The sequence below is a fragment of the Streptomyces litmocidini genome, assembly GCF_014649755.1.
GTDB classification, from domain to species: Bacteria; Actinomycetota; Actinomycetes; order Streptomycetales; family Streptomycetaceae; genus Streptomyces; species Streptomyces litmocidini.
Window position 1 is genome coordinate 1 of the sequence record NZ_BMTQ01000018.1, and the last position, 55,048, is coordinate 55,048.

Below are 55,048 nucleotides of genomic sequence, written 5' to 3' on the forward strand. Positions count from 1 at the left end.
AGCATGTGCGCGCCCTCGCGGATCTGGTCCCGCGCCATCTCCACGCAGTCGTCCCAGCGGCCCTCCAGCATGGCCTCCCGGAACTTCTTCGACCCGTTGGCGTTGGTCCGCTCGCCGATCGCCAGGTACGAGGTGTCCTGCCGGAACGGCACCGTCTGATAGAGGGAGGCGGCGCCCGGCTCGGGGCGGGGGGAGCGCTCGGGCGGGGTGAGGCCCTGGACCCGCTCGACGACCTGGCGCAGGTGCTCGGGGGTGGAGCCGCAGCAGCCGCCGACCAGGGACAGGCCGTAGTCGCGGACGAAGTTCTCCTGCGCGTTGGCCATCTCGGAGGCCGTGAGCGGGAAGTACGCGCCGTCCTTGGTGAGCACGGGCAGGCCGGCGTTCGGCATGCACATCAGGGGCGTGCGCGAGTGGCGGGCGAGGTAGCGCAGGTGCTCGCTCATCTCGGCGGGGCCGGTCGAGCAGTTCAGGCCGATGAGGTCGAGGCCGAGGGGCTCCAGGGCGGTGAGCGCGGCACCGATCTCGGAGCCGAGGAGCATGACGCCCGTGGTCTCGAAGGCGAGCGAACAGATCAGGGGCACGTCCACGCCCAGGGCGTCCATCGCGCGGCGCGCGCCGATGAGGCTGGACTTGGTCTGCAGCAGGTCCTGGGTCGTCTCCACGATCAGGGCGTCGGCGCCGCCGGCCAGCAGGCCCTCGGCGTTCTGCTGGTAGCCGTCGCGCAGCACGTCGTACGCGATGTGGCCGAGGGACGGCAGCTTGGTGCCGGGTCCGATCGAGCCGAGCACCCAGCGCTGGCGGCCGTCCTCGGCGGCGAACTCGTCGGCGACCTCGCGGGCGATCCGGGCGCCCGCCTCGGAGAGCTCGAAGATCCGGTCCGCGATCTCGTACTCGCCGGCGGCCGAGTGGTTGGAGCCGAACGTGTTGGTCTCGACGCAGTCGACGCCGACCTCGAAGTACGCCTCGTGGACCGAGCGGACGATGTCGGGCCGCGTGACGTTCAGGATCTCGTTGCATCCTTCGAGGTTCTGGAAGTCCTCGAGGGTGGGGTCCTGGGCCTGGAGCATGGTGCCCATGGCTCCGTCGGCGACGACGACTCGGCTGGCGAGTGCCTCGCGGAGGGCGGCGGCGCGGTTCCGGCTGTCAGCGGAAGGGGTCGGCAACGAGGCCATGGATGAGCTCCCTGGGATGCGACGGCTGTCGGCTTTGCGCCCTCGGGGGAGGGTGCACGGGGCCAGCGTAACCGCGCGGGCGCCGGGGTGGACACGGCGTCCCACGGGCCGGACGGCATCCTGTGTGCGGGGACTCCCGGTCCTGCCCCTCCTTGGCCGACACTGTGTGGTGTGACGCAAGGTCGGCATCGACCGATAGTGTTCAGCATTGTCGAACAGCAGGAGAAGGGTGAGGGGCCGGGCGATGGCGAAGAACATCCAGTCGCTTGAACGGGCGGCGGCCATGTTGCGACTGCTCGCGGGCGGCGAGCGCCGGCTCGGCCTGTCCGACATCGCGTCGTCGCTCGGACTCGCCAAGGGGACGGCCCACGGCATCCTGCGCACCCTCCAGGCGGAGGGCTTCGTGGAGCAGGACGCGGCCTCGGGCCGCTACCAGCTGGGCGCGGAGCTGCTGCGGCTCGGCAACAGCTACCTGGACGTGCACGAGCTGCGGGCGCGCGCGCTGGTCTGGACGGACGACCTGGCGCGGTCCAGCGGCGAGAGCGTGCACCTGGGGGTGCTGCACCAGCGGGGCGTGCTGATCGTGCACCACGTCTTCCGGCCGGACGACAGCCGCCAGGTCCTGGAGGTGGGGGCCATGCAGCCGCTGCACTCCACGGCGCTCGGCAAGGTCCTGTCGGCGTACGACCCGGTGGCGCACAGCGAGGTGCTGGAGGTCGAGCGGGAGGCGTTCACGCCCCGGACGACCACGGAGCTCGGGGACTTCGAGTCGCTGCTCGACATGACGCGGGCCCGGGGCTGGGCGGCGGACGTGGAGGAGACCTGGGAGGGCGTGGCCTCGGTGGCGGCGCCGATCCACGACCGGCGGCGGATGCCGGTGGGCGCGGTGGCGGTCACCGGGGCCGTGGAGCGGGTCTGCCCGGACGGGGAGCTGCGCCCCGAGCTGGTGGCGGCGGTGCGGGACTGCGCCCGCGCGGTCTCCCGCGACCTGGGGGCCAACCGCTTCTGACCCTCCTCGGAGGCGGCTCACGACCGCCCCTCGTACAGAACCGAACCCGCCGGTAACGATCGCGTTATCGGCGGGTTTTTCACTTCCCAGACCCTTGACGCGCTGTTAACCCGGGGGCAAAACTTCCGTTCATCGGTCGGCATTGTCGAACACCTAACGGCAATAGGCGCTAAGGTGTGACAGTGCCAAGGGCCGGCAACGCCCTCACACGAGGGCGCGGACCACCGGAGGGACCCGGGGTTCGCCTTCCCCTGGACGAAGGACAAAGGAGTCGCGGGTGTCCAGCTCCGACATCTTCCTCGGCGAGACCATCGGTACCGCCGTACTCATTCTGCTCGGCGGCGGTGTGTGCGCCGCCGTCACGCTCAAGAGCTCCAAGGCCCGTGGCGCGGGCTGGCTCGCGATCACCTTCGGGTGGGGCTTCGCCGTCATGACGGCGGTCTACATGACCGCTTCCCTCTCGGGGGCCCATCTGAACCCCGCCGTCACGGTCGGAATCGCGATCAAGGACGGGGACTGGAGCAACGTCCCCGTCTACCTCGCGGGCCAGATGCTCGGCGCGATGATCGGCGCGACGCTGGTCTGGGTGGCCTACTACGGCCAGTTCCGGGCGCACCTCACGGACCCGGAGACCCTCGGCGAGGAGCCGATCGAGGGCCCCGGCCCGGTGCTCGGCGTCTTCTCCACGGGTCCTGAGATCCGCAACACCTGGCAGAACCTGGCCACCGAGATCATCGGCACCGTCGTGCTGGTCCTGGCCGTGCTCACCCAGGGCCTCAACGACAGCGGCAAGGGCCTCGGCGTCATCGGCGCCCTGATCACCGCGTTCGTCGTGGTCTCCATCGGCCTCTCGCTCGGCGGCCCGACCGGCTACGCCATCAACCCGGCCCGTGACCTCGGCCCGCGCATCGTGCACGCCCTGCTCCCGCTGCCGAACAAGGGCGGCTCCGACTGGAGCTACGCCTGGATCCCGGTCGCCGGTCCGCTGATCGGTGGCGCCATCGCCGCGGGTATCTACACCATCGCGTTCGCCTGAGCCGTCCTTCTTCCAGACCCCCCTTGGAGCACACCGTGACCGACGCACACACCTCCGGCCCGTTCATCGCGGCCATCGACCAGGGCACCACCTCCTCGCGCTGCATCGTCTTCGACAAGGACGGCCGGATCGTCTCGGTCGACCAGAAGGAGCACGAGCAGATCTTCCCGAAGCCCGGCTGGGTCGAGCACGACGCCGCCGAGATCTGGACCAACGTCCAGGAGGTCGTCGCCGGGGCCCTGGAGAAGGCGGACATCACCGCCGCCGACGTCAAGGCCATCGGCATCACCAACCAGCGCGAGACCACGCTGCTCTGGGACAAGAACACCGGCGAGCCCGTCCACAACGCCCTCGTCTGGCAGGACACCCGCACCGACGCCCTCTGCAAGGAGCTCGGCCGCAACGTCGGCCAGGACCGCTTCCGCCGCGAGACCGGCCTCCCCCTCGCGAGCTACTTCTCCGGCCCGAAGGTCCGCTGGCTGCTCGACAACGTCGAGGGCCTGCGCGAGCGCGCCGAGCGCGGCGACATCCTCTTCGGCACCATGGACTCCTGGGTCATCTGGAACCTCACGGGCGGCGTCGACGGCGGCCACCACGTCACCGACGTCACCAACGCCTCCCGCACCATGCTGATGAACCTCCACACCATGGGCTGGGACGAGAAGATCCTGCAGTCCATGGACATCCCGGCCGCCGTGCTGCCGGAGATCCGCTCCTCCGCCGAGGTGTACGGCACGGTCAAGGGCGGCGTCCTCGACGGCGTCCCGGTCGCCTCCGCGCTCGGCGACCAGCAGGCCGCCCTGTTCGGCCAGACGTGTTTCGCCGAGGGCGAGGCCAAGTCCACGTACGGCACCGGCACCTTCATGCTGATGAACACCGGCGACAAGATCATCAACTCCTACAGCGGCCTGCTGACCACGGTCGGCTACCGGATCGGCGACGCGAAGCCGGTCTACGCCCTGGAGGGCTCGATCGCCGTCACCGGCTCGCTCGTCCAGTGGATGCGCGACCAGATGGGCCTGATCAAGTCCGCCGCCGAGATCGAGACCCTCGCGTCCTCGGTCGAGGACAACGGCGGCGCCTACTTCGTGCCGGCCTTCTCCGGCCTGTTCGCCCCCTACTGGCGCTCCGACGCGCGCGGTGTCATCGCCGGCCTCACCCGGTACGTCACCAAGGCGCACATCGCCCGCGCCGTCCTGGAGGCCACCGCCTGGCAGACCCGCGAGATCACCGACGCCATGACGAAGGACTCCGGCGTCGAGCTGACCGCTCTCAAGGTCGACGGCGGCATGACCTCCAACAACCTGCTGATGCAGACCCTCTCGGACTTCCTGGACGCCCCCGTCGTGCGTCCGATGGTCGCCGAGACCACCTGCCTCGGCGCCGCCTACGCCGCCGGTCTCGCCGTCGGCTTCTGGCCGGACACCGACGCGCTGCGCGCCAACTGGCGCCGGGCGGCGGAATGGACCCCTCGCATGGACGCCGACAAGCGTGACAGCGAGTACAAGAGCTGGCTCAAGGCCGTCGAGCGGACCATGGGCTGGATCGAGGACGAGGAGTAATACGAGATGACCACCCTGCAGAGCGTCCCTGCCCTGGGGACGCACCCGGCTGCCGGTTCCCTGCCGAGCCGCGCCGAGACCCGGGAACAGCTTTCCAAGGCGACGTACGACCTCCTGGTGATCGGGGGCGGCATCCTGGGCATCTCCACCGCCTGGCACGCCGCGCAGTCGGGCCTGCGGGTGGCCCTGGTGGACGCCGGCGACTTCGCCGGCGCCACCTCCTCCGCCTCCTCCAAGCTGCTCCACGGCGGCCTGCGCTACCTGCAGACCGGAGCGGTGAAGCTGGTCGCGGAGAACCACTTCGAGCGGCGCGCGGTCTCCCGTCAGGTGGCACCGCACCTCGCCAACCCGCTCACCTTCTACCTGCCCGTCTACAAGGGCGGCCCGCACGGCGCGGCCAAGCTCGGCGCCGGCGTCTTCGCCTACAGCGCCCTCTCGGCCTTCGGCGACGGGGTCGGGCACCTGCTCTCCCCCGCCAAGGCCGCCCAGGACGTGCCGGAGCTGCGCACCGACAACCTGAAGGCCGTCGCCGTCTACGGCGACGACCAGATGAACGACGCCCGGATGGCGCTGATGACCGTCCGCGCCGCCGTCGCCGCCGGCGCCACCGTCCTCAACCACGCCGAGGTCACCGGCCTCCGCTTCACCCGCGGCCGGGTCACCGGCGCGGAGCTGAAGGACCGCACCACCGGCGACGAGTTCGGCGTGGACGCCCGGCTCGTGCTGAACGCGACCGGCCCGTGGGTCGACCACCTGCGCAGGATGGAGGACCCGAACGCGGCCCCCTCCATCCGCCTCTCCAAGGGCGCGCACCTGGTCCTCAAGCGGACCTCGCCGTGGAAGGCCGCGCTGGCCACCCCGATCGACAAGTACCGCATCACCTTCGCCCTCCCCTGGGAGGACATGCTGCTCCTCGGCACCACCGACGAGGAGTACGAGGGCGACCCCGGCCAGGTCGAGGTCACCGAGAAGGACACCGCCCAGATCCTGGACGAGGCCGCCTTCTCCATCCGCGACCAGCAGCTCTCCCGCGACCTGATCACGTACTCCTTCGCCGGTCTGCGGGTGCTCCCGGGCGGTCCCGGCGACACCTCCAAGGCCAAGCGCGAGACGGTCGTCACCGAGGGACGCGGCGGCATGCTGTCGGTGGCCGGCGGCAAGTGGACGACCTTCCGCCACATCGGCCGCACGGTGATGAAGAAGCTGGAGTCCCTGCCGGGCCACCCGCTCGGCGAGGACTACGAGCCGGTGTCCACGCTGCCGAAGCGGCTGCCGCTGCCCGGCATAGCCAACCCGAACGCGGTCGCCCACCGGCTGCTGGTCGACGGCCCGGCGCCCGGCCCCCGGATGGCCGCCGACACCGCCAAGCACCTGGCCACGCACTACGGCTCGCTCTCCTTCGACATCGCCCGGATGGCGAACGAGAACCCCGAGCTGGCCCGCCGGATCCACCCGGACGCGCCGGAGATCTGGGCACAGGTCGCCTACGCCCGCGACCACGAGTGGGCCGAGACGGCGGACGACGTGCTGCGCCGCCGGACGACGCTGACCATCCGCGGTCTCGCGACGGACGAGATCCGCGCCGAGGTCGAGTCGATGCTGCGGAAGTGACCTCCCTGCTCCCAGGGGCGGTTCCTCGTCGAGGAACCGCCCCTGGGGCGTGCCACGCGCCGTCCACACGGCCGCAACACTCGGCGCGCACAGTGGGGGCATGAAGTTTCAGGTGCTCTCGATCGTCCACCACTCCCCGCACCCGCTCACCGGCGAACTGCTGTCCGCCGCCGACCGGTTGGAGCAGGTCGTCACGCTCGGCGAGACCGCCGAACGGCTCGGCTTCGACGCGTACGCGGTCGGCGAGCGGCACGCGGGCGCGTTCCTCTCCTCGTCCCCGACCGTACTGCTCTCCGCCCTGGCCGCCCGCACCAGCCGGATCCGGCTGCTCACCGGTGTCACCGTGGTCGCGATCCTGGACCCCGTCCGGGTCGCCGAGGACTACGCGACGCTCGACCAGCTCTCCCGCGGCCGGCTCGAACTCGTCGTCGGCAAGGGCGCGGAGGCCGGCCACTTCGACCTCTTCGGCCTCGACGAGGAGCGGCAGTGGGACCTCCAGAAGGAGAAGTACGAACTGCTGCGCCGGCTCTGGACGGAGGAGGGCGTCGACTGGGAGGGCGAGTTCCGGCCGCCGCTGAAGAACGTGACCACGGTCCCGAGGCCGTACGCCGGCCCGCCCCGGATCTGGCACGGCTCGGCCACCAGTCTCCGCTCCCCCGAACTGGCGGCGAAGCACGGCGATCCGCTCTTCACCGCCAACGCGATCCAGCCGCGCGAGGCGTACGCACGGCTCATCGCCCACTACCGCGAGAAGTTCGAGGAGTACGGGCACGATCCGGCCCACGCGCGCGTGGCGGCCGGTTCCGGCGGGCTGCTCATCGCCGACACCCCCGGACGGGCGGTGAGCCGGTACAAGGAGCTGTACGAGGCGAAGGTGCGGCAGAGCTTCAAGCCGCACCTGGAGGGCAGGGCCGGGTACAACACCCCCTTCCGCACGATCGAGGACGCGATCGCCGACGGCCCGCAGCTGATCGGCTCGCCGCAGCAGATCATCGACAAGATCCTCGGCTACCACGAGCACTACGGGCACGACCTGCAGTCCGTCACCGTCGACACCTTCGGCCAGTCGACGGCCGAGCAGACCGAGACGCTCCAGCGCTTCGCCGAGGAGGTCGCGCCCGTCGTGCGGAGGGAGGCGCCGAGCACCCTCTGGGAGGAACGGGGGGAGGAGTGAGGGGAGGTGCGGGGGCGCCGTGTGCGGAGGCGAGTTCCTGGGTAGTCGATCAAGGCCGCACGGGTTTTCGGGGATGTCCGGGGACTGCGGGCGGACCACCGGAAAGCCGTAAGGTGGGGCCGTACGACAGGAACTTCGAATAAGGAGGCGCTGGGTGATCGAGCTCGAGGGGGTACCCGAGCTGATCGACCCGGTCATGGTGGCAGCGTTCGAGGGCTGGAACGACGCCGGCGACGCCGCCTCCACCGCGGTCGCCCACCTGGACCGGGAATGGAAGGGCGAGGTGTTCGCGGCGCTCGACGCCGAGGACTACTACGACTTCCAGGTCAACCGCCCCACCGTCTTCCTGGACAACGGCGTCCGGAAGATCACCTGGCCGACGACCCGGCTCTCCGTGGTCCGGGTCGGCGGCGACAAACCCCGCGACCTGGTGCTCGTGCGCGGGATCGAACCCTCGATGCGCTGGCGCTCCTTCTGCAACGAGCTGCTCGCCTTCGCGCACGAGCTGGGCGTGGAGATGGTGGTGATCCTGGGCGCGCTGCTCGGGGACACCCCCCACACCCGGCCGGTCCCGGTCAGCGGAGTGACCTCCGATCCGGACCTGGCACGGACGATGGACCTGGAGGAGACCCGGTACGAGGGCCCGACGGGCATCGTGGGCATCCTCCAGGAGGCCTGCACGCACGCGGGCGTGCCGGCGGTGAGCCTGTGGGCGGCGGTGCCGCACTACGTGTCGCAGCCGCCGAACCCCAAGGCGACCCTGGCGCTCCTCAACCGCCTGGAGGACCTGATCGGGCTGCGGATCCCGCTGGGCGAGCTGCCGGAGGACGCGCGGGCCTGGCAGCTGGGCGTGGACCAGCTGGCCGCCGAGGACAGCGAGGTCGCCGAGTACGTGCAGACCCTGGAGGAGGCGCGGGACACGGCGGAGCTGCCGGAGGCCTCGGGCGAGGCGATCGCCCGCGAGTTCGAGCGGTATCTGCGGCGGCGCGAGCCGGGCACGGGCCCGGGGGTGGCGACGGAGGGCGGCGACTTCCTGCGGGACTCCGGGAGCGGTCGGACGCGCCCGCCGAAGCCGGAGCAGCCGGGTCCGGAGTCGGTGCCGGGGGCGGACTCCGCCGAGGAACCGGCCGGGGGCCCCGACGGCGGGCCCGCCGAGGCGACCGGTGGGGCCTCCGCCGACGGACCGGAAGGTCCGGCCGACGGACGCGACGGCTCCGAGGGTCCCGAGGGGCCGCCCGGCGGCGCGTCGCCCGACACGGACGGCGGGGCCGGGAAGTAGCGGAGCGGAAGTGCGTGCGGAACGGGAGGGGTGCCCGAGGGCGTCCCTCCCGTTCGTGCGTCAGGCGCAGCCGAACCTGGCCGCCGCCCAGTCGCCGTGGTCGCCGCTCTTCGACCCGTTGGTGTCCGTGATCTTCAGCCGCACGTGCCGGGCTCCGGTCACGTCGACGTTCACGGGCAGGGTCGCGGAGGCCCCGGTCAGCCGGGGCGAGGTCCACAGGACCCGGCCGTCGGCCTCGACGGAGAAGGCCACGTCCCCGTAGCCGTCGATCTCGTCGTCGATGCCGACGTCGGCGGTGAAGGTGGTGCAGCGGCCGCCGAGGTAGACCTCGATGTCGGAGTCGGCGTGGGCGCCGATGCCCTTCTCGTAGGTCCGTCCGGCCAGGGTGAGGGCGTGGCCGTCGGCGGCGCCGGACTCGCCGTTGGAGCGGTCGCGCTCGGGCGGTCCCCAGCCGTTGGTCGCGCGCAGCCAGGCGAGGTCGCTCGCCCAGGCGTCGGCCGTCGGTGCCGGGGGCATCACTCCGATCGCGAACCGCTGGACGGCCGTGCGGTCGGTGCCCGCGGCGCGGTGGCGGGCGGTCGCCGTGAGGGTGGCCTCGCCGGGCTTCGCGTCGGCCGCCGGGGTGACGGCGACCTCGACCCTGCGGGTGGTGCCGGCCGGGACACGGGCGATCGGCGCGGCCGGGGTGACCTGCCAGCCGGCCGGGGCGTCCAGGGAGACCCGTACGTCGGTGGCGTCCCGGGTGCCCGCGGTGACGTCCACGGCGACGGTGCCGGGCGTGCCCGCGCCGAGTTCCTGCCCGGTGGGGGCGGCGAGGACGGCGGGGGCGCCGGGGACGGCCCCGCCGACGGCGCTGGTGTCGGTCAGGCGCAGTTCGAAGGCGCGGTCGGTGGACAGGGCGGTGGTCTTGATCCGGACCACTCCCCCGCGCTCGTCGCGGTCGTACCACCAGCCCTGGCCGGCCGCGTCGAAGGCGGCGCGGGAGGTGAGGGCGGGCAGCGGGCGCCCGTCGAGCTTCACGGTGCCGGGGGCGTCGCCGGTGTGGACGGTGAAGGCGTACGGCCGGGCGCCGGGCTTGCCGGTGTACGTGCCGTTGCTCGCGCCGATCCGGACGGTGACGTCACCGGGGCCGGACTCGGGGGCGCGGACCTCGGCGCGCTGGATGGCGTACTTCCCGGCGCGGTGCTCGCGGGTGACGCCGTCGTCCTCGTACAGCTCGAAGGAGGAGGCGCCCTGCGGGTAGACGTCCCAGGCGAGCGGGTCGCCGGGGGCGCGGTCCTGGTACGAGCGGAGGGAGCCGGGCCACATGGGGACGGCCGCCCCGGCCCGTACGAAGAGGGGCAGGGTGTCGAGCGGGGCGCTGTAGTCGTCGAGGGTGAGCGGACCCTCGTGGACGCGTCCGTTCCAGTAGTCGATCCAGGTGCCCTCGGGCAGGTGGATGCCGTCGCGCTCCACGGCGTCCTGGTAGACGGGGGCGACGAGGAAGTCCTCGCCGCTGAGGAACTCGTACTTCGCGGCCTCGGTCGCGGCCTTCGGGTCGTCCGGGTATTCGAGGGCGAGCGGCCGGGCGAGCCCGACGCCGGTCTTCGTGGCGCGGTACGCGTGGCTGTAGACGTACGGCAGGAGGGCCTCGTGGAGCTTGAGCGAGGCGCGGTTGATCGTGGTGTACGGCTCGCCGTACCGGAAGGGCTGCTTGTCGTTGGCGGCCCAGCCGTCCATGGTCATGGTGACGGGCAGGAACGTCTTCCACTGGAGGTCGCGGGTGTACGTCTTGGCACTGCCGCCGAAGATGCCGTCGACGTCACCCGTGGTGTAGGCGAGCCCGGACATGGACGCGCCCGCGTAGGTGGGTATCTGCCAGCGGATGTACTCCCAGCTGCCGGACTGGTCGCCGGACCACTGGACGCCGCAGCGCTGGGCGCCGGACCAGCTCTCCGGGGCCCAGGTGAAGCCGCGGGCGTCGCTGTTGGCCTCGATGCCGGCGTGGGCGTCCTTGCAGCCGTCGAGGGCGAACTTGTAGCCGTCGCCGACCCAGGCGACGTCGAGCTTGGCGACCCGCTGACCGGCCTTCACCTGGTCGGCGAGCTTGTCGATGCCGTCCTCGGTCCACAGGCCGAGCTTCATCTTCCGCTCGGCGAGGCCCGTGTTCGTCTCGGCGAGGTTCTCGTAGCCGCAGCCGTAGCCGTCGTTGACGAGCATCCAGCCGTTGGGCATGTCGTGCCGGACGTAGCCGTCGGCGACCTCCAGGGCGTCGAGCGTGTGGCGCTCGCCCCGGTTGGCGTTGTGCAGGTAGCAGTCGGAGTCGCCGATCTCCAGGCCGTACACCGGGGGCATGAAGGGCTTGCCGGTGAGCCGGGTGTACTGGCCGATGACGTCCTTGAGGGCGTCCTTCCCGTCGCCCGCGAAGTAGTAGGCGTCGAAGCGCCGTTCCTTCGCGCTGGTGGTGACGGGCTCGGTGAAGGCGTACGTGTTGGGCGCGTAGGTGTTGCGGTAGACGCCGTAGCCGGCGGAGGAGAGGTAGAAGGGGACGGAGTTGGGGTGGCCGCCGTCGTTCCAGTTGTAGTCGACGCCGACCTCGACGGTCTTGCCGCGGTGGGAGGTGTTGCCGCGGCCGTTCTGCATGCCGGCGCCGTAGAACTGCTCGTCGGCGCCGCGGGCGAGGGTCTGGACGGTGCGGTCCTGGTTCCAGGTGAGGCCCTGGGTCTCGGTCCAGAGCGGGGTGCCGTCGGCACGCACGGCCGAGAAGCGCAGCGGTGACTTGGTGGCGCGCAGGATCACCTTGGCGGTGGCGAGTTCGTACCGGTCGCCGAGGTCGCGCCAGCGGGTGGCCGGGGGCGGGCCCTGGGGCAGCGTGATGTCGGTGCCGGTGGGGTCGGTGAACTTCCCGTCGGGGGCGAGTTCGATGCGGAAGGTGTCGGCGGTGACGAAGGAGACGCGGGCCTCCGTGCGGCCCGCGGTCAGCCGGTAGACGGCTCCGTCGGCGGCGAAGCCGGTGACCTCGCCGACGGTGGTGTCGGCCGGGTCGGCCGAGGCGGTGGAGCCGGGTCCCGCGAAGGCCGCGAGGAGCCCGAGGACGGCTCCGGCGAGTGCAACTTTCATGCGTGATGATGATTGCATGGCGCTTGTTTAGCGCAGGAACGCGCAACTCCGCCAGGACAAAACGGAACCGCCCCCGGACTTCGACGAGAAGTCCGGGGGCGGTTGCCCGAAAGGGAGTTGCGCGGTCCTGCTCGTTACAGGGCCACACCGAGCAGTGCGTCGACGGCGCGCGAGACGAGGCCGGGGGCGGATTCGTCCGTGCCGCCCTCGGCCGCCTGGAGTTCGGTCCAGCGGTCGACCGCGGCGAGCGCGGTGGGCGTGTCCAGGTCGTCGGAGAGGGCCTCGCGGAGCTCCTCGACGAGCGCGTCGGCGGACGGGCCGTCGGGGCGCGAGACGGCGGCGCGCCAGCGGCCGAGCCGCTCCACGGCCGTCTCCAGGACCTGGTCGGTCCACTCCCAGTCGTCGCGGTAGCGGTGCGAGAGGAGCGCGAGCCGGATGGCGGCCGGGTCGACGCCGTCGCGGCGGAGCTGGGAGACGAAGACCAGGTTGCCCTTGGACTTCGACATCTTCTCGCCGTGCAGGGCGACCATGCCGGCGTGGACGTACGCCTTGGCCATGGGGAAATCGCCCGTGAGGGCCTGGGCGTGGGAGGCGCCCATCTCGTGGTGCGGGAAGATCAGGTCGGAGCCGCCGCCCTGCACGTCGAAGCCCATGCCGAGGTGGTCGAGGGCGATGGCGACGCACTCGATGTGCCAGCCGGGGCGGCCGGGGCCGAGGCTGCCGCCGTCCCAGCTCGGCTCGCCCTCGCGGGCGGCCATCCACAGCATCGGGTCGAGCGGGTTCTTCTTGCCCGGGCGGTCCGGGTCGCCGCCGCGCTCGGCGGAGAGGTGGCGCATCAGCTCGGTGTCGTAGTGCGAGACCTGGCCGAAGTGCGGGTCGGCCTCGACGGAGAAGTAGATGTCGCCGTCGAGCTCGTAGGCGGCGCCTGAGTCCCGGAGGCGCTCGACGAGCGGGACGATGCCGGGTATGGCCTCGACCGCGCCGATGTAGTGCTGCGGGGGCAGCATCCGCAGGGCGGTCATGTCCTCGCGGAAGAGGGCGGTCTCGCGCTCGGCGAGGCCGACCCAGTCGATGCCGTCGCGGATCGCACGCTCCAGGAGCGGGTCGTCCACGTCCGTCACGTTCTGGACGTAGTGCACCTGCCGCTTGGTGTCGAGCCACACGCGCTGAACGAGGTCGAACGCGTTGTAGGTCGCCGCGTGACCCATGTGGGTCGCGTCGTACGGCGTGATGCCGCAGACGTAGATGCGGGCGACGGGGCCGGGGGCGAGGGTCACTCGTCCGCCGGTCGCGGTGTCGTGGATCCGGAGGTCGCGGCCCTTGCCGGGAAGGGCGGGGACCTCAGAAGCGGGCCAGGCATGCATGACCCGAGCGTAACCGGACAGGTGTTCCGGATACGAACCGGATCCGGGATCTTGACCGATTAGGCGCTCTTGCGGGTCGGAGGCGTGCGTGCATACCCCCCAGGGGTGGGGAGCCCTCGATGAGCGTGACCGAAAACAGTCGGTCGAGGACCGGGAGCTCAGACGGGCGGCCAGGGAATCGCCGGCCACTGCCCCGAGGGCTCCGGATGCCGCCCCGTGGCCCGCAGCGCCTCCACGCGGGCGCGCACGGCCGCGACCTCGGCACCGGTCAGGAGTTCCGCCAGTCGGGTGGCGAGCGGCGCACCCGGGGCCAGGGACCGGCCGAGCGAGTCGAGCACGCCGGCCGCCTCGGCGGGCAGCTCCTCGCCCGCCCAGCCCCACAGCAGGGTGCGCAGCTTGTCCTCGACGTGGAAGGTGACCCCGTGGTCGATGCCGTACAGCCGCCCGCCGGGCACCGGCAGCAGGTGTCCGCCCTTGCGGTCGCCGTTGTTGATGACGGCGTCCAGGACGGCGAGCCGGCGCAGCTCGGGGGTGTCCGCGTGGACGAGGAGCGCGGTGCGGTCCTCGTCGATCTGCGCGGGCCCCACGGCCTTCCAGCCCTCGCCCGCCTCCTCGTCCTCGGTGAGCGCGAGCAGCCGCGCGTCGGGGTCGGCCTCGATCCACAGCTGGACCATGCCCTCCCCGTACGGACCGTCGCGGAGCACGGTCGGCGGGACCAGGCCCCAGCCGGTGGCCTCGGAGATCTCGTACGCGGCGACCTCGCGCTGGGCCAGGGTGCCGTCGGGGAAGTCCCACAGGGGCCGCTCCCCCGCGACCGGCTTGTAGACGCAGGCGGCTTCCCGGCCCTCGTGGACGACGGAGCAGTACAGCACGGCGTTGGACGCCTCTCGGACCCGGCCGCGCACGGTCAGCTCACCCCGCGCGAGCAGCTCCGTGTCGCGCGGGCTCTCGGGACTGCTCATGCTCCGCGACGGTATCCGTTCTGGCGCGGGCAGACGTGCCCCTCCGGGTCGAGCGGCAGGCTGCACAGCGGGCACGGCGGCCGGCCGGCGTTGACGACGTCCAGGGCCCGCTTGGCGAAGGCCCGGGCCTGGGCCCCGCTGAGGCGGACCCGGAGCATGGGCGGGCCGTTCTCCTCGTCCTGGAGCAGCCGCTCCTCGGCCTCGGCGAGGTCCTCCTCGGAATCCACGTCGAGTTCGACGAGCGCCTGGGCCTCGACGATCATGCGCTGCTCCTCGCCGTCCCAGGCGAGGGCCATGGTGCCGACCCGGAACTCCTCCTCGACGGGCGCGTCGAGGGGGGCCGTGTCCGCGATCTCCGCGGGGGCCACGGCGGGCACGGGCGCGTTGCCGCCGGTGCGGCGGACGACCTCGTCGAGGAGTTCGTCGATGCGTTCGGCGAGGGCCGCGACCTGGGTCTTCTCCAGGGCGACGCTGGTGACCCGGCCTCCGGCGGACGCCTGGAGGAAGAAGGTCCGGCGGCCAGGCAGCCCGACCGTGCCGGCCACGAAACGCTCCGGCGGGTCGTAGAGGAACACCTGACGGGACACGTTCCCGGCTCCCTTGAGTCTCGACAGTCGTACTACAGCGGCGCGTCCACCCTACTGCGCAAGGGGATCACGGTGCGCCCGCACCGCCACCGACCTCCGCCGTCCCGCCGCCGCCGGGGTGCTCCCGGGGGGCGAGACCGGCGAAGTCCCCCGTGTCGCCGAGGCGGAGGAGGAAGGGACGCAGGCGCGTGTAGCGGATCGCGGTGACCGAGCAGGGGTCGACGTGGACGCGCTGGAAGAGGTCGAGGTGGAGCCCGAGGGCGTCGGCGACGATCGCCTTCACGATGTCCCCGTGGGAGCACATGAGGTACGTGGCGTCCTCGCCGTGCTCGGCCTCGACACGGGCGTTCCAGTCCCGTACGGCCGCGACGGCGCGGTCCTGCATGGCTCGCATGGACTCGCCTCCGGGGAAGGCGGCGGCGGAGGCGTGCCCCTGGACGACCTCCATCAGGGGCTCGTCGTTGAGCTCCGCAAGCTTGCGGCCGGACCAGTCGCCGTAGTCGCACTCGCTGATCCGGTCCTCGACGTGGAGCGGGAGGCCGGGGCGGGCGTCGAGGAGCGGCCGCAGGGTCTCCCGGCAGCGCTGGAGGGGGCTGGTGACGGCCGCGGCGAGCGGGACGTCCGCGAGGCGGCCGGGGAGGGCGGCGGCCTGGACGGCCCCGCGCTCGTCGAGCGCGATCCCGGGCGTGCGCCCGGCGAGGACCCCGGAGGTGTTGGCGGTGGAGCGTCCGTGCCGGACGAGGATCAGCGTGGCCATGCGGGCCAGCCTAGGGGGTGCGGGGGCGGGGCGGGCGGGCGCGCGGGGCGACCGGGACTTCCGTACGCGCGTGCCCGGCGCTACGCGCGTGCCCGGCAGGACGTGCGTGCCCGGCGGGGCCCGCCGGGCCGGATGCGGTGCCCGCCGGGCCGGATGTCGCACGCGCGTGCGTGGCGGGGGCGTTCCGGGGCAGAATGCGCCGAGTGATCGTGGACTCTGCCATCTACCGGGACGGGCGCCGTACGGACGGGCCCGCCGACCTCTCCGACGCCCTGGAGGAGGCGCGGGCGACGGGGGACGCGTTCCTGTGGGTCGGACTGCACGAGCCCTCGGGGGCGGAGTTCGACCACGTCGCCTCGGAGTTCGCGCTGCACCCGCTGGCCGTCGAGGACGCCTTGAAGGCCCATCAGCGGCCCAAGCTGGAGGTCTACGACGACTCCCTCTTCGTGGTGCTCAAGCCCATCGTGTACGAGCCGGCGAGCGACCGGGTGTCCTCGGGCGAGCTGATGGTGTTCATGGGCGACTCGTTCGTCGTGACCGTCCGGCACGGCGAGGGCGCGCCGCTCGCGGAGGTGCGCCGGCGCCTCGAGGCGGACCCGGAGGTCCTGAAGCACGGTCCGACGGCGGTGCTGTACGCGGTGAGCGACGCGATCGTGGACCACTACCTCGACGTGACGGGCGAGCTCCAGGTCGACCTGGAGGAGCTGGAGGCGGACGTCTTCGCGCCCAGCGGAGGCAATCCGGCCAACACGGCGGAGCGGATCTACACGGCGAAGCGGCAGGTCCTGGAGTTCCGGCGGGCGAGCGGTCCGCTGGCCGGCCCCATGGCCCGGCTGGCGGCCGGAGTGGTGCCGTTCGTGAACGAGCGCTCGCAGCCCTTCTTCCGCGACGTCAACGACCACCTGCTGCGCTCCAACGAGCAGGTGGAGGGCCTCGACCGGCTCCTGTCCGACGTGCTGTCGGCCCATCTCGCGCAGATGGGGGTCCGGCAGAACGACGACATGCGGAAGATCTCGGCGTGGGCGGCCATGGCCGCGGTCCCCACGATGGTCGCGGGGATCTACGGGATGAACTTCGAGCACATGCCGGAGCTGCACTGGGTGGGCTCGTACCCGGCGGTGATCGTGGTGATGACGGGCATCGTCGTCGCGCTGTACCAGGTGTTCAAGCGGCGCGGCTGGATGTGAGGTCCGTCCTCGCCCGCGTGCTCAGAAGGCGGGAGCGGGCGTCGCGGGGCCGCCGAGGGCGTTCAGCCGCTCGGGCATCCGCAGGTCGACCATCCTGTGCCAGCCGGCGGCGCGTTCGTACGCGTACACGGCGTGGATCCCGGCGGCGAGGACGGCCGCCTTGGGCTTCGGCCAGTTCAGGATGCGGCCCATGTGGCGCATCACGGCGAGGCTGACGTCGCGGTAGACCTGGATCTCGGCGAGCGCGGACTCGCGCAGGGTCCGCTGGATGAGCCGGCCGTGGCCCCGGCGGGCGAGCCGGAGCAGTTCCTCGTGGCAGTAGGCGAGGTGGTTGTCCTCGTCGTTGCAGATCATCCGGATCGCCCTGCCGAGCTCCGGGTGGTCGCCGAAGTGCTTCACGAGCAGCTGCATCTGGTCGGCGGCGCGCTCCTCGGTGACCCTGCTGTGCGCGAGGTAGACGACCACGTCCTCCTCGGCCAGCGGCCGGTCGGCGCGGAGCTTGTCGTGCGCGAGGCCGATGCCGCGCCGTTCGAGCAGCATCGTGTAGTCGGTGTCGGGAGGCACGGGGACGGGTTCGAGGCCGCGCTTCTTCATCAACGCGTTGAAGATCCGGCCGTGCTTGTCCTCGTCGGCGCCGTGCCGGGTGATCTTGGGCGCGAGGGCGCGCATGCCGGGCGCGACGAGGGCCGCGATCCGGGCGTTCTCCCAGCCGCCCTGGGACTCGCCGCTCGCGGCGATGGAACAGAAGAGCCGGAAGGACTCGTCGTTGTCGATGATTTCCTGGAACAGGCCCTTGGCCGTGAGCATCGCCGCCACCTCCGTGCGGACGTACGCACTCCGGTACGTCCGGGGAGAACGAGTCAAGTCGGATCCCGGGCGGCGGGCAACAGGAGGGTACGACGACTCGGCCGTAAGAGTGAGGCCCGAGGCCGTAACCGGGGGCCCGGTGGAGCGTTGTGCTGCATGACGGCCGTGGCGGGGAAGACCCCCGAGCCCCCACCACGGCCGCAGAACTCCTCCAGGACGGCGCCCCGGCACCGCGGGCCGCGCGGGCTTCGGCCGCCCGCGCCGGACTCCGTCCGCCGAGTCCGGCGCCGCGCCCGGGGTCGTTACGCCAGACCGGCTCGCTCCCTCGCCTCGACGCCCGCCCGCAGGGCCGCGAGGCGCTCGTCCAGGGTGAAGCCGGCCGGGGCGAGGGTGAGGGTGGTGACCCCGACCTCCGCGTAGGCCGTCATGCGCTCGGCGATCCGCTCGACGGAGCCGAGCAGCGTCGTCCGGTCGATCAGGGAGTGGGGAACCGCGGCCGCGGCCCCGGTCTTGTCGCCCGCCAGGTACTTGTCCTGGATCTCGGCGGCCTCCTTCTCGTACCCCATGCGCTGCGCGAGCTGGTTGTAGAAGTTCTGCTTCCGGCTGCCCATGCCGCCGACGTACAGCGCGGTGTACGGGCGGAACACGTCGGCGAGCGCGGTCACGTCGTCGCCGAGGGCGAGCGGCAGGGTCGGGCAGACGTCGAAGCCGTCCATCGTCAGACCGGCCTTCTCGCGGCCCGCGCGCAGGTGCCGGAGCGCGGTCTCCTCCAGGTGCTCGGCGGAGGGGAAGATCAGCAGGGCGCCGTCGGCGATCTCGCCGGTCTGCTCCAGGTTCTTCGGCCCGATCGCGGCGATGTACAGCGGGATGTGCTCGCGCTGCGGGTGGACGGTGAGCTTGATGGGCTTGCCGGGGCCGCCGGGGAGCGGCAGGGTCCAGTGCTCGCCGTCGTAGCTGAGCCGCTCGCGGGTCATGGCCCTGCGGACGATCTCGACGTACTCGCGGGTCCGGGCGAGCGGCTTGTCGAACTTCACGCCGTACCAGCCCTCGGAGACCTGCGGTCCGGAGACGCCGAGGCCGAGGCGGAAGCGGCCGCCGGTGAGCGAGTCGAGGGTGGCCGCCGTCATCGCCGTCATGGCGGGCTGGCGGGCCGGGATCTGCATGATCGCGGAACCGACGTCGATCCGCTCGGTCTTCGCCGCGACCCAGGCGAGGACGGTGGGGGCGTCGGAGCCGTAGGCCTCGGCGGCCCAGCAGACGTCGTAACCGAGGCGGTCCGCCTCCTGGGCGACGGCGAGGTTGTCGCCGTCCATGCCGGCTCCCCAGTAGCCGAGGTTGATGCCGAGCCGCATTCCACGCACCCCTTACCCATCGGTAACGTCTCTTGGGCCGGACTCTAGCGCGCGTGCGAGCCATCCGTCAGGACACGGTTGTCCACAGGCTCTCTCCGGGTGGTGCCCCGGCCAGTACTCTCGCGCCCATGGAGCAGAGGCATCTCGGACGTACCGGCCTGCGTGTGTCGCGCATCGGACTCGGCACCCTCACCTGGGGCCGGGACACCGACGAGCACGACGCCGCCGAGCAGTTGAAGACGTTCTGGGACGCGGGCGGCACGCTGGTGGACACCGCCGACGTGTACGGCGGGGGCGAGGCCGAGTACCTGCTCGGGCGACTGATGGAGCGCCTGGTGCCCCGGCAGGACCTCGTCCTGTCCACCAAGGCGGGCAGCGTCCCGGACCCCGACCGGCGCACGGACGGCTCGCGCGGGCACCTGCTCGCCGCGCTCGACGCCTCCCTGGCCCGGCTGGGCACGGACCACGTGGACCTGTGGCAGCTGCACGCCTTCGACCCGCACACGCCCCTGGAGGAATCGCTGCAGGCCCTCGACATCGCGGTGCGCAGCGGGCGGGCGCGGTACGCGGGCGTGTCGAACTTCTGCGGCTGGCAGCTCGCCAAGGCGGGCACCTGGCAGCTCGGCGGCGACCGCACGCGGCTCGCCGGCGCGCAGCTGGAGTACTCGCTGCTCCAGCGAGGCGTCGAGCGGGAGGTGCTGCCGGCCGCGATGGACCTCGGCATAGGTCTGCTGCCCTCGTCCCCGCTGGGGCGCGGGGTCCTGACGGGGAAGTACCGGGGCGGCACGCCGACGGACTCGCGGGGCGCCTCGGAGACGATGGCGCCCTTCGTGGAGCCGTACCTGGACGACGCGGCGAGCCGGATCGTGGACGCGGTGGCGACGGCGGCCGACGGGCTCGCGACGACCCCGCTCCACGTGGCGCTCGCATGGGTCCGCGACCGGCCCGGGGTGACCGCGCCGATCGTCGGGGCGCGCACGGCGCGGCAGCTCACGACCACGTTGTCGGTGGAGGCCCTTAGTCTTCCTGACGAGATCTGTCGGGCGCTGGACGATGTGTCGGCGCCCGTGCACCGCTATCCGGATCACGACTGGAGCACCTTGTGACCGAGCCTTCCGGGGAGACCGCGCCCGAGGCCGCGGAGCCCACCGAGGACCTGCGGGAGGAGGCCGCCGAGCCCCCGGCCCCCGACGCGGCCGAGGGACCGGAGCCCGCCGGGGGGCGGGAGACGGCCGAAGAGCCCGATGGGGCCGGGGAGCCCGAGGCCTCCGAGGAGCCGGGCGCGGCCGGGGGACCGGAGTCCGCCGAAGAGCCCGGCGACCGGGCGGTCACGGCCGAGGGGGCGGAGGCCGCCGAGGAAGCGGAGTCCGCCGAAGAGTCCGGCGACCGGGTGGCCGCCGGCGAGGGGGCGGAGGCCGCCGGAGACACCGGCGGGTCCGGGGTGAGCGAGGCACAGGCCGAGCTCGCCGCGCAGCGGGAGCTGCGGGCCAGGATCGAGGCCCGGAAGGCCGAGAAGGGCGGTCCGGTGGCGAGCGGCGCGAAGCTGAGCGGCACCGCGGCCGACCTCCTCGCCGCCGTCCGGGCCGTCGAGGGCGGCGCCGCCTCCGGCAGCGCGTTCTACGAGGCGCCCGAACCCGCTCCCCGCCGCCCCGCCGTCGAGACGGCGCCGGCGACGACCGTGCGGCCCCCCGCGCCGGAGCGGCCGACGGCCCCGGCGCCCGGCACCACGGCCGCCGTCCGCGAGGTCCTCGTCGCGGGCGGCGCCCCGGAGGCGCTGGCCGGCCGGGTCGCCGCCGTGCTCGGCGAGGGCGCGGCCCCGGCGTTGCGCGAGGACCCGTGGCAGCTGCTCGCGGTGCCGGGGGTCCTGCCGGAGCAGGCCGATGGTTTCGCGCGGGCGCTGCTCGGCCCCGCCTGCGGCCCCGGTGACCCGCGCCGCACGACCGCCCTGACCGTGTGGCTCCTGGAGCGGGCCGCCGTCCAGGGGCACACGGCCCTGGAGGTCCGGGCCGTGCGCGCCGGGCTCGCCGGACACGCGGTGCCCGACCCGGAGCAGGCGGTCGAGGCGGCGGTCTCCGAGGGCGCGGTCCTCCTCTTCCAGGAGGAGGAGGAGACGGCGGAGGAGCCCGACGGCGACGAGGAGGCCGAGGAGGCGCCCGCCGCGGAGCGGGAGCCCGCCGCTCCCGTGCTGCTCGGACTCGACCGGTACGCGCTGGCGGAGGAGAGCCTCGCCGAGGGACTCGCCCGGCTGGTCAGGACGGCGAAGGCCGAGGTCTGGGAGGGCGGCGAGCTGGAGCGCGCCACCGGGGCGCACGGCCTCGTCCTGCACACGGGCGGGGAGGCCGCCCGCGCCGAGCCGGTGGCGCTCGCCGCGGCGGCCCGTGAGCGGGGACTGCGCACCCTGGTGGCCGTCCACGCGGACACCCGCGTCGAGAAGGACGCGGTGACGGTCGCCGCGCTGCTGTCGGGCGCGGCCGGTCCCGGCCGTGACGAGGACGGCGCCTTCGCCCTGGACCTCCTCGTGCTCCTCGACGCCCCGCAGCTGGACGTGGAGACGGGCGCGGTGCTCGTGGAGTCGCTGCCGGACGGCTGCCGCCTGGTGCTGAGCGGCGATCCGGAGGTGCTCGGCGCCCCGGGCGCGGGCCGGGTCTTCGCGGACGTCCTCGCCTCCCGGGTGTGCCCGCGGATCGCCTCCCGCGTCCCCGATCCGGGGCCGCTCGGCGAGCTGGTGTCGGGCATCGGCGTCGGCGAGCTGAACCAGGTCGAGGCCCCCGGCAAGGAGGTCGTGATCGTTCCGGTGCGGGACGCGGGCGAGGCCGTGCACCGTACGGTCCAGCTGGTGGCGGACTCGGTGCCCCGGGCGCTCGGGGTGCCGTCCGAGCAGACGCAGGTCGTCACGGTCGGCCACGGCGGCTCCGCCGGCACGCGCGCGCTGAACGCCGCCCTGAAGCAGCGGCTCAACCCCGGCCCCGGCCGGTTCGGCGGCTACGACCCCGGGGACCGGGTGGCGTACGCGCCCGCGCCGGGGCACACGGTGACGGGCACCGTCCTCTCGGCCGACGCCGAGGGGCTGCGGCTGCGTTGCGGGCGCGACGAGCTCCTCGTACCGAGGGACCGGGTGGAGTCGGCGCTGCGGCACGGCTGGGCGCTCACCGCGCACCAGGCGGCCGGGACGCGCTGGCCCGCGGTGGTCGTGGTGCTGCCGGGGGACGCCGCGGGCGGCCTGAGCCGGCCGTGGGTGTACACGGCCTTCGGCCGGGCGGAGCGCCATCTGTCGGTCGTGCACGGCGTGGACCAGGCGCTGCCCCGCGCGGTGGCCGAGGGGGTGGCCCCGGAGCGTACGACGCGGCTGCGGCCGCTCCTGGAGGCGCTGCTGGCCGCCGACGGGGAGGAGAGGACGGCATGACGGAGGGCCGGGACGCCACGCGTGGTGTCCCGGCCCTCTCCCGGCCCTCTCCCGTCCCGTCAGACCCGCGTCCCGTCGGACCCGCGTCCCGTCAGGCCCGCGTTCCGTCAGACCCGCGTCCCGTCAGGCGTCCGCCCCGGGGGCTCCCGCGTCCACGGGCTCGTCCTCGTCCTCCTCGTCGAAGACGGAGCTGACGTCGAAGCGGCAGACGATCCGCTCGGGGTCGGCGTGGTCGAAGGGGGCGGCCAGCCACTCCCCCGGTTCCGGGAGCTCCTCGGCGGCGGTGACCCAGAGCGTGGAGTCCCCCTCCTCCAGGCCGAACTCCTTGTGCCGGGAGGCGATCTCGTCCGGTTCGTACTCTCCGAAGAGCACGCCGAGCGCGGCGAGCGGCGAGACGCCTGCCTTGGCGACCGCGCGGGTGTCCGCGTCGTCGAGCTCGGCGACGCGGCGGGCCTGGGCGAGCAGCCGCTGTGGTTCGGCGACGGCGTAGTCGCGGCGGATCAGGAGGCTGAGGGCGTGAGGTTCGTCAGGTCCGGCGTACGGCGGCAGGCTGCCGTCGGCGCCGGGGATCTCGAAGGGGGTGACCTCGTCGTACCGGTCGTAGAGGAGTTCGTCGTACGTCTCGGCGGCCGCGGCGAGGGCGTTGAAGGCCTCGTAGACGGCCGTGTCGTCGTCTCCCGTGCGGCGTTCGACCGCCGCGAGGTGACGGTCCAGTGCGGTCTTGACCGCCTCCGCGGCGGCACGTACCTCGGCAGCGGTGGGCTGCGCAGCATCAGACATGGGACAGACGCTATCCGTACCGGGCCGGTGCCCGCACAATAGATGCGATGGCGGAATACGAATTTGTCGACGTGTACGTGCCGCGCGGTGTCTCCCGCAAGGAGGCGACGCGGCTCCTGACCGACCATGCCGAGTACGGACACTGGGAGTTGGACCGTCTGACCCTGCACCGGGACGGAAGCCGCAGGGTGCGGCTGAAGCGGCGGATCATCCGCCAGGTCCGGGCGACCTGGTAGCGGGCACCGGACACCGAGAGGAAGACAGCGAGAAGGGGCCCCGTGGTGTGCGGGGCCCCTGTGCGTGGTGCGGGGGCTCGGCGGATCAGGCGGCGCGGCGGGCGCGGCGGTAGATCAGCGAGCCGGCGAGCAGCATCCCGGCGCCGGCGGGAAGGATCACGCCGAGCGGGCCGGAGCCGGTCTCGGCGAGTTCCTCGACGGCCCGCGGCGGAGTGACGATCTGAGTGCCGGGAGTGTTCGAGCCGCCCTCGCTGCCGGGGGTGCCGGGAGTGCCCGGGTGGCCGGGGGTGCCGGGGTGACCCGGATTCCCGGGGTGTCCGGGGTTACCGGGGTGGCCCGGATTCCCGGGGTGTCCGGGGTTGCCGGGATTCCCGGGGTTCTCGGGGTTGCCCGGGTTCCCGGGGTGGCCCGGCTCCTCCTCCCCGTAGCCGGTGTCCCCTCCGTTCGCGCAGTCGTTGCCCATGACGGCGTTGCCCAGGCCGACGCCCGTGACGTTGTTGCCGCAGACGTTCACCGGGACGTCGACCGGCACCTCGATGTCGTTGCCGGAGCCCACGCCGGGAGAGTTTCCGGTGTGCCCGCCGGCGGAGGATCCGCCACCGGACGGGGAGGTGTTGGCGCACGTGTTGCCAAAGGCCGGATTGAGCAGTCCGATGACGTTGACGGTGTTCCCGCAGGCGTTCACCGGTGCGTGCACCGGGACCTGGACGGAATTTCCGGACGCGACGCCCGGGGAGTTCATGGCCGTACCGTTCGCGCCGGAATCGGCGTGCGCATATCCGCCGCCGACGGCGGCGAAGACGCCTCCGGCGGCCGCGACGGTGATGAGGCCCTTGCGCGTGACCTGTCGCATAGCTTGTTCCCTGCCTGCTCGGCTTCGAAAGAGTGCCACCGGGCGGACGGCCCGGGGCGGAAATGGCCACCGGCCCCGGAGTGCATGGCACGCACTCCGGGGCCGGACCGGCTCACACCCTCACGGGGCGAGGCACAACGTCAGGCGTTGACGCAGGTGTTGCCGAAGGCGGGGTTCAGCAGGCCGATCACGGAGACCGTGTTGCCGCACACGTTCACGGGGATGTGGACCGGCACCTGGACGACGTTGCCCGAGAGCACGCCGGGGGAACCGATGGCGGCAGCCTGAGCGCCCGAGTCGGCGACGGCCATGCCCGCGCCCGCGAGAACGAGACCGCTGGTGGCAGCCGCAGCAGCGACGACCTTCTTGATCATTATTCCTCCTAGTTGGCAATGCGGCCCCAGCCGCGGACCGCACCACCTGTAACGAGGGGGAATGATGGGGGCTACGAGCCCTTGAGTTCATTCACTCTTTCCGGTCACGTGCAAACGCGTGGGCGAATTCAGCAGGCGTCGAGGAAACGGTCCAGCACGCGGACGCCGAACTTGAGGCCGTCCACCGGGACCCGCTCGTCCACGCCGTGGAACATGCCCGCGAAGTCGAGCTCCGGCGGCAGCTGGAGCGGGGCGAAGCCGAAGCAGCGGATGCCGAGGTCGTCGAAGGACTTGGCGTCGGTGCCGCCGGACAGCATGTACGGCACGGCGCGGGCGATCGGGTCCTCGGCGCGCAGCGCCAGCTGCATGGCGTCCACCAGGGCTCCGTCGAAGCTGGTCTCCAGGGCCTTGTCCCCGTGCACGTCCTCGCGCTTCACGCGGGGGCCGAGGATCCGGTCGAGGTCGGCCAGGAACTCCTGCTCGAAGCCCGGCAGGAAACGGCCGTCGACGTGCGCGGTGGCCTGGCCGGGGATCACGTTCACCTTGTAGCCGGCGCCGAGCATCGTCGGGGCGGCCGAGTTGCGGAGGGTGGCGCCGACCATCTTGGCGATGCCGCCGAGCTTGGCGAGGGTGCCGTCCATGTCCTCGGGGTCGAGCGGGGTGCCGAGGGCGTCCGACAGCTCGTCGAGGAAGCTCCGCACGGTCTTGGTGACCCTCACCGGCCACTGGTGGCGGCCGAGGCGGCCCACGGCCTCGCAGAGCTCCGTGATGGCGTTGTCGTCGTTGGTCATGGAGCCGTGACCGGCCGTGCCCTCGACGGTCAGCCGCATCCAGTGCATGCCCTTCTGGGCCGTCTCGACCAGGTAGAGCCGCAGGTTCTCGTTGACGGTGAAGGAGAAGCCGCCGACCTCGCCGATCGCCTCGGTGACGCCCTCGAAGAGGTCGCGGTGGTTGTCGACCAGGTGCCGGGCGCCGTAGGTGCCGCCGGCCTCCTCGTCGGCGAGGAAGGCGAGGACGACGTCGCGCGGCGGCTTGCGGCCGCTGCGCAGCCGGTCGCGGACGACCGCGAGGGTCATCGCGTCCATGTCCTTCATGTCGACGGCCCCGCGGCCCCAGACGCAGCCGTCGGCGACCTCGCCGGAGAAGGGGTGGTGGGTCCAGTCCTCGGCGTTGGCCGGGACGACGTCGGTGTGCCCGTGGATGAGCAGGGCCGGGCGCGACGGGTCCTCGCCCTCGATCCGGGCGACGGTGGAGGCGCGCCCCTTGTGCGACTCGATGATCTTCGGCTCGAGACCGACCTCCGCGAGCTTCTCGGCGACGTACTCGGCCGCCGCCCGCTCTCCCGGGCCGGAGTGGTCGCCGTAGTTGCTGGTGTCGATGCGGATGAGGTCGCGACAGAGGTCCACCACCTCGTCCTCGCCGCTGACGCTCCGGGCCGTGTTCGACTCGCTCACGCTGCTTCCTCCCACTACGTGCCCCACGTGATTGCTTGGTGGTCGCCCCCATCCTCCCGCGCCGTCCCCCCGGCGCCCAAGGGCGTAGGCCCTCCGACATGCGGCCGTCACATGACGGGGGCCGACCGGGGGGGGTGATCGACCGCTCCGGATGTTTGCTATGGTTTTCCTCGTCGGAAGGGCCCAGCGGCCGGGAAGACAGACACCTTGTCCGGGTGGCGGAATGGCAGACGCGCTAGCTTGAGGTGCTAGTGCCCTTTATCGGGCGTGGGGGTTCAAGTCCCCCCTCGGACACCAGCGAAGGACCCCACGTCACGTGGGGTCCTTCTTGTCACGGCTGCAGGAATCACGGCGGTGGGACCGGTGCGACGCAGATCCAGGGCTCCCGCCTCCCCGCTCCCCCAGCTGCACGGCATCGATCCCGTGCGGGTGCGCCTGCCGGAGGACCCCGAGGGGCGCTGGGCGAGCATCCGGGAGTACCTCGTCGAGCGGTACGGGGGCGCCGTCGGGCCCGGGCGGATCGAGGGGATGCTGCGGGAGGGGCGGTTCGTCGGGGTCGACGGGCCGGTCGGCGGGGACGAGCCGTGCGCCGCGGGGCGGTACCTCTGGTTCCACCGGGACTTTCCCGCCGAGACGCCCGTGCCCTTCCCGATCGGGATCGTGCACCGCGACGAGCGGATCGTGGTCGTCGACAAGCCGCACTTCCTCGCCACGATGCCCCGGGGCCGGCACGTGACCGAGACCGCGCTCGCCCGGCTCCGGCGCGACCTGGGGCTTCCCCGTCTCCAGCCCGCCCACCGGCTCGACCGGCTGACGGCGGGGCTCGTGCTGTTCGTCGTGCGGCCCGAGGACCGGGGGGCGTACCAGACGCTCTTCCGCGACCGGGCCGTGCGCAAGGAGTACGAGGCGGTGGCGCCGTACGACCCGGCGGTCGAGCTGCCGGTGACCGTGCGCAGCCGGATCGAGAAGGAGCGCGGGGTGATGGCCGCCCGGGAGGTGCCGGGCGAGCCGAACGCCGAGAGCCGGGTCGAGATCCTCGGGCACGCGGGCGGGCTCGGGCGCTACCGGCTGGTGCCCGTGACCGGGCGGACCCATCAGCTGCGGGTGCACATGAACGGTCTGGGCCTGCCGATCCTCGACGACCCCGTCTATCCGGTGGTCCGCGAGGACGGGCCGGAGGACTTCGCGCGTCCGCTGCGGCTGCTGGCGCGGACGCTGGAGTTCACCGACCCGTTCACGGGCGACGAGGCGCGGTTCGAGAGCCGGCTGGCTCTCAGTGGCCCCGGGTGATCCACTCCTCCAGGTGCGGGGCCTCGGCGCCGATGGTGGTGGTGTCGCCGTGGCCGGTGCGGACGACCGTCTCCGGCGGCAGGGTGAGGAGCTTCTCGCGGATCGAGTCGACGATCGTCGGGAAGTCCGAGTAGGACCGGCCCGTGGCGCCGGGGCCGCCCTGGAAGAGCGTGTCGCCGCTGAAGACCGTGCCGAGCTCGGGGGCGTGCAGGCAGACCGCTCCGGGGGCGTGCCCCGGGGTGTGGAGGACCGTGAGGTCCGTGCCGGCGATGGTGAGGACCTGGCCGTCGGCGAGCTCGCCGTCCGGGCTGTGGTCGGGGTGGGTCAGCTTCCACAGCGGCTGGTCGGCCGGGTGGAGCAGGATGCGGGCGCCGGTGGCGGCCGCGAGGGCCGGGGCGGCGTCGATGTGGTCGTCGTGGGCGTGGGTGCAGACGATGGCGCGCAGGGTGCGGCCGTCGAGTGCGGCGAGGATCGCCCCGGCGTCGTGGGCGGCGTCGATGACGATGGCCTCGTGGTCGTCGCCGACGATCCAGACGTTGTTGTCGACGTCCCAGGTGCCGCCGTCGAGGCTGAAGGTGCCGGAGGTGACGAGGTGGTCGATGCGGGCGGCCATCAGAGGACCACCACCGAGCGGAGGACGTCGCCCTCGTGCATGCGGGCGAAGGCCTTCTCGACGTCGCCGAGGCCGATGGTCTCGGTGACGAAGGCGGCGAGGTCGATGCGGCCCTGCTGGTGCAGGTCGATGAGCATCGGGAAGTCGCGGGAGGGCAGGCAGTCCCCGTACCAGGAGGACTTGAGCGAGCCGCCGCGGCCGAAGACGTCGAGGAGCGGGAGTTCCAGTTTCATCTCGGGGCTGGGGACGCCGACGAGGACGACGGTGCCGGCGAGGTCGCGGGCGTAGAAGGCCTGCTCGTACGTCTCCGGGCGGCCGACCGCCTCGATGACGACGTCGGCGCCGAAGCCGCCGGTGAGCTCGCGGATCGCCTCGACGGCGTCGGCGGTGCGGGAGTTGACCGTGTGGGTGGCGCCCATCTCGCGGGCCTTGTCCAGCTTCCGGTCGTCGATGTCGACGGCGATGATCTTCGCGGCTCCGGCGAGGCGGGAGCCGACGACCGCCGCGTCGCCGACGCCGCCGCAGCCGATGACGGCGACGGTGTCGCCGCGGCCGACGTTCCCGGTGTTGATCGCGGCGCCGATGCCGGCCATCACGCCGCAGCCGAGGAGGCCCGCGACCTCGGGGGCGACGGACGGGTCGACCTTGGTGCACTGGCCTGCGGCGACGAGGGTCTTCTCGGCGAAGGCGCCGATGCCGAGGGCCGGGGAGAGCTCCGTGCCGTCGAGCAGGGTCATCTTCTGCTTCGCGTTGTGGGTGGCGAAGCAGTACCAGGGGCGGCCCCGCGTACAGGCGCGGCAGGTGCCGCAGACGGCGCGCCAGTTGAGGATCACGAAGTCGCCGGGGGCGACGTCGGTGACGCCCTCGCCGACGGACTCGACGGTTCCGGCGGCCTCGTGGCCGAGCAGGAAGGGGAACTCGTCGTTGATCGCGCCCTGCTTGTAGTGGAGATCGGTGTGGCAGACGCCGCAGGCCTGGATCTTGACGACGGCCTCGCCGGGGCCGGGGTCGGGGATCACGATGGTCTCGACGCGTACCGGTTCGTTCCTGCCGGGGGCGATGACCCCCTGGACGTGCTGCGGCATCGCGAACTTCCCTTCCTCCGACCGGATCTTGTAAGGCTCTTGCGTACCACTATCTCCTGACAAAAGGCGAGACCCCCGCAGGCCGTGCCTGTGGGGGTCCCGCCGCCTCCCGTGGGGGGAGCCTCAGTCCTGGTGCGCGGCGGAGGTCGCGCGGACCCGGCGGCGGACCAGGAACCAGCCGCCGACGAGGGCCGCCGCGATGAGCGGCAGGCAGTTCACGGTGGTGCGGCTGATGCCGCCGTCCATCCACATCAGGACGAGGACGGCCGCGAGGAAGCCCAGGGTCACGATCTGGGTGTACGGGGCCCAGGGCAGGTTGTAGCCGGGGCGGCTGACCTTGCCCTCCCCGGCGCGGCGGACGAACAGCAGCGAGCAGACCATGATCATGGCCCAGGTGCCGATGATGCCGATGGAGGCGAAGTTGAGGACCAGTTCGAAGGCCTCGCCGGGCATCACGTAGTTGAGGGCGACGCCGAGGACGCCGAAGCCCGCGGTGAGCAGGATGCCGCCGTAGGGGACGCCGCCCTTGTTCATGACGCCGGTGAACTTGGGCGCGGAGCCGGCCAGCGACATGGAGCGCAGGATGCGGCCGGTGGAGTAGAGGCCGGAGTTGAGGCTGGAGAGGGCGGCGGTGAGGACGACGAGGTTCATGACGCCGGCGGCGCCGGGGACGCCCAGCTTGTCGAAGACGGTGACGAAGGGGCTCTGGTCCCCGGAGTACGCGGTGTACGGGAGGATCAGGGCGAGCAGGACGACGGAGCCGACGTAGAACAGGCCGACGCGCCACATGATCGAGTTGATCGCCCTGGGCATGATCTTCTCGGGGTTCTCGGTCTCGCCGGCGGCGACGCCGCACAGCTCGACGGAGGCGTAGGCGAAGACGACGCCCTGGATGAGCAGCAGCATCGGCATCATGCCGTGGGGGAAGACGCCGCCGTTGTCGGTGATGTTGGCCAGGCCCGGGGTGTGGCCGCCGACGTCGTGGGAGGTCACGACGAGGAAGATGCCGACGAGCATGAAGGCGACCAGGGCGGCGACCTTGATGATCGCGAACCAGAACTCCATCTCGCCGAAGTACTTCACGGAGATGAGGTTGGCGGTGAGGACGACCGCGAGGGCGATCAGGGCGAGGACCCACTGCGGGACGTCGCTGAACATGGCCCAGAAGTGGGCGTAGGTGGCGGCCGCGGTGATGTCGGCGACGGCGGTGGTCGACCAGTTGAGGAAGTACAGCCAGCCGGCCGTGTAGGCGCCCTTCTCGCCCATGAACTCACGGGCGTAGGAGACGAAGGCGCCGGAGGAGGGGCGGTAGAGCACCAGCTCGCCGAGGGCGCGCACCACGAAGAAGGCGAAGACGCCGCAGACGGCGTAGGCGATGAAGAGGGACGGGCCCGCCTGGGACATGCGGCCGCCGGCGCCGAGGAAGAGGCCGGTGCCGATGGCGCCGCCGATGGCGATCATGTTGATGTGCCGGGACTTGAGGTCCTTGCGGTAGCCGGCGTCGCCTGCGTCGACGTGGGGGGCTGCGGCCGGGTTCGCCGGAGCGGCGGACAGCGGCTCGGCCGCGGTGACGCGGTCAGTCATGGAGTTGTTCGCCTTCGTGAGGGGTCTGTGCGGTACCCGGCCGTACCCGGGTGGGGGGTGGGTCCCCGGCACGGCCAGCGCACATACTCACGGCAACAGCCCCTGACTGACTGTGACGCATGTCACTGAACGCCCATATTTGAGCTAGTTCAGAGCTTACGGGCGGGTAACGCCCGGATGAACTAGGGGGCGAGGACGTCCAGCTCCTGGAGGGCGCCGACCGCGATCCGGCGGGTGAGCTCCTCGGCGCGGGCCGCGTCCCGCTCCCGTACGGCCTCGGCGACCTGGACGTGCAGGGTGACGGCGGCCGGGTCGGGGTCCTCGAACATCACGTGGTGGTGGGTGCGGCCGGTGAGGACCTCGGCGACGACGTCGCCGAGGCGGGCGAACATCTCGTTGCCCGAGGCGCTGAGCACGACCCGGTGGAAGGCGATGTCGTGGACGAGGTACTCCTCCAGGCGCCGGCCGCGCGAGGTGGCGACCATGCCGAGGGCCTGCTCGGTGAGCTCGCGGCACTGCTCGGGCGTGGCGTTCAGCGCGGCCAGGCCGGCGGCGACGGGTTCGACGGCCGAGCGGAGCACGGTGAGCGAACGGAGCTGGCGGGGGCGGTCGGCGCCGGCCAGCCGCCAGCGGATGACCTGGGGGTCGTACACGTTCCAGCGGGCCGTGGGGAGCACGGTCACGCCCACCCGCCGGCGGGACTCGACGAGGTGCATGGACTCCAGGACCCGCACGACCTCGCGGACGACGGTCCGGGAGACGTCGAAGCGCTGGGCGAGCTCGTCGGTGCGCAGCACGGTGCCCGGCGGGTACTCGCCGGCGGTGATCGCGAGGCCCAGGGCGGCCAGGACGTGGGAGTGGAGCCCCTGGGCCGGTGTCGTCATGGTGATCAGCCTATGCGCGCGGGTCCCCGTGACCACACCCGGAAATTAAAAGTACGACTTTTATGTCACAGACTCTTGAATACGTCGTACCCAATGGGTTTCATGAGCGCGACGGATTCACCGGATCGATGTCGAAGAAGACAGCGAGGCACCCCCCATGAGCACCACCCCCCTCACCGCTCCCCCGGTCGTCGTCGTCATGGGCGTCGCCGGGACCGGCAAGACCACCATCGGTCCGCTGGTCGCGGAGGCGCTCGGCCTGCCGTACGCCGAGGGCGACGACTTCCACCCGGCGGCCAACGTCGCCAAGATGTCGGCCGGCGTCCCGCTGGACGACACGGACCGGGGGCCCTGGCTCGACGCCATCGGGGAGTGGGCGCACGGCCGGGCCGGGCTCGGCGGGGTCGTGAGCAGCTCCGCGCTCAAGCGGGTCTACCGGGACCGGCTGCGTGCCGCCGCGCCCGGGATCGTCTTCCTGCATCTGACCGGTGACCGGGAGCTGATCGAGGAGCGGATGGCCGCACGCAAGGGCCATTTCATGCCCACCGCGCTCCTCGACTCCCAGTTCGCCACCCTGCAGCCCCTGCAGGACGACGAGGCCGGCGTCGCCGTCGACGTCTCCGGCACCCCGGAGGAGATCACCGCCCGCGCCGTCGCCGCCCTGCGCGGCCTGGCCGGCTGACCCTCCCCGCCCCGCCCCCACCTGCCCGTACGAAGGACACCACCGTGACCAGTCTCAGCGTCGAGACCCTGGCAGCGGACGCCGCCGAACCGATCACCTCGGCAGGCAACGCCCAGCTCGGGATCGCCGTGCTCGCCGGCATCGCCGTCATCGTCCTGCTCATCACCAAGTTCAAGATGCACGCGTTCCTCGCGCTGACCATCGGGTCGCTGGCGCTCGGCGCGTTCGCCGGTGCCCCGCTCGCGGACGCCATCAAGTCCTTCAGCACCGGACTCGGCAACACCGTGGCCGGAGTGGGCGTGCTCATCGCGCTCGGCGCGATCCTCGGCAAGCTGCTCGCCGACTCCGGCGGCGCCGACCAGATCGTGGACACGATCCTGGCGAAGACCGGCAAGCGCGCCATGCCCTGGGCGATGGTCCTGATCGCCTCCGTGATCGGGCTGCCGCTCTTCTTCGAGGTCGGCATCGTGCTGCTGATCCCGGTGGTGCTCATGGTCGCCAAGCGCGGCAACTACTCGCTGATGCGGATCGGCATCCCGGCCCTGGCCGGCCTGTCCGTGATGCACGGCCTCATCCCGCCGCACCCCGGTCCGCTCGTCGCGATCGACGCGGTCGGCGCCAACCTGGGAGTGACCCTCGCGCTCGGCCTGGTCGTCGCCATACCGACCGTGATCCTCGCCGGTCCGGTCTTCTCCAAGTACGCCGCCCGCTGGGTGGACATCCAGGCCCCGGACAAGATGATCCAGGCCCGCCCCTCCGAGGACCTGGAGAAGCGCCCCGGCTTCGGCGTCACCGTCGCGACCATCCTGCTGCCCGTCGTCCTGATGCTGGTCAAGGCGCTCGTCGACATCGTGGTCGACGACCCCGAGAACGGCGTGCAGAAGGTCACCGACGTCATCGGATCGCCGCTGATCGCCCTGCTCGCGGCCGTCATCGTCGCCATGTTCACGATGGGCCGCGCGGCCGGCTTCACCAAGGAGCAGCTGTCCTCCACCGTCGAGAGGTCGCTCGCCCCGATCGCGGGCGTCCTGCTGATCGTCGGCGCGGGCGGCGGTTTCAAGCAGACCCTGATCGACCTCGGCGTCGGCCAGATGATCCTCGACTTCTCGAAGAGCTGGTCGATCCCGGCCCTGCTGCTCGCCTGGCTGATCGCGGTCGCGATCCGGCTCGCGACCGGCTCGGCCACCGTGGCGACGATCTCGGCGGCCGGCCTGGTGGCCCCGCTCGCCGAGGGCATGTCGACCGGTGAGGTGTCGCTGCTCGTCCTCGCGATCGGTGCCGGTTCGCTCTTCTTCAGCCACGTCAACGACGCCGGGTTCTGGCTGGTGAAGGAGTACTTCGGCATGAGCGTCGGCCAGACGGTCAAGACCTGGTCGGTGATGGAGACGATCATCTCGGTCGTCGGCATCGTGTTCGTCCTGCTGCTGTCGCTGGTGCTGTAGCCCGCCGGAAAGCGGCGGTGAGGGCCGGTCGTGGCTGACAGACTGTCGGCCATGACCGGCCCTCACGCGCTCAAGCCCCTGCTCCTCGCCTTCCCCGGTCCGCTCCGGGACCGGCTCGTCGGCGCCGTCCTCTCCGGGGAGAAGACCGCCACGACCGGGCTCCTCGTGGAGTACGAGGTCGAGAACGAGGAGCTGCCGGAGGCCGGCGAACGCTCGGCCCTGATCGACTCCGCCGGCCGCGAGGTCGCGGTCGTGGAGGTGACGGAGGTCCGGGTCCTGCCCCTCGGCGAGGCCGACCTGCGCCTCGCCCTCGACGAGGGCGAGGGGTACCGGTCGGTCGCGGAGTGGCGGGAGGCCCACGAGCGCTTCTGGCACGGCGAGGAGATGCGGGAGGGCCTGGGGGACCCGGACTTCACGGTGGACGACGGGACGATGCTGGTCGTGGAGCGGTTCCGGGTGGTGGAGGTCCTTTCCCCGGGCGTCGTCTGATCGCCTCCCCCTTCCGGCCGGGCGCCGGCTGATCGCCTCCTCCCTCCTTCCTCCGGCAGGGTGCCGGCCGGCCGTCCCGCCTTCCGGCAGGGCGTCAGCCGACCGCCTTCGCCGCCGCGCGGCCCGCCGCCCGGCCCGAGAAGACGCAGCCTCCGAGGAAGGTGCCTTCGAGGGAGCGGTAGCCGTGGACCCCGCCGCCGCCGAAGCCGGCCGCCTCGCCCGCCGCGTACACGCCGTCCAGGGGTTCCCCGCCCTCCGTCAGGACGCGGGAGTCGAGGTCGGTCTCCAGGCCGCCGAGGGACTTGCGGGTGAGGATGTTGAGGCGCACGGCGATCAGGGGGCCCGCCTTCGGGTCGAGGAGGCGGTGCGGCGCCGCCGTACGGATCAGCCGGTCGCCCAGGTACCTGCGGGCGCCCCGGATCGCCGTGACCTGGAGGTCCTTGGTGAAGGGGTTGACGATCTCGCGGTCGCGGGCGGTGATCTCGCGGCGCAGGGCGGCCTCGTCGATGAGCGGCTCGTCGGTGAGCGCGTTCATGCCGCGGACGAGGGCGGAGAGGTCGTCCTCGACGACGAAGTCGACGCCGTTGTCCATGAAGGCCCGGACGGGCGCCGGCACGTCGGCGCGGGCGCGGCCGAGGACGTCGCGGACGGACTTGCCGGTGAGGTCGGGGTTCTGTTCGGAGCCGGAGAGCGCGAACTCCTTGCCGATGATGCGCCGGTCGAGGACGAACCAGGTGTGGTCGTGGCCGGTCCGCATGATGTGTTCGAGGGTTCCGAGGGTGTCGAAGCCGGGGAAGAGCGGTACGGGCAGCCGCTTGCCGGTGGCGTCCAGCCAGAGGGAGGAGGGCCCGGGCAGGATGCGGATGCCGTGGCGGGCCCAGACGGGGTTCCAGTTCTCGATGCCCTCGGTGTAGTGCCACATCCGGTCGCGGTTGATGTGGTGGGCGCCCGCCTTCTCGGCGATGCCGAGCATCAGTCCGTCGACGTGGGTGGGGACGCCGGAGAGCAGCTTGGCGGGCGGGGTGCCGAGCCGGGCGGGCCACTGCGCGCGGACGAGGTCGTGGTTGCCGCCGATGCCGCCGGAGGTGACGATCACGGCCTGGGCGCGGAGTTCGAAGGCTCCCGCGACCTCGCGGCCCGAGGCGGTGCCCCGGGCGGCGGCGGAGGGGGCCAGGACCTCGCCGGAGACGGTGTCGACGGCTCCGGCGGTACGGCCGAGTCCGGTGACGCGGTGCCGGAAGCGGAGGTCGACGAGTCCGCGGGCGGCGCCCTCGCGGACCTTGCGCTCGAAGGGGGCGACGAGGCCGGGTCCGGTGCCCCAGGTGATGTGGAAGCGGGGTACGGAGTTGCCGTGGCCGTTCGCGTCGTAGCCGCCGCGCTCGGCCCAGCCGACGACGGGGAAGAAGCGCACTCCGCGCGCGTGGAGCCAGGCGCGCTTCTCGCCGGCGGCGAAGTCGACGTACGCCTCGGCCCACTTCCTCGGCCAGTGGTCCTCGGCGCGGTCGAAGCCCGCCGTGCCGAACCAGTCCTGCAGGGCCAGGGCGTGGCTGTCCTTGACGCGCATCCTGCGCTGTTCGGGCGAGTCGACGAGGAACAGGCCGCCGAAGGACCAGTGGGCCTGACCGCCGAGGGACTGCTCGGGTTCCTGGTCGAGGAGGATCACGGAACGGCCGGCGTCGACCAGCTCGGCGGTGGCGACGAGGCCGGCGAGGCCCGCCCCGATCACGATCACATCAGCGTCGTAGGACATGGACCGCATCTTGGATACACGGATGTATCGAGTCAACCGTCCGGCCTTTCCGTTTTCTAATGCCGGGCATTAATATGAGTGCATGGCAAGGACATCAGGGCCCGAGACCCGGGAGAAACTGATCCGGGCGGCGGAGGAGCTCTTCGCCGCACAGGGCGTCGACGGCGCGCAGCTCCGGGACGTCGTGGCACGGGCCGGACAGGCCAACCCCTCCGCCGTGCAGTACCACTTCGGCTCGCGCGCGGGGTTGCTCGACGCGGTCATGGCCGGCCGCCAGAGCCGTACGGAACAGGTGCTCGCCCCCCTCCTCGACGAGACCGGCCTCCTCGACGACCCGAGCGACGCCGGACCCCGAGGCGACCCCGGCGACGACCTGGCGCAGCTGGTCGCCGCGCTCGTCACCGCCGAGGCCGGCGAGCTGCGCACCGACCGGGGCCGCCGCTGTCTGCGGATCTCCGCGCAGCTCAGCCACGAGAGCGGCGTGCGCACCCGCACCCCCCACCCCACGCTCGCCGGCACCGCCTACTGGCGCCTGATCGAGCGGATGGCGGACCGGCTGGCCGCCGGCGGACTGCCGGAGCCGCTGCTCCTGGAGCGCCTCGACCTGGCGCTGACCGTGGTGGGCGCGGCGATGGCGGACCGGGCCCGGCAGTACCTCGACGGCGCCGAGCCCCTCACCGACGAGCCGCTCTTCCTCGCCGACCTCGTCGAGACCACCACCGCGCTCCTCCGGGCCGCACAGCCCCGGAACGTCTGAAGACCCGAAGACCCCGAAGGGACCCCTCATGAACGACCTCACCGGCAGGACCGTGCTCATCACCGGCGGCGCCCGCGGCCTGGGCGCCGAGGCCGCCCGGCAGGCCGTGGCCGCCGGCGCGAACGTCGTGATCACCGACGTGCTCGACGAGGACGGCAAGGCCACCGCCGGGGCGCTCGGCGAGCGGGCCCGGTTCCTCCACCACGACGTGACCTCCGAGGAGGAGTGGGCGGCGGCCGTCGCCTTCGCGGTGGCGGAGTTCGGCGGACTGCACGGTCTGGTGAACAACGCCGGCATCTCCACCGGCGCGTTCCTGGAGACCGAGTCCGTCGAACACTTCCGCAGGGTCCTCGACATCAACCTGACCGGCGTCTTCATCGGCATGAAGGCCGCGATCCCGGCGATGAAGGCGGCCGGCGGCGGCTCGATCGTCAACATCTCCTCGGCCGCGGGTCTGATGGGCCTGGCCCTGACCGCCGGGTACGGCGCCTCCAAGTGGGGCGTGCGTGGTCTGACGAAGATCGGCGCGGTGGAGCTCGGCACGGCCGGGATCCGCGTCAACTCCGTCCACCCCGGCATGACCTACACCCCGATGACGGCCTCCGTCGGCATCGAGCGCGGCGAGGGCAAGTACCCGAACACGCCCATGGGCCGGGTCGGCGAGGCCGACGAGATCGCGGGCGCGGTCGTCTTCCTCCTCTCGGACGCCGCCTCGTACGTGACGGGCGCGGAGCTCGCCGTGGACGGCGGCTGGACGACCGGCCCGACGGTCAAGTACGTCATGGGGCGGTGACGCTCCCGCTGCCGGATCCGCCGGCGGTGATTTCATGGGCGCATGAGCGCCGCTGAAGAGGTTCTTGACGTCGTCGACGAGAACGACCGGGTGATCGGGCAGGCCCCGCGCGGTGAGGTGTACGCGCGGGGCCTGATCCACCGCTGCGTCTTCATCCGGGTCCGGGACGCCGAGGGCAGGGTCTTCGTCCACCGCAGGACGCCGACGAAGCTGGTCTTCCCGTCGATGTACGACATGTTCGTGGGCGGGGTCGTCGGCGCGGGCGAGTCCTACGACGAGGCGGCGCTGCGGGAGGCCGAGGAGGAGCTCGGCGTGTCCGGGCTGCCCCGCCCCGAGCCGGTGGCACGGTTCCTGTACGACTCCGGCGGCGTGGCCGGGAAGTGGTGGTCGGCCGTCTACGAGGTCCGCTGCGAACTGCCGGTCGCCCCGCAGGTGGAGGAGGTCGCCTGGCACGGCTTCCTCACCGACGAGGAGCTGGCCGCACGGCTGCCCGGGACGGCGGACGCCTGGGAGTGGGTGCCGGACGGCCTCGCCGCGTACGAGCTGCTGCGGACGGAGGGGAAGACGCCCTGACCGGTGCAGGCGGTGCGGAGCGGGCACCCGGCGGGGCGATCATCCGGCCGTTAGGGTGCACGGGTGAGCGATTTCGTGCAGAGCCTGCGGCTGTGGTTCGCGCCGCGGCGGATCCGGGACGAGGGCGAGACGCCCGACTACCGCTTCTCCCTCGCCAACGAGCGGACCTTCCTGGCCTGGATCCGGACCGCGCTCGCCCTGATCGGCGGCGGTTTCGCCGTCGACCAGTTCCTGCCGGACCTGCGCTGGGGCGTGCGCGTCGGACTCGCGCTCGCGCTGCTCGCCGGCGGTGTGCTGTGCGCCCTGCGGGCGGTGAACCACTGGGTGCGCTGCGAACGGGCCATGCGCCGGGGCGAGGACCTTCCGGTCTCCCGGTTCCCGGCGCTGCTCAGCCTCGCGGTGGCCGCCGTGGCCCTCGCGATGGTGGTGCTCGTCCTCTTCGGCCGGGCCGGACGGTGAGCACGGCCGACGAGGCCCGGGATCCCGGGCTCCAGCCGGAGCGGACCCGGCTCGCGTGGCGGCGCACGACCCTGTCGTGCACGGTCGTCGCGGTGCTCGCCGTGAAGCTGGTGGTCAGCGACGAGGTCACGGCGCGGGAGCTGACCGGGCTCGCGCTCTCGTCCCTGGTGTGGGTCGCCTTCCTCGCCGTGGCCCACCGCAGGATCCGCTCCCTGGGCGCGGCCCGGCCCCTCCCGCTCTCCCGCCGGGGCGCGCTGCTCGCGGCCGGATGCACGGTCGCGCTGGCCGTGTTCGGGGCGGCGGTGATCTGGTGAGACCGCGCCGGGCGGACCCTCCGGACGCCCCCTAGGGGACGGTCACCACGACCTTGCCGTTCAGACCGCCCGCCGCGTTGGCGCGCTGGGCCTCGGCCGCCTGTTCCAGCGGGAACGTCCGTGCCACCCGTACGCTGAGGACGCCCGCGTCGGCCAGGTCGGCGAGGACCGCGAGGTCGGCCGCGTCGGGACGGACCCAGAAGTAGCGGCCGCCGAGGGCGAGGACCTCGCCGTCGGCGATCGAGGCCAGACGGCCCCCGGGGGCGAGGAGCCCGGCGGAGAGCTTCAGGAACGGTCCGCCGATGGTGTCGAGGACGGCGTCCACGCCCTGCGGGGCGAGGGCGCGGACCTGGTCGGCGAAGGTCTCCTCGTCGTAGCGGACGGGCTCGGCGCCGAGCTCCGCGATCCGCTCCAGGCCCGCGTCCCGGGCCGCGCCGATCACCCGGCAGCCGAAGTGGCGGGCGATCTGCACGGCCATCGAGCCGACCCCGCCGGCCGCCGCGTGCACGAGGACGGTGTCGCCGGGGCGCACCGCGAGGGCCTGGGGCCGATGGAGCACCTGGTACGCGGTGAGGCCGACGAGCGGGAGGGCCGCGGCCTCCTCGAACCCGAAGGAGCGGGGCTTGCGGGCGAGGGTGCGGACGGGCGCGGCGACGTACTCGGCGAAGGTGCCGTGCGCAAGGACGTCCTCGCGCACGTACCCCATGACCTCGTCCCCGACGGCGTACTCGGGGACGGAGACGCCGAGCCGGACCACGACGCCGGAGACGTCCCAGCCGGGGACGACCGGGAAGACGGCGTCGAGCATGCCGTCGAGATATCCGGCCTGCGCCTTCCAGTCGACGGGGTTGACGGCGGCCGCCCGCACCTCGACCAGGACCTCGTCGGGTCCGACCTTGGGGTCGGGCAGCTCGCCGTACTCCAGCACCTCGGGACCGCCGTACCGGCTGTAACTGATCGCCTTCATACCCTCGACCCTCGGGGCGACCCGGCCGGTCCGCAAGCCGGGCGTCAGCCGCCGAGCGCCGCCGGCGGCGGGAGCATGGCGCGCGGGTCGCGGCCCGAGGTCCAGAGACCGATGAGGAAGGCGGTGGTCGCCTCCAGGAGGTCCGCGTGGGCCAGCGGGCCTGCGACGAACGGGGCACAGCCCAGATCGGTGGCGAGGGCGGAGACGAGTGCGAGGGCCTCCTCGTCGTCCCCGCACAGGGGGACGGCGACCGGTCCGTCCGCGAAGACGGGCGGAGTACGGCTCCACACCGCCGGCGTCATGTGGTTGAAGGCCTTCACCACCCGGGCACCCGTCGCGGCGGCGAGGGTGCGGGCGGCGCCGGGGCCCTCGCCGGTGGTGAGGACCGGGCCCGGGCCGACCGCGTTGGTGCAGTCGATCAGGATCCGGCCGCCGAACGACCCGACGGGTCCCGCCGCCCCGAGGGCCGGCAGGACCGCGTCGTACGGCAGCGCCAGGAGGGTCGCCCCGCCGAAACGGGCGGCCTCGGCGAGGGTGCCCGGCCTGGCCCCGGTGATCGCGGCGAGCGCGGCGGTCCGCTCCGCGTCCCGGCCGCCGACGAGCACCTCGTGGCCCGCCCTGACCCATCCTCCGCCGAGCGCCCGTGCCATCGCTCCCGTACCCAGCACTCCCACCCTCATGGGGCGTCCTCCCTCACGTACCGTTGTGCGAGCCGACACGAACGACCTTAGGCGGGAGGCGACTTACCGAATGGTTCCCGGCATCGAACCCGACCGGCTCCTCGCGGACTGCCGGGCGCGGCTCGGTTTCGACCTGCTCGCGAACACCTGGAACGGGGTCGTGCTGTACGCGCTCGCGGACGGGGCGCGCCGGCCCGGTGAACTGCGGGCGGCGATCGGCGGGATCAGTGCGAAGGTCCTGACGGAGACGCTGCGGCGCCTGGAGGGGTACGCGCTGGTGGAGCGGCGGGCGTACGAGGAGACGCCGCCCCGGGTCGAGTACGCCCTGACCGCGCTGGGCCGTTCGCTGCTCGGACCGATCGAGGCGCTGGGCCGTTGGTCGGTGGAGTACGGGGACGCTTTCGCGGCGGCGCAGGGATGGGACGGGGAGTAGTCCGCTCCGGCTTCCCCCGGGCCGGGGGCGGCTGGCAGTCTTCCCCTGTCCAGTCGGGCTCTCATCCGGGGGAATCCCTTTGTCTGCCACCGATCCCTATGTGGTCACGCTCGCTCCGCACGTGCACGCCTTCGTCCAGCCCGACGGCGGCTGGTGCCTGAACAACGCCGGGTTCATCGGCGACGCGGACGAGTCCCTGCTCGTCGACACCGCCGCCACCGAACGGCGCGCGAAGCTGCTGCGCGAGGCGGTGCTCGCCGAAGGGCTGCCGCTGCCCCGCACCATCGTCTCCACCCACCACCACGGCGACCACACCTACGGCAACGGGGTCTTCCGCCCCGAGGCGCGGATCGTGGGGCACGAGAACTGCCGCGCCGAGCAGCTCGCGGCCGGGCACCAGCTCCATCTGCTGTGGCCGCAGACCGACTTCGGCCGGGTCGACATCCTGCCCCCCTCCGTGACGTACAGCGACCGGCTGACGCTGTACGTCGGCGGGATCGAGGTGCGGCTGCTCCACCCCGGCCCCGCACACACCACCGGCGACTCGATCGTCCACCTCCCGGAGCAGGACGTGGTCTTCACCGGCGACCTGATCTTCCACGGCGGGACGCCGTTCCTGCCGATGGGTTCGCTCGCCGGTTCGCTGCGCGCGCTCGACCTGCTGCGCTCCCTCGACGCGTCGACGGTGGTGCCGGGGCACGGGCGGGTGACCGACCCCACGGCGTACGACGCCACGGAGCGGTACCTGCTCTGGGTGCGGGAGCTCGCCGTCGAGGGGTACGCGAAGGGGGCGACGCCGCTGGAGACGGCGCGGGGGGCGTCCCTCGGGGAGTTCGCCGCCTGGCGGGAGAGCGAGCGGCTCGTCGCCAACCTCCACCGGGCGTACGCGGAGCTGGAGGGGCTGCCGGAGGGGTCGCCGCTCGATCCGGTGGCGGTCTTCGGGGACATGGCGGCGATGAACGGAGGGGTGCCGGTGGCCTGCCACGCGTGACCCCCACTCCGGTGCCCGCCCCCGCTCCGCCGGGCGGTCCCCCGGCCCACGCGGGCGGGGGCACCGCCCGGCGGCGCGTCCGCGCGAGGCGCTACCAGCGGGTCGGGGTCCAGTTCGGGTGGATCCTGCGCATCGCCGCCGCGTCGTCCCGGTTCCTGAGCGTGCCGTCGTCGGCGAGCCAGCGGCGGTGCAGGGTCGCGAGCGCCTCTCGGTCCAGGTCGACGCCGAGGCCCGGTGCGTCGGAGACCGTGAGCCGGCCCGCCCGGAAGACGGGGCGGGGGGTGACGACGTCCTCCGTCTGCCACGGGTAGTGGGTGTCGCAGGCGTGGCGGAGGCCGGGCAGCGTGGCGGCGACCTGGGTCATGGCGGCGAGGCTGATGCCCAGGTGGGTGTTGGAGTGCATGGAGAGCCCGACGCCGTACGTCCGGCAGAGCGCGGCCAGTTCGCGGGTGCGGTGGAGTCCGCCCCAGTAGTGGTGGTCGCAGAGGACGATCCGTACCGCGCCGGCGGCGAAGGCCTCCGGGATCTCCTCGAAGGTCGTCACGCACATGTTGGTGGCGAGCGGGACGTCCGTGCGGGCGGCGATCTCGGCCATGGCGGCGGTGCCGCTCGCCGGGTCCTCCAGGTACTCGAGGACGTCCTTCAGTGCGCGGGCGACGGCGAGCGAGGTCCTCACGGTCCAGGCGCCGTTGGGGTCGAGGCGGAGCGGGCGGCCGGGGAAGGCGTCGGCGAGCGCCCGGATCGCGGCGATCTCCCGGGCGGGCTCGAACACCCCGCCCTTGAGCTTGAAGGAGCGGAAGCCGTACGCGCGGTCGAAGCGGCGGGCCTGGGCGACGATGCCGGCGGGGTCGAGGGCCTCGCCCCAGTCGTCCGTGCCGGCCCACTTGTGGAAGAGGTACGCGCTGTACTCGACCTCGTCGCGGACCTTGCCGCCGAGGAGGGCGTGGACGGGCAGGCCGAGGGTCCTGCCGAGGGCGTCGAGGCAGGCGGTCTCGAAGGCGGAGACGACGGAGAGGCGGAGCTTGTCGGCGGTGCGGACCCCGCGCAGGCCGCTCGCGTCGACCCCGGGGTCCGTCCCGTGGCGCGGGACGTCCCCCGCCTCCTCCGCCAACGCGAAGAGGCCGTTCACATCCGTGACCGGTCGGCCCGGCAGTGCCTCGGCCAGCGGCCGGGCGACGTCCAGGTGGACGCCGTCGCCGTAGGTCTCCCCGAGTCCGCTCACCCCTCCCCTGGTGACCACTTCGACCACGAGCCGGGGCGTATGGGGCTGGTGGACGCCCTGGGTGTTGAGGAGGGGCGGGTCGGAGACGAGGATCGGGGTGAGCCGGACCTCGTCGACGATCAGCTTCGCATCCACATGTGAACCCTATGCACGGACGCGACTGGCCACCAGGGCGCGGACGCCGTTCCCCGCGGCCCCCTCTGGACGACATACCGACTGGTCGGTCATCATGAGCCCGACGAAGCCGACACGGAGGTACGCATCCATGAGTTCCGCCCCGCCACCAGGACTCGACCCCGAGCGGCTGCGCCGCTTCCTCGACCGCGAGCGGCCCGGGCTGCTCTCCGGCCCCCTGGAGGCCCGGCTGATCGAGGGCGGCCGGTCGAACCTGACGTACGCCGTGAGCGACGGCACCGGCCGCTGGGTGGTCCGCCGCCCCCCGCTCGGCCACGTCCTCGCCACCGCCCACGACATGCGGCGCGAGCACCGCGTCATCAGCGCCCTGGGGGCGACGGACGTGCCCGTCCCCGGGACGGTCCTCCTCTGCGAGGACGAATCGGTGCTCGGCGCGCCGTTCTACGTCATGGACTTCGTCGACGGGACGCCGTACCGCTCGGCCCGCGAGCTCGCCGCGCTCGGCCCCGAGCGCACCCGCGCCACCGTCCTGGGCCTGGTCGACACCCTCGTCGACCTGCACGCCGTCGACCCCGAGACCGCGGGGCTCGGCGACTTCGGCCGCCCGGACGGCTTCCTCGACCGGCAGCTGCGCCGCTGGGGCAAGCAGCTCGACGCCTCGCGCGGCCGCGAACTGCCCGGGATCGACGAGCTGCACGCCGCCCTCGGGCGCGCGCTGCCCGCCTCGCCCCCGCCGACCGTGATCCACGGCGACTACCGGCTCGACAACGTCCTCGTCGACGGGGACGACCGGATCCGCGCCGTCCTCGACTGGGAGATGTCCACCCTCGGCGACCCCCTCACCGACCTCGGCCTCCTCGTCATGTACAGCACCCCGCTCGACCTGCCGGGCTCCCCCATCTCCACGACCGCCACCGCCGCCGGGCATCCGAGCGCGGCCGAGCTGGTCGAGCGCTACGCGGCCCGCTCGGGCCGCGACACCTCCGGGCTCGCCTGGTACACGGCCTTCGCCTGGTTCAAGCTCGCCGTGATCCTGGAGGGCATCCACTACCGGTGGACCCTCGGACAGACGGTCGGCGCCGGCTTCGACCGCATCGGCGAACTCGTCCCCGTCTTCATCGAGCACGGCCTCACCACCCTTCAGGAAGGCTGATCCGTCATGGACTTCGCGTACGACGCCCGCACCGAGGAACTGCGGGCGAAGCTCCTCGCCTTCATGGACGAGCACGTCCACCCCGCCGAGGCCGTCGCCGAGGAGCAGCGCGCCCGGCTCGCCTCCCCCTGGGACACCCCGCCGGTCGTGGAGGAGCTCAAGGCGGAGGCCCGGCGGCAGGGACTCTGGAACCTCTTCCTCCCCGACGGGGAGTACGGCGCCGGCCTCACCAACCTCCAGTACGCGCCGCTCGCCGAGATCACCGGCCGCAGCCCGCACCTCGCCCCGACCGCCCTCAACTGCGCCGCCCCGGACACCGGGAACATGGAGGTGCTCGCCCAGTTCGGCGACGAGGCGCAGAAGAAGCAGTGGCTGGAGCCGCTCCTCGCCGGCGAGATCCGCTCGGCCTTCGCGATGACCGAGCCCGAGGTCGCCTCCTCCGACGCGACCAACATCGAGACCCGGATCCGGCGGGACGGCGACTCGTACGTCGTCGACGGACGCAAGTGGTACATCTCCGGGGCGATGAACCCGGACTGCAGGATCTTCATCGTCATGGGCAAGACCGACCCCGACGGCCCGGACGTCCGCCGCCGGCAGTCGATGATCCTCGTGCCGCGCGACGCCCCGGGCGTCGAGGTCCGGCGCGCGATGCGGGTGTACGGGTACGAGGACCACTCCCACGGCGGCCACGCCGAGGTGGTCTTCGACGGGGTCCGGGTCCCGGCCTCGAACATCATCGGCGAGGAGGGCGGCGGCTTCGCCATCGCGCAGGCCCGGCTCGGCCCCGGCCGCATCCACCACTGCATGCGGCTCATCGGCATGGCGGAGCGGGCGGTCGAGCTGATGTGCCGGCGCGCCGTCTCCCGTACCGCCTTCGGCAAGACACTCGCCCAGCAGGGCGTGGTGCAGAACTGGATCGCCGACGCCCGGGTCACCATCGAGCAGCTGCGGCTGCTCGTCCTCAAGACGGCCTGGCTCATGGACACCGTCGGCAACCAGGGCGCGCACACCGAGATCCAGGCCATCAAGATCGCGACCCCGCGCGCGGTCGTCGACATCATCGACAAGGCCGTGCAGGCGCACGGGGCGGGCGGCGTCTCGCAGGACTTCCCGCTGGCCGAACTGTGGACGGCGGCCCGGACGCTGAAGCTGGCGGACGGCCCGGACGAGGTGCACCAGCGGTCGCTGGCGCGCCGGGAGCTGAAGAAGTACCTGTGAGGGGCGGCTTACGGACGGAGGGCCCGCAGCAGGAGGCCGGCGAGGTGGTCGGCGACCTGCTGCGGGGTGAGGGGGCCGTCCGGGCGGTACCACGTGGAGAGGTGGTGCACGGAGCCGAAGTGGTAGTCGACGACGAGGTCGGCGGGCGTGGCGGAGGAGAAGACGCCCGTCCGCTGGCCCTCCTCGATCAGGGCCCGGAAGCGCTCGTGGTAGCGGCGCCGCTCGGCCCGCACCTGCTTGTGCTTCTCGGGGCTCAGGTGGTGCATGGAGCGGAAGAAGATGGACGCGTCGTCGAGGTTCTCGATGGTGGTGACGACGACGTCCGCGGCGGCGTCGCGCAGCCGGTCCTCGACGGGCGCGTCGGCGTCCGCGTAGGCGTCGAGCCGCTCCTGCTGGAGGCGCAGGACCCGGGAGTAGACCTCCTGGAGGAGGTCCTCCTTGGAGCCGAAGTAGTGGTAGAGCGCGCCCTTGGTGACCCCGGCGGCCTCGACGATCTCCTGGACCGAGGTGCGGTCGTAGCCCCGCTCGGCGAAGAGCCGGGTGGCGGCGGCGAGGAGCCTCTGGGGAACGGGGACGCCGCTCCCTTCCGTCGTCCTGGCCATGCTCCGCCGCCTTCCTCGATGATCGTTTCCGGTCACGGGAACGCTTTCCCGCCGCTAGATCTTCCCATCCGCCGGGACTACGGACGACGGGTGCCCGTCTCCCAGGTCCGCTGGACGTGGTTCATCGTGCCGAGCCACCGCTCGGGGTCGGTGGCGCGGTTGCGGTAGTAGCCGGCGACCTCGGGGTGGGGCAGGACGAGGAAGCGGTCGGCGGCGACGGCGTCGAGGAGGGCGTCGGCGACGTCCTCGGGCTCGATGGCGGTGGGGGCGAGGACGAGCTCGCCGGCGGATCCGGCGGCGGTGAGCATGTCCGTACGGACGCCCTGCGGGCAGATCGCGTGGACCTTCAGACCGCGGTGGCGGTAGGTGAGGGAGAGCCATTCGGCGAAGGCGTACGCGCCGTGCTTGGAGACGCTGTACGGCGCCGCGCCGATCATGGTGAGCAGTCCGGCGGCGGAGACGGTGGAGACGAAGCGGCCGCGGCCGCGCTCCAGCCACTCCGGGAGGAGGGCGCGGGCCGCGCGGACGTGGGCCATGACGTTGACGTCCCAGGCGGCGGCCCAGACGGCCTCGTCCGCGAAGGCGTCACCGGGCGAGGAGAGTCCGGCGTTGGCGCACCAGACGTCGACGGTGCCGCCGAGGGCCTCGCGGGCCTCGTCGACGACGGCGGAGGCGTCGCCCGGGACAGGGACGGCGCCGATCTCCTCGGCGACGGCCTTGGTGCGCCCGGGGTCGAGGTCGTTGACGACGACGCGGGCGCCCTCGGCCGCGAAGCGGCGGGCGAGGGCGGCGCCGATGCCGCCGCCCGCGCCGGTGACGACGACGCCGGCGCCCTGGAGTTCGTTCGTGTCCGCGGTCATGGACCCACCTCTCGGCTGTGACGGCGCGCGGGGAAGACCGGGACAGACTAACCGGTCGGTATGAAGCGGCGGAAGACCCGTTCCGCACGCCTCGTTCCCCGGGGCCGCCAGGAGCGCTAGCGTGCGTGGTCATGTCACCGGCGAGGAGGCCCGCATGAACCTGTCGCGTCGGAGTCTGCTGGCCGCCGGAGGCGCCCTCGGGGCGGCGGCGGCCGGCTCCACGGCCGTGAACGCCTCCGCCGCGTCCGCCCCCACCGCGCCCGGCCCCACCGCCTCCGGCCCCACCGCCTCCGGTCACGGCCGCGTGCGGACCGGCTTCGAGCGGCTCGCGGCCGACGGGTACGCGCTCCTCGCGGGCGAACGGATCGGCGTCGTCACCAACCCGACCGGCGTCACCCCGGACGCCCGCCACATCGTGGACGTGATGCACGCCGACGAGCGGGTGGACCTGGTCGCCGTCTTCGGCCCCGAGCACGGCTTCCGGGGCACCGCCCAGGCGGGCGGCTCCGAAGGGCGGTACGACGATCCGGCGACCGGGCTGCCCGTCTACGACACCTACCTGAAGAGCGGGCAGCCGCTGGCGGACGTCTTCACCGCCTCCGGGGTGGACACCGTCGTCTTCGACATCCAGGACGTCGGCGCCCGCTTCTACACGTACATCTGGACGCTGTACGACTGCATGGCGGCCGCCGCCCTCGCCGGGAAGCGGTTCGTGGTCCTGGACCGGCCGAACCCGGTGACCGGACGGGCGGCCCTCGGCCCCGTCCTGGACCGGGCCTTCGCCACCTTCGTCGGAAGGGAGCCGATCGCGCAGGCGCACGGCATGACGGTGGCGGAACTGGCGAAGCTCTTCGACGGCGAGTTCCTGGCCGCGCCCCTCGCCCTGGAGACCGTACGGATGACGGGGTGGCGGCGGACGGAGTTCTTCGACGCGACCGGACTGCCGTGGGTGCCGCCCAGCCCGAACATGCCGACGCCGGAGACCGCGCTCGTCTACTCCGGCACGTGCCTCTTCGAGGGCACGAACCTCTCCGAGGGACGGGGCACCACCCGGCCCTTCGAACTCCTCGGCGCCGAGGGCGTCGACCGGCGGTGGGCGGAGGCGGCGAACGCCCTCGCCCTCCCCGGAGTCCGTTTCCGCGAGGCGTACTTCGCCCCGACCTTCTCCAAGTTCCAGGGGAGGACCGCGGGCGGGGTGCAACTGCACGTCCACGACCGCGAGTCCTTCGATCCGGTACGGACGGGCATCGGGCTCCTGGTCACGGCCCGCGCCTCCTGGTCCGGCTTCGCCTGGCGGGCGGACCACTGGATCGACAGGCTGACGGGATCGGCCCGGGTGCGGACCCTGATCGACGCCGGCGCGGACCTGGACGAGGTCACCGGCGCCTGGGAAGCGGACCTGGAGGCCTTCCGGACGGTGCGCGAGGAGTACCTGCTGTACCGCTGAGGGAGGGGTGGCCCCCCGTGCGGTACGGGTGCGGGCGGGATGTCCGCCGGGCGCCCCGCCGACCACACTCGTGCCCCATGAACCTCTCCTTACGACGCCGTCCGCACCGCCTGCCGCTCGTCGGACTCCTCCTCGCCGCCTGCCTGGGCACCCTCGCCCCCGTCGCCGGCGCCGCTCCCGCCGCCCCCGGCCCCGCGCGGGAGCTCGCCCGCTCCGCCCGGCCCCTGACCGACCTGCGCCCCCTCGACCGGATGGTCGGCTCGGCCAAGGTCGTCGGCCTCGGCGAGGCCACCCACAGCTCCGCGGAGTTCTTCACCACCAAACACCGCGTCTTCGAACACCTGGTGGAGGCCCGGGGGTTCACCACCTTCGCCCTGGAGGCCAACTGGTCCACCGGCCTCCTCGTCGACGAGTGGGTCCGCACCGGCCGGGGCGACATCCGGGCGATCATGCGGGACGAGTTCCAGGAGTCGTACCGGCTCTGGAACACCGAGGAGTACCTCGACCTCCTCCTCTGGATGCGCGAGCACAACCGGCGCCACCCCGGGCACCAGGTCCGCTTCATGGGCAACGACCTCGGCTACGCCGGCCAGAACCTCTTCGACGCCGTCACCTCGTACGTCGCCCGCGTCCACCCCGGACTCCTCCCCCGCTTCCGGGAGCTGTACCGGGACTCCCGGCCCACCGGCCCGGTGGAGGCCTGGATGAAGGGGTACCTGGTCCGGCCGCTCGCCGAGCGGCAGCTGATGGCCGGCGATGCGAACCGCGCCCTCGCCCTCCTGGAGCGGCAGGACCCCGGCAAGGGCCCCGGGGCGCGGGAGGCGCGCCTCTGGGCGGTGCAGCACGCGCGCGCGATCGCCCAGGTCGGCACCGAGTACGCGCACGACCTGACGACTCCGGAAGGGGTCGCCGCCGCGATGCTCCACCGCGACCGGGTCATGGCCGAGAACACCGTGTGGTGGCAGCGGCGGACCGGCGACCGGATGGTGCTCTCCGCGCACAACGCCCACGTCGGCTACGAGACGCCGACGCCGGACCAGTACCCCCGGACCCAGGGCGCCTTCCTGCGGGACGCCCTCGGCCGGGACTACGTGAGCGTGGGCACCTCCTTCGGACAGGGCTCCTTCAACGCGCACGACACCGAGGCCCCCGGCGAGCCGATCCGCGCCTTCACCGTCGCCCCGCTCGGTCCCGACAGCAGCGCCCACACCCTGGACCGGGTCGCGTCCGCCCCGTTCTACCTGGACATGCGGCGTACGACTCCGGCAGCGCGCGACTGGCTGGCCGCGCCCCGGCCGGTCCGGCAGGTCGGGACGGCGTACCCCTGGCCGGGCGCGACGGTGGCGATGCCGCTCTCCGCCACCTACGACCTGCTGATCCACTTCCCCAGGATCTCGGCGGCCCGGCTGCGCTGACGCGCCGTCGCACGTCTGAGCGGGGCCGTGCGCGGGCATGCTGGCCGAGGAGCCGCCGCCCGCGCACGGGGCGCACTCGGCGCTGCGGCCCCCTCGACGTGGAGGGACGGTCTGGCCGTGACCGGGATGAGTGTGGAGCCGTACCGGGAGATCACCTTCGACGAGGACGGCGACGGGCCACCGGGCCAGGCCTCGGAGCTGGCCGCGCTGGCGCGTCAGGGGGTCGGCGACCTGGTGGTCCTCGCCCACGGGTGGAACAGCTCGCCGTCCGGCGCCACCCGCCTGTGCTCCGACTTCTTCGCCCCCTTCCCCGGGCTGCTCGCGCCCGGGGTGGAGGTGGGGTACGCGGGAGTGATCTGGCCCTCGATGATGTTCTCGGACGAGCCGGTGCCCGACTACCGGGCGCTCGTGACGGTCCTCCCGGAGAAGGAGCCGGTCATCGGGCGGCTCACGGAACTCCTCGCCGCCGCGCCGCCCGAGGAGGCGGCGTTCGCCGAGTTCGGGGCGCTGCTGCGGGAACTGGCGGACGTGGACGCGGAGGCCCCCGCCCCGGAGCGGGTGCCGGAGTTCCTGGTCGCGGACCCGGTCGCGGTGTGCGCCCTGTTCACCGGGGCCCTGGAGGGCGTCGACGGCCCCGTCCCGCCGGAGGGCTTCTTCGGCGAAGGTCCGAGGCGCTACTGGAAGGGGGCCAGGGAGGCGCTGCGGCAGGCCACGTACTACGTGATGAAGAAGCGGGCCGGGCAGGTCGGCGAGCACGGGCTCGGCGCGCTGCTCGGCGAGGTCGCGCGGGCCGCCCCCGGACTCCGGGTCCACCTCGTGGGCCACAGCATGGGCGCCCGGCTCGTCGCGTACGCGCTGCGCGGGCTGCCCGCCGGGGCCCGGCCGGTCGCCTCCGTGACGCTCCTTCAGGGCGCCTTCTCGCACTACGCCTTCGCCGGACGGCTGCCGCACGACCCGGGGCGGTCCGGCTCGCTGCGGGACCTCCAGCACCGGGTCCGGGGGCCGGTGGTCGCCTGCTACTCGCGGCACGACAGGGCCCTCGGGGTGATGTACCCGCTGGCGTCCCGGCTCGCGAACGACTCCGAGTCGCTGCTCGGCACGGACGACCCGCGCTGGGGCGCGATCGGGCACGACGGCGTGCAGGCGGTGCCGGGAACGGTGGAACGGACGCTCGCGGAAGTCCTGCGCGAAGGGGTCCCGGGCTCGGGGTGCGTGAGCGTGGACGCGGCCGAGGCGGTCCGCTCGCACAGCGACATCTGCCGTCCCGAGCTGGCCCGGGTGGTGGTCTCGGCCTCCCGGACGGGCCGGTGAACCGTCCCTTCCGCCCCGCCGACGGCTCCCGTGATGGCTCCCATCGGATTTTCGATGGAACACGGCGGGGCTCCCGTTCGTCCCTCTGATATCGCCGAAGGACCAGCGACGGAGGTGGCGAGGGATGGCCGGTTTCCGGAGTCTCGCGAGACAGGTGCGCGATCCGGGGTGCGACACGGCGCTGCGCAGGTACTCGCTGCGCAAGTGTCTGGAGAGGTTCGCGCCCTACGGGCACCGCGCGACCTGGGACCACCTGTGCCGCAGGCACAGGTTCGGTCCCGAGGACCGGGAGCTCGACCCGGGGCGGCTCGTGGCCGCGCTCGACGAACTGGAGGAGGCGCGGGCCGTGTGGCTCGCGTACGAGGAGCGGTTCGCCGCCCGGCGGCGGCGCGAGAAGCAGGAGGGACTGCGCGGGCTCGGCACGCTCGACGACTGGCACCGGCGGGTCTGGGGCGGGAACGGCGTGGTCCGCTGCGAGGACCCGGCGGTGCACCCCTCGGACCCGCTGCCGGAGGTGCTGCGACGGCTGATCGGCGCACTGGAGCAGGGGCCGGGCGAGGCGTGCCCGGTGTGCGCGGGGCCGCGGATCGCCTGGGAGGGGCCGGGGCTCGGGCCGGTGTGCGGCGACTGCGGGGTGGGCGTTCCGCGCGCGGCCCTGACGTCGGGGGCGCTGGCTCGGGCGCGTGCCGGCCGTCGGTGTCCGCTGGCCTCGGCGGCGTGAGGACCTCTCGGGCGGGACGCACCGCCTCGTACGGGCCGGGGCTTCGCCGCTCCCCCACCGGGTAGCCGTCCCGCCGCGGTCAGCCGTTCCACGGGGCGCCGTCCACCCGCCCCTTGCGGGCCGCGCCCGCCGGGCGGTGCCCCCCCCGTTGTGGGCTGCGCCCCCGCCGTTGTGGGCGGTCGTTCCGCTGGGGCGAAGGGGGTCCCCCTGCTCGAGCGAAGCCGAGAGCTCGGGGGAGGGTGGGCACAACGGAACGGCGCCCGAGGCTCCCGCGCCCGGACCCGCACCGGAACGTGCGCCGCACGACGTGGTGCGGGTTCAGGCCCGGAACGCGGAGGCGCCGCTGGGCGCGCCGTCCCGTGTGCCCACCCGTCCCGCCCAGCGGGACGATTGCCCACACGGGAGGGTGCGGAAGGGGCATCGCCCCGCAGGGTGCGGGCTCCGCGCGGCGGGGTGTCTGGGAGGGGCGGCGGGTCAGGGGCCGGGGTCCGGGGCGCGGTGCACCGGCAGGAGGCGGGAGCCCGCCATCCGTTCGCCGAAGCGGTCGTCGGGGTTGGACAGGACGCAGGTCTCCAGGGAGAGGCACCCGCACCCGATGCAGTCCGTCAGGTGGTCACGGAGCCGGCCGAGCTGTTTGATGCGCTCGTCGAGTTCGGTGCGCCAGGCCGCGGAGAGCCGGGCCCAGTCCTCGTTCGTGGGCGTGCGCTCCTCGGGGAGCTGGGCCAGTGCCTCCCGGATGGTGGCCAGGGGGATCCCGACCCGTTGCGCGGCCCGGACGAAGGCCACCCTGCGGAGCGTGTCGCGGCCGTAGCGGCGCTGGTTCCCGCTGGTGCGGCGGCTTCTGATGAGCCCTTTCGCCTCGTAGAAGTGCAGGGCGGAGACGGCGGCCCCGCTGCGGGCGGAGAGCTGGCCGACGGTGAGTTCGTGGAGCTTCTCTGGAATATGCGGCACTCGGGGAACCCTACTGGTGCGTCGGCGGCGGCCGTTGACAGCGGCCCCCGCACCCCACATGCTGAGCAAGCGCTTAGATACCGACCAATGGGTATGCCGTACCAGAAGGGACGAGGACACATGGCCGAGCCGAGGATCTTCACCTCCGCCGAGGAGCTGCGCGCGGGAGTGGGCGAGCAGCTGGGGCACAGCGACTGGCTGGAGGTCGACCAGAAGCGGATCGACCTCTTCGCGGAGGCGACCGGGGACCACCAGTGGATCCACGTGGACCCGGAGCGCGCCGCGACCGGCCCCTTCGGCACGACCATCGCGCACGGCTACCTGACGCTGTCCCTCCTTCCGCTGTTCGTCCCGCAGGTGCTGCGGGTCGAGGGCATGAAGATGGGCCTCAACTACGGGACGGAGAAGGTGCGCTTCCCCGCCCCCGTCCCGGTCGGCTCGCGCCTGCGCGCCACCGCGGTCCTGACGAAGGTCGAGGAGGCGGGCGGCGGCGTGCAGGTGACGGCGGCGGTGACCGTGGAGCGCGAGGGCTCCGAGAAGCCGGTCTGCGTGGCCGAGTCGGTCTCCCGCTACTACTTCTGAACGCCGACCATCCTGAGGACGAGGTCGGCGTAGAGCACGCCGATCTCGTCGGCCGTCCGGCGGCCCTGCGTGTTGAACCAGCGCGAGACGTCGATGCAGAGGGAGAGCACGGCGACCGCGGTGCCGGACACGTCGAGCACGTCGAACTCGCCCGCCGCCGCGCCCTCTTCGAGGATCCGGCGGACGGTCGCGTCGGACTCGCGGCGCAGCTCGATGATCTCGGCGCGGTGTTCGGGGCCGAGCGCGTCGAGCTCGTACTGGACGACGCGCGCGGTCGTGTGGCGCTCGGCGTGCCAGCGGACGAAGGAGCGGACGGCGTCGGCGAGCCGCTCGGCGGCGGTGCCGTCGCCGTCGGCCGCGGCCCGGAGGATCTCCAGGGCCTTGTCGTGGCCGATGCGGCTGATCCGGTGGAGCAGCTCTTCCTTGGTCTTGTAGTGGATGTAGAGCGCGGCGGGGCTCATCCCGGCGCGGCCCGCGATGTCCCGGGTGGTGGTGGCGTGGTAACCGCGCTCGGCGAACGCCTCGACGGCGGCCACGAGCAGCCGCCGGGCCGCCTCGGGCGTGACCTCGTCCCAGGGCACGTCCTCGCCCCCGGGCGTCTCCTCCGCCGCGCTCATCCCACACTCCTTCTCGGTCCCCGTCAGGACGAACACCATACAACGAGGGTGAGCAAGCGCTTAGATCCTCGGGCGCTCAGAGCTTCTGGAAGGGGTCGTGCTCGGCGAGGAGCTTCTCCAGGCGGGCCTGGTCGACCCGGCTGACGATCTGGCCGGCCTCCTGGCGGTCGCGGACGACCTTGGCGAGGGTGAAGGCCGAGGTCGTGAGGTAGAGGACCGAGATCGCGAGGAAGGCCCGGACCCAGGCACTGGCGTCGAGCCGGTAGACGCCGATGGCCACGGCGGCGATCGCGATCCCGAAGGAGATCACGGCCTGCATGGAGTAGGCGGCGGTGTTCTGCTGCTTGACCGGTGTGTCGCTCATGCCGCACAGCATCGGACGGATGTGGTCGGCGCCACATCCGTCCGCGTACTCAGCGACGTACTCAGAAGGCCGAGACCCCCGTCAGCGCCCGGCCGATGATGAGCTTCTGGATCTGGCTGGTGCCCTCGTAGAGGGTCATGACGCGGGCGTCGCGCACCAGCTTCCCGACCGGGTACTCGTCGATGTAGCCGTAGCCGCCGAAGACCTGGAGGGCGTTGTTCGCGGCGCGGACGGCGGCCTCGGAGGCGTACAGCTTGGCCTTGGAGGCGGCGGTGGCGAAGTCCCGGCCCCGGTCGATCAGGTCGGCGACCCGCCAGGTGAGCAGCCGGGCGGCGTCCACGTCGACGGCGATGTCGCTGAGGAGTTCCTGGACCAGCTGGTACGAGGCGATGGGCTTGCCGAACTGCTCGCGCTCCCCGGCGTACCGCACGGCCGCGTCGAGGGCGGCCTGCGCGATGCCGACGCAGCCGGCGGCGACCGACATGCGCCCCTTGGCGAGGGCGGACATGGCGACGGCGAAGCCCTTGCCCTCGGGGCCCAGCATGGCGTCCGCCGGGACGCGGACGTCCTCCAGGACCAGCTCGGCGGTGGCCTGGCCGCGCA

The 55,048-nt window shown here is 72.9% G+C and carries 54 protein-coding genes and 1 tRNA gene (1 of these 55 cut by a window edge); 29 read left to right on the forward strand and 26 right to left on the reverse strand.

All coding sequences use genetic code 11. From position 1 onward, the window contains the following. Positions 1-1,172: homocysteine S-methyltransferase family protein (locus tag IE180_RS29670; RefSeq protein ID WP_190160039.1), on the reverse strand; the 1,172-nt coding region annotated here is incomplete at its 3' end. A 244-nt stretch (positions 1,173-1,416) separates the two neighbouring features. On the opposite strand from IE180_RS29670, the gene IE180_RS29675 reads away from it, so the two are divergent. From IE180_RS29675 to IE180_RS29700, 6 genes are all read left to right on the forward strand, one after another. Next, positions 1,417-2,181: an IclR family transcriptional regulator gene (locus tag IE180_RS29675; RefSeq protein WP_190160040.1), complete on the forward strand. Its 765-nt coding sequence runs from the start codon at positions 1,417-1,419 to the stop codon at positions 2,179-2,181. Between the two features lie 277 nt (positions 2,182-2,458). Continuing rightward, the gene (locus IE180_RS29680) at positions 2,459-3,217 is read left to right on the forward strand and encodes an MIP/aquaporin family protein (protein ID WP_190160041.1); all 759 of its coding nucleotides are present in this window, start codon (positions 2,459-2,461) and stop codon (positions 3,215-3,217) included. A gap of 35 nt (positions 3,218-3,252) precedes the next feature. After that, positions 3,253-4,779 carry a glycerol kinase GlpK gene (gene glpK, locus IE180_RS29685; protein WP_190160042.1) on the forward strand — a complete coding sequence of 509 codons (1,527 nt, stop codon included), beginning with the start codon at positions 3,253-3,255 and terminating at the stop codon, positions 4,777-4,779. A gap of 6 nt (positions 4,780-4,785) precedes the next feature. Further along, the gene (locus IE180_RS29690) at positions 4,786-6,390 is read left to right on the forward strand and encodes a glycerol-3-phosphate dehydrogenase/oxidase (RefSeq protein ID WP_190160043.1); all 1,605 of its coding nucleotides are present in this window, start codon (positions 4,786-4,788) and stop codon (positions 6,388-6,390) included. Positions 6,391-6,490: 100 nt separating this feature from the next. Then, on the forward strand, positions 6,491-7,564 hold the full coding sequence (locus IE180_RS29695) for an LLM class flavin-dependent oxidoreductase (RefSeq protein ID WP_190160044.1): 1,074 nt from the start codon (positions 6,491-6,493) through the stop codon (positions 7,562-7,564). Positions 7,565-7,718: 154 nt separating this feature from the next. Next, entirely contained in the window at positions 7,719-8,843 is a 1,125-nt protein-coding gene (locus tag IE180_RS29700) for a PAC2 family protein (protein WP_190160045.1), read from the forward strand. A 60-nt stretch (positions 8,844-8,903) separates the two neighbouring features. Here the strand turns inward: IE180_RS29700 and IE180_RS29705 are convergent, their stop codons facing one another. From IE180_RS29705 to IE180_RS29725, 5 genes are all read right to left on the reverse strand, one after another. Continuing rightward, positions 8,904-11,960 (reverse strand): NPCBM/NEW2 domain-containing protein, encoded by a 3,057-nt coding sequence (locus tag IE180_RS29705; RefSeq protein WP_190160046.1) that lies wholly within the window; start codon positions 11,958-11,960, stop codon positions 8,904-8,906. A 116-nt stretch (positions 11,961-12,076) separates the two neighbouring features. Next, the gene (gene mshC, locus IE180_RS29710; RefSeq protein ID WP_190160047.1) at positions 12,077-13,306 is read right to left on the reverse strand and encodes a cysteine--1-D-myo-inosityl 2-amino-2-deoxy-alpha-D-glucopyranoside ligase; all 1,230 of its coding nucleotides are present in this window, start codon (positions 13,304-13,306) and stop codon (positions 12,077-12,079) included. A 158-nt stretch (positions 13,307-13,464) separates the two neighbouring features. Next, positions 13,465-14,301 (reverse strand): SCO1664 family protein, encoded by an 837-nt coding sequence (locus IE180_RS29715; protein ID WP_190160184.1) that lies wholly within the window; start codon positions 14,299-14,301, stop codon positions 13,465-13,467. Next, positions 14,265-14,855: a DUF3090 domain-containing protein gene (locus tag IE180_RS29720; RefSeq protein WP_190160048.1), complete on the reverse strand. Its 591-nt coding sequence runs from the start codon at positions 14,853-14,855 to the stop codon at positions 14,265-14,267. Before IE180_RS29720 ends, IE180_RS29715 begins: the two co-directional genes overlap by 37 nt. 67 nt (positions 14,856-14,922) lie before the next feature. Further along, positions 14,923-15,612, reverse strand: a complete 690-nt coding sequence (locus IE180_RS29725; protein WP_190160049.1) for a histidine phosphatase family protein — start codon at positions 15,610-15,612, stop codon at positions 14,923-14,925. Between the two features lie 194 nt (positions 15,613-15,806). Here IE180_RS29725 and IE180_RS29730 point away from each other — a divergent pair, with 194 nt between their 5' ends. After that, positions 15,807-16,799 carry a magnesium and cobalt transport protein CorA gene (locus IE180_RS29730; protein ID WP_190160050.1) on the forward strand — a complete coding sequence of 331 codons (993 nt, stop codon included), beginning with the start codon at positions 15,807-15,809 and terminating at the stop codon, positions 16,797-16,799. A 21-nt stretch (positions 16,800-16,820) separates the two neighbouring features. On the opposite strand, the gene IE180_RS29735 is transcribed toward IE180_RS29730, so the two are convergent. Both IE180_RS29735 and IE180_RS29740 read right to left on the reverse strand, forming a co-directional pair. After that, positions 16,821-17,606, reverse strand: a complete 786-nt coding sequence (locus tag IE180_RS29735; RefSeq protein ID WP_190160051.1) for a VOC family protein — start codon at positions 17,604-17,606, stop codon at positions 16,821-16,823. Positions 17,607-17,908: 302 nt separating this feature from the next. Next, positions 17,909-18,958 (reverse strand): LLM class F420-dependent oxidoreductase, encoded by a 1,050-nt coding sequence (locus tag IE180_RS29740; RefSeq protein ID WP_190160052.1) that lies wholly within the window; start codon positions 18,956-18,958, stop codon positions 17,909-17,911. A 128-nt stretch (positions 18,959-19,086) separates the two neighbouring features. Here IE180_RS29740 and IE180_RS29745 point away from each other — a divergent pair, with 128 nt between their 5' ends. Further along, positions 19,087-20,064: an aldo/keto reductase gene (locus tag IE180_RS29745; RefSeq protein ID WP_190160053.1), complete on the forward strand. Its 978-nt coding sequence runs from the start codon at positions 19,087-19,089 to the stop codon at positions 20,062-20,064. Next, positions 20,061-22,361: a helix-hairpin-helix domain-containing protein gene (locus IE180_RS29750; protein ID WP_190160054.1), complete on the forward strand. Its 2,301-nt coding sequence runs from the start codon at positions 20,061-20,063 to the stop codon at positions 22,359-22,361. Before IE180_RS29745 ends, IE180_RS29750 begins: the two co-directional genes overlap by 4 nt. A gap of 123 nt (positions 22,362-22,484) precedes the next feature. On the opposite strand, the gene IE180_RS29755 is transcribed toward IE180_RS29750, so the two are convergent. Continuing rightward, positions 22,485-23,141, reverse strand: a complete 657-nt coding sequence (locus IE180_RS29755; protein WP_190160055.1) for a hypothetical protein — start codon at positions 23,139-23,141, stop codon at positions 22,485-22,487. 47 nt (positions 23,142-23,188) lie between these two features. On the opposite strand from IE180_RS29755, the gene IE180_RS29760 reads away from it, so the two are divergent. Beyond that, on the forward strand, positions 23,189-23,377 hold the full coding sequence (locus tag IE180_RS29760; protein ID WP_190160056.1) for a DUF5703 family protein: 189 nt from the start codon (positions 23,189-23,191) through the stop codon (positions 23,375-23,377). A gap of 85 nt (positions 23,378-23,462) precedes the next feature. On the opposite strand, the gene IE180_RS36825 is transcribed toward IE180_RS29760, so the two are convergent. The 3 genes from IE180_RS36825 to IE180_RS29780 all read right to left on the reverse strand — a co-directional run bounded on the left by IE180_RS36825 (position 23,463) and on the right by IE180_RS29780 (position 26,058). Beyond that, complete coding sequence (locus IE180_RS36825) at positions 23,463-24,230, reverse strand: chaplin family protein (RefSeq protein WP_229861029.1); 768 nt, start codon at positions 24,228-24,230, stop codon at positions 23,463-23,465. Between the two features lie 140 nt (positions 24,231-24,370). Beyond that, entirely contained in the window at positions 24,371-24,604 is a 234-nt protein-coding gene (gene chpH, locus IE180_RS29775; protein WP_190160057.1) for a chaplin ChpH, read from the reverse strand. A 128-nt stretch (positions 24,605-24,732) separates the two neighbouring features. Next, positions 24,733-26,058 carry a M20/M25/M40 family metallo-hydrolase gene (locus IE180_RS29780; RefSeq protein WP_190160058.1) on the reverse strand — a complete coding sequence of 442 codons (1,326 nt, stop codon included), beginning with the start codon at positions 26,056-26,058 and terminating at the stop codon, positions 24,733-24,735. Between the two features lie 209 nt (positions 26,059-26,267). On the opposite strand from IE180_RS29780, the gene IE180_RS29785 reads away from it, so the two are divergent. Both IE180_RS29785 and IE180_RS29790 read left to right on the forward strand, forming a co-directional pair. After that, positions 26,268-26,355 (forward strand) — tRNA-Leu (locus IE180_RS29785). Positions 26,356-26,421: 66 nt separating this feature from the next. Beyond that, the gene (locus IE180_RS29790) at positions 26,422-27,348 is read left to right on the forward strand and encodes a pseudouridine synthase (RefSeq protein ID WP_190160059.1); all 927 of its coding nucleotides are present in this window, start codon (positions 26,422-26,424) and stop codon (positions 27,346-27,348) included. Here the strand turns inward: IE180_RS29790 and IE180_RS29795 are convergent. The 4 genes from IE180_RS29795 to IE180_RS29810 form a co-directional block, all read right to left on the reverse strand. Then, positions 27,332-27,961, reverse strand: a complete 630-nt coding sequence (locus tag IE180_RS29795; protein ID WP_190160060.1) for an MBL fold metallo-hydrolase — start codon at positions 27,959-27,961, stop codon at positions 27,332-27,334. The two genes, IE180_RS29790 and IE180_RS29795, sit on opposite strands and share 17 nt — an antisense overlap. Beyond that, on the reverse strand, positions 27,961-29,046 hold the full coding sequence (locus IE180_RS29800) for an S-(hydroxymethyl)mycothiol dehydrogenase (protein ID WP_190160061.1): 1,086 nt from the start codon (positions 29,044-29,046) through the stop codon (positions 27,961-27,963). Before IE180_RS29800 ends, IE180_RS29795 begins: the two co-directional genes overlap by 1 nt. Before the next feature lie 123 nt (positions 29,047-29,169). Beyond that, complete coding sequence (locus IE180_RS29805) at positions 29,170-30,630, reverse strand: amino acid permease (protein WP_190160062.1); 1,461 nt, start codon at positions 30,628-30,630, stop codon at positions 29,170-29,172. Positions 30,631-30,812: 182 nt separating this feature from the next. Next, positions 30,813-31,514, reverse strand: coding sequence for a FadR/GntR family transcriptional regulator (locus tag IE180_RS29810; RefSeq protein ID WP_190160063.1), 702 nt, complete (start codon positions 31,512-31,514; stop codon positions 30,813-30,815). 157 nt (positions 31,515-31,671) lie between these two features. Between IE180_RS29810 and IE180_RS29815 the strand changes: the two genes are divergently transcribed. The 3 genes from IE180_RS29815 to IE180_RS29825 are packed head-to-tail and all read left to right on the forward strand — an operon-like array spanning position 31,672 to position 34,127. After that, a complete protein-coding gene (locus IE180_RS29815) occupies positions 31,672-32,196 on the forward strand; it encodes a gluconokinase (RefSeq protein ID WP_190160064.1) in 525 nt (174 codons plus the stop codon). A 44-nt stretch (positions 32,197-32,240) separates the two neighbouring features. Next, a complete protein-coding gene (locus tag IE180_RS29820; protein WP_190160065.1) occupies positions 32,241-33,638 on the forward strand; it encodes a GntT/GntP/DsdX family permease in 1,398 nt (465 codons plus the stop codon). Positions 33,639-33,689: 51 nt separating this feature from the next. Then, positions 33,690-34,127 carry an ASCH domain-containing protein gene (locus IE180_RS29825; RefSeq protein ID WP_190160066.1) on the forward strand — a complete coding sequence of 146 codons (438 nt, stop codon included), beginning with the start codon at positions 33,690-33,692 and terminating at the stop codon, positions 34,125-34,127. Between the two features lie 94 nt (positions 34,128-34,221). Here IE180_RS29825 and IE180_RS29830 read toward each other — a convergent pair whose 3' ends face one another. Next, positions 34,222-35,877 (reverse strand): FAD-binding dehydrogenase, encoded by a 1,656-nt coding sequence (locus IE180_RS29830; protein ID WP_190160067.1) that lies wholly within the window; start codon positions 35,875-35,877, stop codon positions 34,222-34,224. A gap of 82 nt (positions 35,878-35,959) precedes the next feature. On the opposite strand from IE180_RS29830, the gene IE180_RS29835 reads away from it, so the two are divergent. The 5 genes from IE180_RS29835 to IE180_RS29855 all read left to right on the forward strand — a co-directional run bounded on the left by IE180_RS29835 (position 35,960) and on the right by IE180_RS29855 (position 38,773). Continuing rightward, positions 35,960-36,634: a TetR/AcrR family transcriptional regulator gene (locus IE180_RS29835; RefSeq protein WP_190160068.1), complete on the forward strand. Its 675-nt coding sequence runs from the start codon at positions 35,960-35,962 to the stop codon at positions 36,632-36,634. Positions 36,635-36,662: 28 nt separating this feature from the next. Further along, positions 36,663-37,427 carry a glucose 1-dehydrogenase gene (locus IE180_RS29840; protein WP_190160069.1) on the forward strand — a complete coding sequence of 255 codons (765 nt, stop codon included), beginning with the start codon at positions 36,663-36,665 and terminating at the stop codon, positions 37,425-37,427. Positions 37,428-37,469: 42 nt separating this feature from the next. Then, entirely contained in the window at positions 37,470-38,000 is a 531-nt protein-coding gene (locus IE180_RS29845) for an NUDIX domain-containing protein (RefSeq protein WP_190160070.1), read from the forward strand. Positions 38,001-38,063: 63 nt separating this feature from the next. Further along, positions 38,064-38,459: a YidH family protein gene (locus tag IE180_RS29850; protein WP_190160071.1), complete on the forward strand. Its 396-nt coding sequence runs from the start codon at positions 38,064-38,066 to the stop codon at positions 38,457-38,459. Next, positions 38,456-38,773: a DUF202 domain-containing protein gene (locus IE180_RS29855; RefSeq protein WP_190160072.1), complete on the forward strand. Its 318-nt coding sequence runs from the start codon at positions 38,456-38,458 to the stop codon at positions 38,771-38,773. The genes IE180_RS29850 and IE180_RS29855 overlap by 4 nt, the downstream gene beginning before the upstream one ends. 31 nt (positions 38,774-38,804) lie before the next feature. Here the strand turns inward: IE180_RS29855 and IE180_RS29860 are convergent, their stop codons facing one another. Then, complete coding sequence (locus IE180_RS29860; protein WP_190160073.1) at positions 38,805-39,740, reverse strand: NADP-dependent oxidoreductase; 936 nt, start codon at positions 39,738-39,740, stop codon at positions 38,805-38,807. Between the two features lie 44 nt (positions 39,741-39,784). Further along, a complete protein-coding gene (locus IE180_RS29865; protein WP_190160074.1) occupies positions 39,785-40,420 on the reverse strand; it encodes an NADPH-dependent F420 reductase in 636 nt (211 codons plus the stop codon). Positions 40,421-40,490: 70 nt separating this feature from the next. On the opposite strand from IE180_RS29865, the gene IE180_RS29870 reads away from it, so the two are divergent. Together IE180_RS29870 and IE180_RS29875 are read left to right on the forward strand one after the other, a co-directional pair. Further along, positions 40,491-40,853: a winged helix-turn-helix transcriptional regulator gene (locus tag IE180_RS29870; protein WP_229861031.1), complete on the forward strand. Its 363-nt coding sequence runs from the start codon at positions 40,491-40,493 to the stop codon at positions 40,851-40,853. Positions 40,854-40,932: 79 nt separating this feature from the next. Further along, a complete protein-coding gene (locus IE180_RS29875) occupies positions 40,933-41,844 on the forward strand; it encodes an MBL fold metallo-hydrolase (protein WP_190160076.1) in 912 nt (303 codons plus the stop codon). Positions 41,845-41,935: 91 nt separating this feature from the next. Here IE180_RS29875 and IE180_RS29880 read toward each other — a convergent pair whose 3' ends face one another. Next, positions 41,936-43,201 carry an enolase C-terminal domain-like protein gene (locus IE180_RS29880; RefSeq protein ID WP_190160077.1) on the reverse strand — a complete coding sequence of 422 codons (1,266 nt, stop codon included), beginning with the start codon at positions 43,199-43,201 and terminating at the stop codon, positions 41,936-41,938. Positions 43,202-43,331: 130 nt separating this feature from the next. Between IE180_RS29880 and IE180_RS29885 the strand changes: the two genes are divergently transcribed. Continuing rightward, positions 43,332-44,354 (forward strand): phosphotransferase family protein, encoded by a 1,023-nt coding sequence (locus IE180_RS29885; RefSeq protein ID WP_190160078.1) that lies wholly within the window; start codon positions 43,332-43,334, stop codon positions 44,352-44,354. A 6-nt stretch (positions 44,355-44,360) separates the two neighbouring features. Next, the gene (locus IE180_RS29890) at positions 44,361-45,575 is read left to right on the forward strand and encodes an acyl-CoA dehydrogenase family protein (RefSeq protein WP_190160079.1); all 1,215 of its coding nucleotides are present in this window, start codon (positions 44,361-44,363) and stop codon (positions 45,573-45,575) included. 8 nt (positions 45,576-45,583) lie between these two features. On the opposite strand, the gene IE180_RS29895 is transcribed toward IE180_RS29890, so the two are convergent. Next, positions 45,584-46,177, reverse strand: coding sequence for a TetR/AcrR family transcriptional regulator (locus IE180_RS29895; RefSeq protein ID WP_190160080.1), 594 nt, complete (start codon positions 46,175-46,177; stop codon positions 45,584-45,586). Between the two features lie 77 nt (positions 46,178-46,254). Next, positions 46,255-47,037, reverse strand: a complete 783-nt coding sequence (locus IE180_RS29900) for an SDR family oxidoreductase (protein WP_190160081.1) — start codon at positions 47,035-47,037, stop codon at positions 46,255-46,257. A 154-nt stretch (positions 47,038-47,191) separates the two neighbouring features. Between IE180_RS29900 and IE180_RS29905 the strand changes: the two genes are divergently transcribed. The 4 genes from IE180_RS29905 to IE180_RS29920 all read left to right on the forward strand — a co-directional run bounded on the left by IE180_RS29905 (position 47,192) and on the right by IE180_RS29920 (position 51,931). Next, the gene (locus IE180_RS29905; protein WP_190160082.1) at positions 47,192-48,484 is read left to right on the forward strand and encodes an exo-beta-N-acetylmuramidase NamZ family protein; all 1,293 of its coding nucleotides are present in this window, start codon (positions 47,192-47,194) and stop codon (positions 48,482-48,484) included. A 77-nt stretch (positions 48,485-48,561) separates the two neighbouring features. After that, the gene (locus tag IE180_RS29910; RefSeq protein WP_190160083.1) at positions 48,562-49,899 is read left to right on the forward strand and encodes an erythromycin esterase family protein; all 1,338 of its coding nucleotides are present in this window, start codon (positions 48,562-48,564) and stop codon (positions 49,897-49,899) included. A 126-nt stretch (positions 49,900-50,025) separates the two neighbouring features. After that, complete coding sequence (locus IE180_RS29915; RefSeq protein ID WP_190160185.1) at positions 50,026-51,210, forward strand: alpha/beta hydrolase family protein; 1,185 nt, start codon at positions 50,026-50,028, stop codon at positions 51,208-51,210. A 124-nt stretch (positions 51,211-51,334) separates the two neighbouring features. Then, a complete protein-coding gene (locus IE180_RS29920; protein WP_190160084.1) occupies positions 51,335-51,931 on the forward strand; it encodes a hypothetical protein in 597 nt (198 codons plus the stop codon). A 474-nt stretch (positions 51,932-52,405) separates the two neighbouring features. On the opposite strand, the gene soxR is transcribed toward IE180_RS29920, so the two are convergent. Continuing rightward, a complete protein-coding gene (gene soxR, locus IE180_RS29925; RefSeq protein WP_190160085.1) occupies positions 52,406-52,882 on the reverse strand; it encodes a redox-sensitive transcriptional activator SoxR in 477 nt (158 codons plus the stop codon). Between the two features lie 120 nt (positions 52,883-53,002). Between soxR and IE180_RS29930 the strand changes: the two genes are divergently transcribed. Next, positions 53,003-53,464: a MaoC family dehydratase gene (locus IE180_RS29930; RefSeq protein WP_190160086.1), complete on the forward strand. Its 462-nt coding sequence runs from the start codon at positions 53,003-53,005 to the stop codon at positions 53,462-53,464. Here IE180_RS29930 and IE180_RS29935 read toward each other — a convergent pair. The 3 genes from IE180_RS29935 to IE180_RS29945 form a co-directional block, all read right to left on the reverse strand. Then, positions 53,455-54,081 (reverse strand): TetR/AcrR family transcriptional regulator, encoded by a 627-nt coding sequence (locus tag IE180_RS29935; RefSeq protein ID WP_190160087.1) that lies wholly within the window; start codon positions 54,079-54,081, stop codon positions 53,455-53,457. The two genes, IE180_RS29930 and IE180_RS29935, sit on opposite strands and share 10 nt — an antisense overlap. 76 nt (positions 54,082-54,157) lie before the next feature. Then, positions 54,158-54,445, reverse strand: a complete 288-nt coding sequence (locus IE180_RS29940) for a YiaA/YiaB family inner membrane protein (RefSeq protein ID WP_190160088.1) — start codon at positions 54,443-54,445, stop codon at positions 54,158-54,160. Between the two features lie 61 nt (positions 54,446-54,506). Next, on the reverse strand, positions 54,507-55,048 hold the 3' end of the coding sequence (locus tag IE180_RS29945; protein ID WP_190160089.1) for an acyl-CoA dehydrogenase family protein. 610 nt of this gene lie beyond the right edge of the window; 542 of the gene's 1,152 nt are visible here — the last part of the coding sequence; its start codon lies beyond the right edge, outside the window; it ends in the stop codon at positions 54,507-54,509.

Excerpts from the sequence above, each read along its gene's own strand:
- IE180_RS29735 (WP_190160051.1), bottom strand. The coding sequence starts at position 17,606 with ATGCTCACGGCCAAGGGCCTGTTCCAGGAAATCATCGACAACGACGAG.
- IE180_RS29905 (WP_190160082.1), top strand. The coding sequence starts at position 47,192 with ATGAACCTGTCGCGTCGGAGTCTGCTGGCCGCCGGAGGCGCCCTCGGG.
- IE180_RS29860 (WP_190160073.1), bottom strand. The coding sequence starts at position 39,740 with ATGAAGGCGATCAGTTACAGCCGGTACGGCGGTCCCGAGGTGCTGGAG.
- chpH (WP_190160057.1), bottom strand. The coding sequence starts at position 24,604 with ATGATCAAGAAGGTCGTCGCTGCTGCGGCTGCCACCAGCGGTCTCGTT.
- IE180_RS29705 (WP_190160046.1), bottom strand. The coding sequence starts at position 11,960 with ATGCAATCATCATCACGCATGAAAGTTGCACTCGCCGGAGCCGTCCTC.
- mshC (WP_190160047.1), bottom strand. The coding sequence starts at position 13,306 with ATGCATGCCTGGCCCGCTTCTGAGGTCCCCGCCCTTCCCGGCAAGGGC.
- IE180_RS29870 (WP_229861031.1), top strand. The coding sequence starts at position 40,491 with ATGGTTCCCGGCATCGAACCCGACCGGCTCCTCGCGGACTGCCGGGCG.
- IE180_RS29815 (WP_190160064.1), top strand. The coding sequence starts at position 31,672 with ATGAGCACCACCCCCCTCACCGCTCCCCCGGTCGTCGTCGTCATGGGC.
- IE180_RS29755 (WP_190160055.1), bottom strand. The coding sequence starts at position 23,141 with ATGTCTGATGCTGCGCAGCCCACCGCTGCCGAGGTACGTGCCGCCGCG.
- IE180_RS29800 (WP_190160061.1), bottom strand. The coding sequence starts at position 29,046 with ATGCCGCAGCACGTCCAGGGGGTCATCGCCCCCGGCAGGAACGAACCG.
- IE180_RS29825 (WP_190160066.1), top strand. The coding sequence starts at position 33,690 with ATGACCGGCCCTCACGCGCTCAAGCCCCTGCTCCTCGCCTTCCCCGGT.
- IE180_RS29740 (WP_190160052.1), bottom strand. The coding sequence starts at position 18,958 with ATGCGGCTCGGCATCAACCTCGGCTACTGGGGAGCCGGCATGGACGGC.
- IE180_RS29890 (WP_190160079.1), top strand. The coding sequence starts at position 44,361 with ATGGACTTCGCGTACGACGCCCGCACCGAGGAACTGCGGGCGAAGCTC.
- IE180_RS29805 (WP_190160062.1), bottom strand. The coding sequence starts at position 30,630 with ATGACTGACCGCGTCACCGCGGCCGAGCCGCTGTCCGCCGCTCCGGCG.
- IE180_RS29730 (WP_190160050.1), top strand. The coding sequence starts at position 15,807 with ATGCGCCGAGTGATCGTGGACTCTGCCATCTACCGGGACGGGCGCCGT.
- IE180_RS29830 (WP_190160067.1), bottom strand. The coding sequence starts at position 35,877 with ATGTCCTACGACGCTGATGTGATCGTGATCGGGGCGGGCCTCGCCGGC.
- IE180_RS29865 (WP_190160074.1), bottom strand. The coding sequence starts at position 40,420 with ATGAGGGTGGGAGTGCTGGGTACGGGAGCGATGGCACGGGCGCTCGGC.
- IE180_RS36825 (WP_229861029.1), bottom strand. The coding sequence starts at position 24,230 with ATGCGACAGGTCACGCGCAAGGGCCTCATCACCGTCGCGGCCGCCGGA.
- IE180_RS29915 (WP_190160185.1), top strand. The coding sequence starts at position 50,026 with ATGAGTGTGGAGCCGTACCGGGAGATCACCTTCGACGAGGACGGCGAC.
- IE180_RS29690 (WP_190160043.1), top strand. The coding sequence starts at position 4,786 with ATGACCACCCTGCAGAGCGTCCCTGCCCTGGGGACGCACCCGGCTGCC.
- IE180_RS29675 (WP_190160040.1), top strand. The coding sequence starts at position 1,417 with ATGGCGAAGAACATCCAGTCGCTTGAACGGGCGGCGGCCATGTTGCGA.
- IE180_RS29935 (WP_190160087.1), bottom strand. The coding sequence starts at position 54,081 with ATGAGCGCGGCGGAGGAGACGCCCGGGGGCGAGGACGTGCCCTGGGAC.
- IE180_RS29725 (WP_190160049.1), bottom strand. The coding sequence starts at position 15,612 with ATGGCCACGCTGATCCTCGTCCGGCACGGACGCTCCACCGCCAACACC.
- IE180_RS29835 (WP_190160068.1), top strand. The coding sequence starts at position 35,960 with ATGGCAAGGACATCAGGGCCCGAGACCCGGGAGAAACTGATCCGGGCG.
- IE180_RS29930 (WP_190160086.1), top strand. The coding sequence starts at position 53,003 with ATGGCCGAGCCGAGGATCTTCACCTCCGCCGAGGAGCTGCGCGCGGGA.
- IE180_RS29840 (WP_190160069.1), top strand. The coding sequence starts at position 36,663 with ATGAACGACCTCACCGGCAGGACCGTGCTCATCACCGGCGGCGCCCGC.
- IE180_RS29795 (WP_190160060.1), bottom strand. The coding sequence starts at position 27,961 with ATGGCCGCCCGCATCGACCACCTCGTCACCTCCGGCACCTTCAGCCTC.
- IE180_RS29885 (WP_190160078.1), top strand. The coding sequence starts at position 43,332 with ATGAGTTCCGCCCCGCCACCAGGACTCGACCCCGAGCGGCTGCGCCGC.
- IE180_RS29920 (WP_190160084.1), top strand. The coding sequence starts at position 51,335 with ATGGCCGGTTTCCGGAGTCTCGCGAGACAGGTGCGCGATCCGGGGTGC.
- IE180_RS29745 (WP_190160053.1), top strand. The coding sequence starts at position 19,087 with ATGGAGCAGAGGCATCTCGGACGTACCGGCCTGCGTGTGTCGCGCATC.
- IE180_RS29910 (WP_190160083.1), top strand. The coding sequence starts at position 48,562 with ATGAACCTCTCCTTACGACGCCGTCCGCACCGCCTGCCGCTCGTCGGA.
- IE180_RS29810 (WP_190160063.1), bottom strand. The coding sequence starts at position 31,514 with ATGACGACACCGGCCCAGGGGCTCCACTCCCACGTCCTGGCCGCCCTG.
- IE180_RS29845 (WP_190160070.1), top strand. The coding sequence starts at position 37,470 with ATGAGCGCCGCTGAAGAGGTTCTTGACGTCGTCGACGAGAACGACCGG.
- IE180_RS29760 (WP_190160056.1), top strand. The coding sequence starts at position 23,189 with ATGGCGGAATACGAATTTGTCGACGTGTACGTGCCGCGCGGTGTCTCC.
- IE180_RS29695 (WP_190160044.1), top strand. The coding sequence starts at position 6,491 with ATGAAGTTTCAGGTGCTCTCGATCGTCCACCACTCCCCGCACCCGCTC.
- IE180_RS29900 (WP_190160081.1), bottom strand. The coding sequence starts at position 47,037 with ATGACCGCGGACACGAACGAACTCCAGGGCGCCGGCGTCGTCGTCACC.
- IE180_RS29940 (WP_190160088.1), bottom strand. The coding sequence starts at position 54,445 with ATGAGCGACACACCGGTCAAGCAGCAGAACACCGCCGCCTACTCCATG.
- IE180_RS29895 (WP_190160080.1), bottom strand. The coding sequence starts at position 46,177 with ATGGCCAGGACGACGGAAGGGAGCGGCGTCCCCGTTCCCCAGAGGCTC.